The organism is Cupriavidus neocaledonicus, from assembly GCF_000372525.1.
In the GTDB taxonomy this organism is placed as follows: Bacteria; Pseudomonadota; Gammaproteobacteria; order Burkholderiales; family Burkholderiaceae; genus Cupriavidus; species Cupriavidus neocaledonicus.
Genome location: NZ_AQUR01000081.1, coordinates 1 through 56,365, shown reverse-complemented (window position 1 = coordinate 56,365; position 56,365 = coordinate 1). Strand labels below are relative to the sequence as shown.

At 68.4% G+C, this 56,365-nt stretch carries 53 protein-coding genes and 1 pseudogene (1 of these 54 cut by a window edge); 42 read left to right on the top strand and 12 right to left on the bottom strand.

All coding sequences use genetic code 11. The features are described from left to right. From A3AG_RS0107150 to A3AG_RS0107135, 4 genes are all read left to right on the top strand, one after another. Nucleotides 1-232 carry the final stretch of a TadG family pilus assembly protein gene (locus tag A3AG_RS0107150; RefSeq protein ID WP_018004759.1) on the top strand. It extends 1,460 nt beyond the left edge of the window, so only the last 232 of its 1,692 coding nucleotides appear in the window; its start codon lies off the left edge, out of view; the stop codon is at nt 230-232. Nucleotides 233-270: 38 nt separating this feature from the next. Continuing rightward, nucleotides 271-1,635, top strand: coding sequence for a sigma 54-interacting transcriptional regulator (locus tag A3AG_RS0107145; RefSeq protein WP_018004758.1), 1,365 nt, complete (start codon nt 271-273; stop codon nt 1,633-1,635). 118 nt (nt 1,636-1,753) lie between these two features. Further along, a complete protein-coding gene (locus A3AG_RS0107140) occupies nt 1,754-2,902 on the top strand; it encodes an exonuclease SbcCD subunit D (protein ID WP_018004757.1) in 1,149 nt (382 codons plus the stop codon). After that, a complete protein-coding gene (locus A3AG_RS0107135; protein WP_018004756.1) occupies nt 2,899-5,961 on the top strand; it encodes an AAA family ATPase in 3,063 nt (1,020 codons plus the stop codon). Before A3AG_RS0107140 ends, A3AG_RS0107135 begins: the two co-directional genes overlap by 4 nt. A 15-nt stretch (nt 5,962-5,976) precedes the next feature. Here A3AG_RS0107135 and A3AG_RS0107130 read toward each other — a convergent pair whose 3' ends face one another. Continuing rightward, the gene (locus A3AG_RS0107130; RefSeq protein WP_018004755.1) at nt 5,977-6,231 is read right to left on the bottom strand and encodes a hypothetical protein; all 255 of its coding nucleotides are present in this window, start codon (nt 6,229-6,231) and stop codon (nt 5,977-5,979) included. A gap of 523 nt (nt 6,232-6,754) precedes the next feature. Between A3AG_RS0107130 and A3AG_RS0107125 the strand changes: the two genes are divergently transcribed. From A3AG_RS0107125 to A3AG_RS0107090, 8 genes are all read left to right on the top strand, one after another. Next, nucleotides 6,755-7,417 (top strand): 3-oxoacid CoA-transferase subunit A, encoded by a 663-nt coding sequence (locus A3AG_RS0107125; protein ID WP_026164013.1) that lies wholly within the window; start codon nt 6,755-6,757, stop codon nt 7,415-7,417. A 22-nt stretch (nt 7,418-7,439) separates the two neighbouring features. Next, nucleotides 7,440-8,078 carry a CoA transferase subunit B gene (locus A3AG_RS0107120; RefSeq protein WP_018004753.1) on the top strand — a complete coding sequence of 213 codons (639 nt, stop codon included), beginning with the start codon at nt 7,440-7,442 and terminating at the stop codon, nt 8,076-8,078. 42 nt (nt 8,079-8,120) lie between these two features. Then, a complete protein-coding gene (gene pcaF, locus A3AG_RS0107115; RefSeq protein WP_018004752.1) occupies nt 8,121-9,323 on the top strand; it encodes a 3-oxoadipyl-CoA thiolase in 1,203 nt (400 codons plus the stop codon). A gap of 192 nt (nt 9,324-9,515) precedes the next feature. Next, on the top strand, nt 9,516-10,247 hold the full coding sequence (locus A3AG_RS0107110; protein ID WP_018004751.1) for an SDR family NAD(P)-dependent oxidoreductase: 732 nt from the start codon (nt 9,516-9,518) through the stop codon (nt 10,245-10,247). Nucleotides 10,248-10,446: 199 nt separating this feature from the next. Beyond that, a complete protein-coding gene (locus A3AG_RS0107105) occupies nt 10,447-11,454 on the top strand; it encodes a Bug family tripartite tricarboxylate transporter substrate binding protein (protein ID WP_018004750.1) in 1,008 nt (335 codons plus the stop codon). Nucleotides 11,455-11,734: 280 nt separating this feature from the next. Further along, a complete protein-coding gene (locus tag A3AG_RS0107100; protein WP_012355068.1) occupies nt 11,735-12,406 on the top strand; it encodes a CsgG/HfaB family protein in 672 nt (223 codons plus the stop codon). A gap of 42 nt (nt 12,407-12,448) precedes the next feature. Then, entirely contained in the window at nt 12,449-12,910 is a 462-nt protein-coding gene (locus A3AG_RS31480; protein WP_018004749.1) for a DUF4810 domain-containing protein, read from the top strand. Then, nucleotides 12,907-13,563 carry a DUF799 domain-containing protein gene (locus A3AG_RS0107090; RefSeq protein ID WP_026164011.1) on the top strand — a complete coding sequence of 219 codons (657 nt, stop codon included), beginning with the start codon at nt 12,907-12,909 and terminating at the stop codon, nt 13,561-13,563. The genes A3AG_RS31480 and A3AG_RS0107090 overlap by 4 nt, the downstream gene beginning before the upstream one ends. Nucleotides 13,564-13,600: 37 nt before the next feature. Here the strand turns inward: A3AG_RS0107090 and A3AG_RS0107085 are convergent, their stop codons facing one another. Continuing rightward, on the bottom strand, nt 13,601-14,647 hold the full coding sequence (locus A3AG_RS0107085) for a phytoene/squalene synthase family protein (protein WP_018004747.1): 1,047 nt from the start codon (nt 14,645-14,647) through the stop codon (nt 13,601-13,603). Nucleotides 14,648-14,854: 207 nt separating this feature from the next. Continuing rightward, a complete protein-coding gene (locus tag A3AG_RS0107080) occupies nt 14,855-15,511 on the bottom strand; it encodes a dienelactone hydrolase family protein (RefSeq protein WP_018004746.1) in 657 nt (218 codons plus the stop codon). A 209-nt stretch (nt 15,512-15,720) separates the two neighbouring features. On the opposite strand from A3AG_RS0107080, the gene A3AG_RS0107075 reads away from it, so the two are divergent. Further along, nucleotides 15,721-16,647, top strand: coding sequence for a LysR family transcriptional regulator (locus tag A3AG_RS0107075; protein ID WP_018004745.1), 927 nt, complete (start codon nt 15,721-15,723; stop codon nt 16,645-16,647). Between the two features lie 11 nt (nt 16,648-16,658). On the opposite strand, the gene A3AG_RS0107070 is transcribed toward A3AG_RS0107075, so the two are convergent. Next, the gene (locus tag A3AG_RS0107070; protein ID WP_018004744.1) at nt 16,659-18,242 is read right to left on the bottom strand and encodes an aldehyde dehydrogenase (NADP(+)); all 1,584 of its coding nucleotides are present in this window, start codon (nt 18,240-18,242) and stop codon (nt 16,659-16,661) included. Between the two features lie 245 nt (nt 18,243-18,487). Further along, complete coding sequence (locus tag A3AG_RS0107065; RefSeq protein WP_018004743.1) at nt 18,488-19,420, bottom strand: dihydrodipicolinate synthase family protein; 933 nt, start codon at nt 19,418-19,420, stop codon at nt 18,488-18,490. Nucleotides 19,421-19,536: 116 nt separating this feature from the next. Between A3AG_RS0107065 and A3AG_RS0107060 the strand changes: the two genes are divergently transcribed. The 4 genes from A3AG_RS0107060 to A3AG_RS0107045 all read left to right on the top strand — a co-directional run bounded on the left by A3AG_RS0107060 (nt 19,537) and on the right by A3AG_RS0107045 (nt 23,885). After that, nucleotides 19,537-20,493: a LysR substrate-binding domain-containing protein gene (locus A3AG_RS0107060; RefSeq protein WP_018004742.1), complete on the top strand. Its 957-nt coding sequence runs from the start codon at nt 19,537-19,539 to the stop codon at nt 20,491-20,493. Nucleotides 20,494-20,601: 108 nt separating this feature from the next. Further along, on the top strand, nt 20,602-21,579 hold the full coding sequence (locus A3AG_RS0107055) for a Bug family tripartite tricarboxylate transporter substrate binding protein (protein WP_018004741.1): 978 nt from the start codon (nt 20,602-20,604) through the stop codon (nt 21,577-21,579). 16 nt (nt 21,580-21,595) lie between these two features. After that, on the top strand, nt 21,596-22,618 hold the full coding sequence (locus tag A3AG_RS0107050) for a 4-hydroxythreonine-4-phosphate dehydrogenase PdxA (RefSeq protein WP_018004740.1): 1,023 nt from the start codon (nt 21,596-21,598) through the stop codon (nt 22,616-22,618). A 91-nt stretch (nt 22,619-22,709) separates the two neighbouring features. Continuing rightward, nucleotides 22,710-23,885, top strand: coding sequence for an L-rhamnonate dehydratase (locus A3AG_RS0107045; RefSeq protein ID WP_018004739.1), 1,176 nt, complete (start codon nt 22,710-22,712; stop codon nt 23,883-23,885). A gap of 24 nt (nt 23,886-23,909) precedes the next feature. On the opposite strand, the gene A3AG_RS0107040 is transcribed toward A3AG_RS0107045, so the two are convergent. Further along, the gene (locus A3AG_RS0107040; protein ID WP_240619805.1) at nt 23,910-24,914 is read right to left on the bottom strand and encodes a LysR substrate-binding domain-containing protein; all 1,005 of its coding nucleotides are present in this window, start codon (nt 24,912-24,914) and stop codon (nt 23,910-23,912) included. Nucleotides 24,915-25,139: 225 nt separating this feature from the next. Between A3AG_RS0107040 and A3AG_RS0107035 the strand changes: the two genes are divergently transcribed. Beyond that, nucleotides 25,140-26,885 (top strand): IlvD/Edd family dehydratase, encoded by a 1,746-nt coding sequence (locus A3AG_RS0107035; RefSeq protein WP_018004738.1) that lies wholly within the window; start codon nt 25,140-25,142, stop codon nt 26,883-26,885. Nucleotides 26,886-26,952: 67 nt separating this feature from the next. Next, nucleotides 26,953-28,296, top strand: coding sequence for an MFS transporter (locus A3AG_RS0107030; RefSeq protein ID WP_018004737.1), 1,344 nt, complete (start codon nt 26,953-26,955; stop codon nt 28,294-28,296). Between the two features lie 8 nt (nt 28,297-28,304). Here the strand turns inward: A3AG_RS0107030 and A3AG_RS0107025 are convergent, their stop codons facing one another. Then, the gene (locus A3AG_RS0107025) at nt 28,305-28,541 is read right to left on the bottom strand and encodes a hypothetical protein (RefSeq protein ID WP_018004736.1); all 237 of its coding nucleotides are present in this window, start codon (nt 28,539-28,541) and stop codon (nt 28,305-28,307) included. 207 nt (nt 28,542-28,748) lie between these two features. Between A3AG_RS0107025 and A3AG_RS0107020 the strand changes: the two genes are divergently transcribed. Together A3AG_RS0107020 and A3AG_RS0107015 are read left to right on the top strand one after the other, a co-directional pair. Then, nucleotides 28,749-29,294, top strand: coding sequence for a GNAT family N-acetyltransferase (locus tag A3AG_RS0107020; RefSeq protein WP_018004735.1), 546 nt, complete (start codon nt 28,749-28,751; stop codon nt 29,292-29,294). A gap of 84 nt (nt 29,295-29,378) precedes the next feature. Then, the gene (locus A3AG_RS0107015; protein WP_018004734.1) at nt 29,379-30,518 is read left to right on the top strand and encodes a hypothetical protein; all 1,140 of its coding nucleotides are present in this window, start codon (nt 29,379-29,381) and stop codon (nt 30,516-30,518) included. 120 nt (nt 30,519-30,638) lie between these two features. Here the strand turns inward: A3AG_RS0107015 and A3AG_RS0107010 are convergent, their stop codons facing one another. Beyond that, entirely contained in the window at nt 30,639-30,860 is a 222-nt protein-coding gene (locus A3AG_RS0107010) for a hypothetical protein (protein WP_018004733.1), read from the bottom strand. A gap of 313 nt (nt 30,861-31,173) precedes the next feature. On the opposite strand from A3AG_RS0107010, the gene A3AG_RS0107000 reads away from it, so the two are divergent. Next, complete coding sequence (locus A3AG_RS0107000) at nt 31,174-31,719, top strand: PadR family transcriptional regulator (RefSeq protein WP_018004731.1); 546 nt, start codon at nt 31,174-31,176, stop codon at nt 31,717-31,719. Between the two features lie 28 nt (nt 31,720-31,747). Here A3AG_RS0107000 and A3AG_RS0106995 read toward each other — a convergent pair whose 3' ends face one another. Next, nucleotides 31,748-32,743: an NAD(P)H-dependent flavin oxidoreductase gene (locus A3AG_RS0106995; RefSeq protein WP_018004730.1), complete on the bottom strand. Its 996-nt coding sequence runs from the start codon at nt 32,741-32,743 to the stop codon at nt 31,748-31,750. Between the two features lie 69 nt (nt 32,744-32,812). Next, the gene (locus A3AG_RS0106990) at nt 32,813-33,244 is read right to left on the bottom strand and encodes a nuclear transport factor 2 family protein (protein WP_018004729.1); all 432 of its coding nucleotides are present in this window, start codon (nt 33,242-33,244) and stop codon (nt 32,813-32,815) included. Nucleotides 33,245-33,453: 209 nt separating this feature from the next. On the opposite strand from A3AG_RS0106990, the gene A3AG_RS0106985 reads away from it, so the two are divergent. Together A3AG_RS0106985 and galE are read left to right on the top strand one after the other, a co-directional pair. Beyond that, nucleotides 33,454-34,485: a tyrosine-type recombinase/integrase gene (locus tag A3AG_RS0106985; RefSeq protein WP_018004728.1), complete on the top strand. Its 1,032-nt coding sequence runs from the start codon at nt 33,454-33,456 to the stop codon at nt 34,483-34,485. Between the two features lie 155 nt (nt 34,486-34,640). Next, nucleotides 34,641-35,660: a UDP-glucose 4-epimerase GalE gene (gene galE, locus A3AG_RS0106980; RefSeq protein ID WP_018004727.1), complete on the top strand. Its 1,020-nt coding sequence runs from the start codon at nt 34,641-34,643 to the stop codon at nt 35,658-35,660. An 81-nt stretch (nt 35,661-35,741) separates the two neighbouring features. On the opposite strand, the gene A3AG_RS0106975 is transcribed toward galE, so the two are convergent. Then, nucleotides 35,742-36,050 carry an H-NS histone family protein gene (locus tag A3AG_RS0106975; RefSeq protein ID WP_018004726.1) on the bottom strand — a complete coding sequence of 103 codons (309 nt, stop codon included), beginning with the start codon at nt 36,048-36,050 and terminating at the stop codon, nt 35,742-35,744. 544 nt (nt 36,051-36,594) lie between these two features. Between A3AG_RS0106975 and A3AG_RS0106970 the strand changes: the two genes are divergently transcribed. The 18 genes from A3AG_RS0106970 to cheZ all read left to right on the top strand — a co-directional run bounded on the left by A3AG_RS0106970 (nt 36,595) and on the right by cheZ (nt 55,913). After that, a complete protein-coding gene (locus tag A3AG_RS0106970) occupies nt 36,595-38,406 on the top strand; it encodes a methyl-accepting chemotaxis protein (RefSeq protein ID WP_026164009.1) in 1,812 nt (603 codons plus the stop codon). A gap of 114 nt (nt 38,407-38,520) precedes the next feature. Continuing rightward, nucleotides 38,521-40,494, top strand: coding sequence for a putative bifunctional diguanylate cyclase/phosphodiesterase (locus A3AG_RS0106965; RefSeq protein ID WP_018004724.1), 1,974 nt, complete (start codon nt 38,521-38,523; stop codon nt 40,492-40,494). A gap of 154 nt (nt 40,495-40,648) precedes the next feature. Then, nucleotides 40,649-41,041 (top strand): response regulator, encoded by a 393-nt coding sequence (locus A3AG_RS0106960; RefSeq protein ID WP_018004723.1) that lies wholly within the window; start codon nt 40,649-40,651, stop codon nt 41,039-41,041. Between the two features lie 142 nt (nt 41,042-41,183). Then, nucleotides 41,184-41,660, top strand: a complete 477-nt coding sequence (locus A3AG_RS0106955; protein WP_012355096.1) for a chemotaxis protein CheW — start codon at nt 41,184-41,186, stop codon at nt 41,658-41,660. Between the two features lie 118 nt (nt 41,661-41,778). Then, nucleotides 41,779-43,422, top strand: a complete 1,644-nt coding sequence (locus A3AG_RS0106950; protein WP_018004722.1) for a methyl-accepting chemotaxis protein — start codon at nt 41,779-41,781, stop codon at nt 43,420-43,422. A 118-nt stretch (nt 43,423-43,540) separates the two neighbouring features. Beyond that, nucleotides 43,541-45,370, top strand: coding sequence for a methyl-accepting chemotaxis protein (locus A3AG_RS0106945; protein ID WP_018004721.1), 1,830 nt, complete (start codon nt 43,541-43,543; stop codon nt 45,368-45,370). 8 nt (nt 45,371-45,378) lie between these two features. Then, nucleotides 45,379-46,113, top strand: a complete 735-nt coding sequence (locus A3AG_RS0106940; RefSeq protein WP_018004720.1) for a DUF4088 family protein — start codon at nt 45,379-45,381, stop codon at nt 46,111-46,113. A 480-nt stretch (nt 46,114-46,593) separates the two neighbouring features. After that, nucleotides 46,594-46,911, top strand: coding sequence for a flagellar transcriptional regulator FlhD (gene flhD, locus A3AG_RS0106935; protein ID WP_010812713.1), 318 nt, complete (start codon nt 46,594-46,596; stop codon nt 46,909-46,911). Next, nucleotides 46,908-47,513: a flagellar transcriptional regulator FlhC gene (gene flhC, locus A3AG_RS0106930; protein ID WP_018004719.1), complete on the top strand. Its 606-nt coding sequence runs from the start codon at nt 46,908-46,910 to the stop codon at nt 47,511-47,513. The genes flhD and flhC overlap by 4 nt, the downstream gene beginning before the upstream one ends. A 119-nt stretch (nt 47,514-47,632) precedes the next feature. Next, nucleotides 47,633-48,496, top strand: coding sequence for a flagellar motor stator protein MotA (gene motA / locus A3AG_RS0106925; RefSeq protein WP_012355101.1), 864 nt, complete (start codon nt 47,633-47,635; stop codon nt 48,494-48,496). Nucleotides 48,497-48,530: 34 nt separating this feature from the next. Beyond that, entirely contained in the window at nt 48,531-49,523 is a 993-nt protein-coding gene (gene motB, locus A3AG_RS31475) for a flagellar motor protein MotB (protein ID WP_018004718.1), read from the top strand. Nucleotides 49,524-49,578: 55 nt separating this feature from the next. Next, on the top strand, nt 49,579-51,585 hold the full coding sequence (gene cheA, locus A3AG_RS0106915; RefSeq protein ID WP_018004717.1) for a chemotaxis protein CheA: 2,007 nt from the start codon (nt 49,579-49,581) through the stop codon (nt 51,583-51,585). Nucleotides 51,586-51,613: 28 nt separating this feature from the next. Next, nucleotides 51,614-52,108: a chemotaxis protein CheW gene (locus A3AG_RS0106910; protein WP_018004716.1), complete on the top strand. Its 495-nt coding sequence runs from the start codon at nt 51,614-51,616 to the stop codon at nt 52,106-52,108. A gap of 25 nt (nt 52,109-52,133) precedes the next feature. After that, entirely contained in the window at nt 52,134-53,048 is a 915-nt protein-coding gene (locus A3AG_RS0106905; RefSeq protein WP_018004715.1) for a CheR family methyltransferase, read from the top strand. Further along, a complete protein-coding gene (cheD, locus tag A3AG_RS0106900; RefSeq protein ID WP_018004714.1) occupies nt 53,048-53,698 on the top strand; it encodes a chemoreceptor glutamine deamidase CheD in 651 nt (216 codons plus the stop codon). The genes A3AG_RS0106905 and cheD overlap by 1 nt, the downstream gene beginning before the upstream one ends. Before the next feature lie 22 nt (nt 53,699-53,720). After that, nucleotides 53,721-54,803: a protein-glutamate methylesterase/protein-glutamine glutaminase gene (locus A3AG_RS0106895; protein ID WP_018004713.1), complete on the top strand. Its 1,083-nt coding sequence runs from the start codon at nt 53,721-53,723 to the stop codon at nt 54,801-54,803. 69 nt (nt 54,804-54,872) lie between these two features. After that, nucleotides 54,873-55,259: a chemotaxis response regulator CheY gene (cheY, locus tag A3AG_RS0106890; RefSeq protein ID WP_018004712.1), complete on the top strand. Its 387-nt coding sequence runs from the start codon at nt 54,873-54,875 to the stop codon at nt 55,257-55,259. An 18-nt stretch (nt 55,260-55,277) separates the two neighbouring features. After that, entirely contained in the window at nt 55,278-55,913 is a 636-nt protein-coding gene (gene cheZ, locus A3AG_RS0106885) for a protein phosphatase CheZ (protein ID WP_010812703.1), read from the top strand. A gap of 231 nt (nt 55,914-56,144) precedes the next feature. On the opposite strand, the pseudogene A3AG_RS34325 reads toward cheZ, so the two are convergent. Then, nucleotides 56,145-56,365: pseudogene (locus A3AG_RS34325) on the bottom strand (IS481 family transposase); the annotation flags it as partial.

Genomic DNA, 56,365 nt, shown 5'->3' with positions numbered 1-56,365 from the left:
TATGTCGGATCCCTTCGGCGGATTGTTCTCGCAAGTGCTGTCGCTGAAGATACGGACCAAGTTGGTGGGGATCCTCAGCTTGCCCCTGGATGTTGGCCCGTCGCTGGCGCCGCTGGGGGCTACGCTGGACGCGCTGGTGCCGCCGCTGCTCAACAGCCTGGGCATCCAGCTTGGCAACAGCGATCTCTGGGTCCACAGCATCGATTGCAACAACGCTGAACTGGTGTACTGAGCCATGATCGCGCCAAACCGCCTGATGGCAGAAACAGAATGAAGACAGATCGCTGGGCCTACGAAAACCTTGAAGTCTACGTGTGGGAAGGCAAGTACGAGATTGCCGACCGCGTCACGCGGTTCCTGGCGCCGCTGGGCGTTGACGTGATCCGCGCCGGCGCGCTCGAGGCCTTGCCGGCCGAGCCGCGCCTGAAGCCGTGCATCGCGGTGATCAGCGTGTCGGTGATCGGCGCCGCGCGCTTCTCGCTGGACTGGGAGGCCGCGCACGGCATGCCGGTGATCTGGGTGGCGGGGCCGGGACGCGAGACCGATCCCGGACGCTTTCCGCCGGAGTACGCGCATATCCTGGCCGATGACTTTACCGGCGCCGACCTGCGCGGCCAGATCGGCAAGCTGCTGCCGCAGTTGCTCGCCACCGAGCCAACCGGCGAGCGCGAGGCGGACCTGGTGGCCGGCTCCGCGGCGATGCGCCAGCTGCTGCAGCATGTGGAGACCTTTGCCGACTTCGGCAGCAATGTGATGCTGTATGGCGAAACCGGCGCGGGCAAGGAGCGCATCGCGCGCCTGTTCCATGAGCGCAACAGCACCTACGGCAAGGGCCCGTTCGTCGCGGTCAACTGCGGCGCGATTCCCGACGGGCTGTTCGAGTCGCAGTTCTTCGGCCATGCCAAGGGCGCGTTCACGGGAGCGTCGTTCGCGCATCGCGGGTATTTCGAGCAGGCCAACGGCGGTACGCTGTTTCTCGACGAGATCGGCGACCTGCCGCTGTTCCAGCAGGTCAAGCTGCTGCGCGTGCTGGAAGAGAACGTGATCACCCGGCTGGGCTCGACGCTGGCGGTCAAGCTGGATTTCCGTCTGGTGGCCGCGACCAACAAGGACCTGCGCGACGCCGTGCGGCAGGGGCGCTTTCGCGCCGACCTGTTCTTCCGCCTGGCGGTGATCGAGATGCGCATTCCCAGCCTGGAAGAGCGCGGCCCGGCCGACAAGGTAGCGCTGCTGCAGTCGTTCCTGCGCCATATGCTGGGCGCGTCCGGCTACGACGCCTTGCCGCCGATGCCGGACTGGCTCAAGGGCGCGGTCGGCACCGCCTACTTCACCGGCAACGTGCGCGAGCTGCGCAACCTGGCCGAGCGCGTCGGCATCACCGTGCAGCAGACCGGGCATTGGGACGAGGAGCGCATCCGGCCGCTGTTCCGCGCGCTGCATCCGGGCGCGTTCGATGGCGGTGAGCGCGCCGATCTGCGCGGCGACATGGAAGAACGCCGCCGCATCCTGGCCGCGCTCGACGCCAACGGCTGGCGGCGGCAGGACACGGCGGCCAGCCTGGGCATCAGCCGCAAGGTGCTGTGGGAAAAAATGCGCAAGTACCAGATCGCCGACAGCGAGGCCGAGCCGGTGTGAGCGCCGCTCAGCGCCAACGTAGCCCCGGCATCGCCCGCTGTTGCGCGCGCCACGCCAAGGAAGACGGGCTGCGACGCATTATGATGCGGGTTTCGCCGATTCTCCAACGGACCCCGGATTGCGTTTCCTTCACACCGCCGACTGGCATCTCGGCCGCCTCTTCCATGCGCGCAGCCTACTGGAAGACCAGGCCCATCTCCTCGACCAGTTTGTCGAACTGGTCCGCAACGAGCGCCCGGATGCGGTGCTGATCGCCGGCGACGTCTATGACCGCGCCGTGCCGCCGCCCGAGGCGGTGGCCCTGCTCGACGACGTGCTGGCCCGCATCGTGGTCGATGCCGGCGTGCCGGTGGTGATGATCGCGGGCAACCACGACAGCGCGCAGCGGCTGGAATTCGGCGCGCGCCTGATGCGCGCGCAGGGGCTGCACGTGGCCGGCCGCACGCTGGCCGACGCCAGTTGGGTGAGCTTGCGCGACGCGCATGGCGAAGTCCGCATCTATGCGCTGCCATATGCCGAGCCCGCCGTGGTGCGCGATGCGGTCGGCACGGAAATGCCGTCGCACGAAGCCGCGTTGCGCGCGCAGCTCGATGCCATCCGCGCGGTGCATCCGCCGGGCGTGCGCGCGGTGGTGGTGGGCCATGCCTTCGTGGTCGGCGGCGCGGCCAGCGAATCGGAACGGCCGCTGTCGGTGGGCGGCAGCGGCGCCGTGGCCGCGGAGCTGTTCGCCGGCTTCGACCTGGTCGCGCTGGGACACCTGCACCGGCCGCAGACGCTGGGCGGCGGACGCATCCACTATGCGGGCTCGCTGCTGAAATACTCGCTGTCGGAATGCGCGCACCAGAAGTCGGTGTCGCGCATCGAACTGGATGCGGACGGCGCCGTCGCCATCACGCCGCTGACGCTGCAGCCGCTGCGCGACGTGCGCGTGCTCGAGGGCGAACTGGCACAGTTGCTGGCCGCCGGTGCCGACGATCCGAAGCGCGACGACTACATCCACGCGCGCCTGACCGATACAGGCGCGTTGCTGGACCCGATGGCGCGGCTGCGCCAGGTCTATCCCAACGCGCTGGCGATCGAGCGCACCGTGCTGGCGCGCACCGGCATGGCGTCGGAGGCGGGACGCAAGCTGCGGCAGCTGGGCACTGGCGAGCTGTTCGCCAGTTTCTTCCGGGAGGTGGCCGATGCCGAGCTGGACCCTGACCAGCGTGCCGCGCTCGACCAGGTGCTGGCCGGCATCGCCACGGCGGAACGGGAGTCGGCATGAGACCGCTGCATCTGACGCTGCAGGCGTTCGGGCCCTTTGCCGCGACCGAGGCCATCGATTTCACGCGGCTGGGCGAGCAGGCCTTCGTGCTGATCCATGGGCCCACCGGCGCGGGCAAGACCACGCTGCTCGATGCCATCTGCTTTGCCCTGTACGGCGACACCTCCGGCGGCGAGCGCAGCGCGCAAGCGATGCGCAGCGCCAATGCGGCAGCGGGTTTGCGCACCGAGGTGACGCTGGCCTTCAGCCTGGGCGCGCAGCACTGGCGCGTGGTGCGCTCGCCCGTGCAGGAGCGGCCCAAGCAGCGCGGCGAAGGCTGGGTCACCGAGCCGGCCAGGGCGCAACTGGACTTGCACGACGGCAACGGCTGGGTCAGCAAGGCCAGCCAGCCGGGCAAGGTCACCGATGCCGTGCGCGAGCTGCTGGGCTTTGACAGCGCGCAGTTTCGCCAGGTCATCGTGCTGCCGCAGGGGCGCTTTCGCGAACTGCTGACCGCCAGCTCCCAGGCGCGGCAGGCCATCCTCGAGCGGCTGTTCCGCACCGAGCTGTACCGCCGCGTGGAAGAGCTGCTGAAGGCCGAGGCCGCCGGCATCCGGCGCGACGCCGAGCGCATCACGATCCAGCGCGAGGAAGCGTTGCGGCAGGCCGGCGTGGAATCGGCGCAAGCGTTGGCGGACGGCATCGCGGCCATGCAGGGGGAGTTGCAGGCGCTGCAAGGACAGGAACAAGGCGCACGCGCCGCGCAAGCCGCCGCGCAGGCCGCGCTCGCAGCAGGCGAGCAGGTGGCGGCGCGCTTGCAGGAGCGCCAGCAGGCGCAGGCGTCCCACGCCGCGCTGCTGGCGCGGCAGCCCGCCATCGATGAACAGCGCGGCCGCTTGCAGGCGGCCCAGCGCGCCGCGCGCGTGATGCCGGCGGTGCAGGCCGCTCAGGCGGCGCAGCGCGATCACGCCGCCGGCGCCGCGGCATTGGCGCAAGCGACCGAATACGCCGCGCACGCTGGCCAACGGGCCACACAGGCCGCCGCGGCCTTGCAGGCGCAGGTGCAGCAGGCCGACGTCCGCCAGGACGCACAGCGCCGTGTGACGCAACTGGAAGCGATGCTGCCGCGCGCGCAGCGGCTGGGGGCTTTGCAGCGCGCCTTGCACGAGGCCGAAGCCAGGCAGGCCACCGCCGCCACCGCACGCGATCGCGCCATGGCGCAGGTTGAGACATGCCGCGCCGCCGCCGTGGCCGCCGAATCGGCCTTGGGCCAGGCCCAGCTGGCCGCGGCGCAGGCACAGGCGACCGCCTTGCAGCTGGCCGCGCTGCAGGAGCGCGCGCGGCAATTCGAACGGTACCGTCAGGCGGCCCGTTCGCTGGACGCCGCGAACACGCAGGCCGCGGCCCAGGCGCAGGCCGAACGGCAGGCGCTGCATCAGCGCGACCGCTGCCGCACCGCGCTGGCCGAAGCCGAAGCTGCGTGGCGCGCCGGGCAGGCCGCGCGCCTGGCGCAGACGCTGGCGTCAGGCGATGCCTGTCCGGTCTGCGGCAGTACCGCGCATCCCGAGCCGGCACGGCACGTGGCGCAGCCGCTGTCTGACCTGGCGCTGGAGGGCGCGCGCCATGCCTTGCTGCAAGCCGAGGCGGAAGCGGTGCGCTGTGCGGGCCAGCACCAGGCCGCGCAACTGGCGATCGCACAGGCACGCGAGCGGCTGGAAGAACTGGCCGCGGCACTGGGCGATGCCACCGAGGCAGCAGCCGCCGACATCAACGCTGACCTCGAATCGCGGCAAGCGGCGCTGGCGCAGCAGCGGCAGGCATCGGCAAGCCTGGCGCAGCGCGAAGCCGCGATCGCCACTTCGCGCGCGGCGCGCGACAGCGCCGAAGCCGCGCACTCCGCTGCCGTTGCTGCGGCCGATGCCGCCGCCCAGGCACTGGCGCATTGCCGCGGCGAATGGCAGGCCGAGAGCGCGCTGGTCCCCGAGGACTCGCGCGATCCGGTGGCGCTGGGCGAGGCACTGCGCCAGGCGCAGGCCGCGCTGGCCGGACTGGAACAGGCGCTGGCCACGGCGCAGGCGGCCGACAGGCAGGCCGCAGCGCAGGATGCCGGGGCGCAGGCCGCGCTGGTGTCGGCACGGCAGTCACGCGCGCAGAGCGCCGAACGCCTGGCCAACGCCGACGCGGCATTGGCGCAGGCACTCGCGCAGCACGGTTTTGCCGATGCCCGGGTGCACGCCGACGCCCGCCTGGACGAGGACGCAATGCAAGCGCTCGACGCCACGCTGCGCGCGTTCGACCGCCAGCTGGCGGCCGCCGCCGACCGGCGCGAACGCGCGGAAGCTGCCGCGCAAGGGCTCGATGCGCCCGACGTAGACGCGCTGCGCGCGGCGCTGGCGGCTTCCGCCGCGACGGTGGAGGACCTGGTGCGGCAGCAGGCCGAGCGCGGACGTTCCCGCGACGCGCTGCGGCAATGCCAGCAGCGGCTGCAGCAACTGGACCGCGAAGGCCGCGACATCGAGGCGCGCTTTGCCGTGCTGGGCCGGCTGGCCGAAGTGGCCAACGGCAACAATCCGCGCCGCATGACGTTCCAGCGCTTCGTGCTGGCCACGCTGCTCGACGAGGTGCTGGAGGCAGCGTCCACACGCCTGCTGGCTATGAGCCGCGGCCGCTATGTGCTGCAGCGCGTGCGCGAGCAGGCCGACCAGCGCAGCGCCGGCGGCCTCGATATCGAAGTGTTCGACCACGATACCGGCGCGGCGCGCCCGGCCAATACGCTGTCAGGCGGCGAAGGCTTCCTCGCGTCGCTGTCGCTGGCGCTGGGCCTGGCCGACGTGGTGCAGTCGCGCGCGGGGGGCATCCAGCTGGACACCCTGTTCGTCGACGAAGGCTTCGGCACGCTCGATCCCGAAAGCCTCGACTTTGCCTTGCGCACGCTGCTGGACCTCCAGCAGGCGGGGCGCCTGGTCGGGATCATTTCGCACGTGACGGAACTGCGCGAGCGTATCGACGTGCGGCTGGAAGTGCGGCCCGGCACGGATGGCAGCCGCGTGCTGCTGACCGGGGTGCCGGTGGCGGCCTAGGCAGGAAGGGCAGGGTCAGGCGACCACGGCCTGGCGGCAGCGAATCGCCATCACCTGCGCCTCGAAGGCGCGGGCGACCGCACGGGTCAGGCGCGCGCGGCGCGACAGTGCAGGCGTGGAAGATTGCATGGCGGCGCCGGTTGCGGCAAGCGCCGTCGGGGCAGGCAGCGGATGAAGATCCAATGCCCAGGCACTGCGGGTGACATGCAGGATGCGCGCAAGCGCTGCTGCATGGGGCGTGGAAGAAAACGGGACGTTGGCGGTGGCCATGATCACGGGCTCCTCGTTCTTGTGTGTTGCCAGGCGAGGCCGGCTCAGCCGGGTGGTCCGGAGGCTGCTGTGCGGCGCTGCCTTGTTCTGATTCAACGATAGGCCCGGCCGGCGTCGCACCCTATCCCGTGCGAGCCGATTGTGATGTCGGCTCTGTCCTACACAGGGGGTCCCTGCATCACCTTGCGCGCTGATCGCACAAACTGGTTTGCCGGCCGCCCGGTCGGCTTGACCGTCGTCGACGGCCAGGTGTAACCTGTTCATTCTGCGAATTCAAGTTCGTATATCGAACAATTTGGTTTGTCCCGGTTTTTCCGGGCTTATCCGAAGGTTCGATCGACGAGTGCCTGGTCTACTCGACCAAAGCAGAGCACGCGCAGACTGCTGGACTCGTTCACCGGGCAGGCCATGCCGCCCGCCGCAACGAACATCCTTCCGGCAGGATTACCGGAGACCGTCTTTCATGCGCCGCGGCTTGCGGCCCGTTCCGGTAGCCTGGCGGATCTTCCGACCTGGAACGCAAGTGATCAATAAGCTATACGACTCGGTGGAAGCGGCGGTTGCCGGCATCCACGACGGCGCCACCATCCTGACCGGCGGCTTCGGCCTGGCAGGCATGCCCGCGGAACTGATCGACGCGCTGATCGAGCAAGGCGCGCGCGACCTCACCATCGTCAACAACAACGCCGGCAACGGCGACACCGGGCTGGCCGCGCTGCTCAAGACCAAGCGCGTGCGCAAGATCATCTGCTCGTTCCCGCGCCAGGCGGATTCCTACGTATTCGATTCGCTCTACCACGCCGGCGAGATCGAGCTGGAGCTGGTGCCGCAGGGCAACCTGGCCGAGCGCATCCGCGCCGCCGGCGCCGGCATCGGCGGCTTCTTCACCCGCACCGCCTACGGCACGCCGCTGGCCGAGGGCAAGGAAACCCGCATCATCGACGGCCAAGAGTATGTGTTCGAAACCCCGATCCACGCCGACTTCGCACTGATCAAGGCCGACACCGCCGACCGCTGGGGCAACCTGACTTACCGCAAGACCGCGCGCAACTTCGGCCCGATCATGGCGATGGCCGCCAAATGCGCGATCGTGCAGGTCAGCCATGTGGTCGAGCTGGGCGAGATGGACCCCGAGCACATCGTCACGCCGGGCCTGTTCGTCAAGCGTGTCGTCAAGGTCGCCTGAGCGCGAATACAGGAGAAACAGCATGCAACGCCTGACCCGCGATCAGATGGCCGCCCGCGTGGCCAAAGACATTCCCGACGGTGCCGTGGTCAACCTCGGCATCGGCCTGCCCACCCTGGTCGGCAACCACCTGCCGGCCGACAAGGAAATCCTGCTGCACAGCGAGAACGGCCTGCTCGGCATGGGCCCCGCGCCCGCGCCCGGTGAAGAGGACGGCGACCTGATCAATGCCGGCAAGCAGCCGGTGACGATCAAGCCGGGCGGCTCGTACTTCCACCACGCCGATTCGTTCGCGATGATGCGCGGCGGCCATCTCGACTTCTGCGTGCTGGGCGCGTTCCAGGTGTCGCAGCAGGGCGACCTGGCCAACTGGCACACCGGCGCACCGGGCGCCATCCCCGCCGTGGGCGGCGCGATGGACCTGGCGATCGGCGCCAAGCAGGTGTTCGTCATGATGGAGCACCTGACCAAGCAGGGCGAGAGCAAGATCGTGCCCAAGTGCACCTATCCGCTGACCGGCATCGGTTGCGTGACGCGCATCTACACTGACCTGGCCACGCTCGACGTCACCGCCGACGGCCTGGTCGCGCGCGACCTGGTCGAGGGCCTGAGCTTTGACGAGCTGCAGCGCCTGACCGGCGTGCCCCTGAAGCAGGCCTGAGCGCCCGCATCGATATCCATCACAACGAGAGAGAGACGCACCATGACCGAAGCCTTTATCTGCGACGCCATCCGCACCCCCATCGGCCGCTACGGCGGCAGCCTGTCCGCGGTGCGCGCGGACGACCTCGGCGCGGTGCCGCTGAAGGCGCTGATGGCCCGCAACGCCAACGTCGACTGGAAGGCCATCGACGACGTGATCTACGGCAACGCCAACCAGGCCGGCGAGGACAACCGCAACGTGGCGCGCATGTCGTCGCTGCTGGCGGGCCTGCCGCAGGACGTGCCGGGCGCCACCATCAACCGCCTGTGCGGCTCGGGCATGGACGCCACCGGCACCGCCGCGCGCGCGATCAAGGCCGGCGAGGCCCACCTGATGATCGCCGGCGGCGTGGAAAGCATGAGCCGCGCCCCGTTCGTGATGGGCAAGGCCACCAGCGCGTTCTCGCGCGATGCGCAGATCTTCGACACCACCATCGGCTGGCGCTTCATCAACCCGGCGATGCGCGCCGCCTACGGCGTGGACTCGATGCCCGAGACCGCCGAGAACGTCGCCACCGACTACAAGATCAGCCGCGAAGACCAGGACCTGATGGCGCTGCGCAGCCAGGAAAAGGCCTCGCGCGCGCAGGCCGACGGCACGCTGGCACAGGAAATCACCGCGGTCACGATTGCGCAGAAGAAGGGCGATGCCATCGTGGTCGAGCGCGACGAACACCCGCGCGCCACCAGCATGGAAGCGCTGGCCAAGCTGCGCGGCGTAGTCCGTGCTGACGGCACCGTCACCGCCGGCAACGCCTCGGGCGTGAACGACGGCGCCTGCGCGCTGCTGCTGGCGAGCGAAGCCGGCATCAGGCAACACGGCCTGACCCCGCGCGCGCGCATCGTCGGCATGGCCACCGCCGGCGTCGCGCCGCGCGTGATGGGCATTGGCCCGGCGCCGGCGACGCAGAAGCTGCTCAAGCAGCTGGGCATGACGCTGGACCAGATCGACGTGATCGAGCTGAACGAAGCGTTCGCCGCGCAAGGCCTGGCCGTGCTGCGCGAACTGGGCGTGGCCGACGACGACCAGCGCGTCAACCCGAACGGCGGCGCGATCGCGCTGGGCCACCCGCTGGGCATGAGCGGCGCGCGCCTGGTCACCACCGCGATGTACCAGCTGCACCGCACCGGCGGCCGCTTCGCGCTGTGCACGATGTGCATTGGCGTGGGGCAGGGTATTGCGATGGTGATCGAGCGCGTTTAAGCGCGGCTGTCAGTTCTACCGCTTGTTTGCTCCCTCTCCCGCTTGCGGGAGAGGGTTGGGGTGAGGGCGGGCGCATCGACTAAGTCAGTCGCGCTGGTAGGCAACGTCCTGCCCTCACCCCCGGCCCCTCTCCCGCATGCGGGAGAGGGGAGCAAGACCGCAGTCCGCAGTCGTTTTGAAAGTGAGTCAAAGATGTCCCTCCCCGTAGCCACCCTCGTCACCGGCGGCAGTTCCGGCATCGGCCGCGCCATCTGCGAAATGCTGCTGGCCGATGGCGTGACCCAGGTGGTCAATGTCGACTACGCCGCGCCGGCGTGGTCGCATCCCAACCTGACCTTCTTCCAGGCCGACCTGACCGATGCCGAGGCCACCCGCGCCGTGGCGGAACAGGTCACCTCGCGCTTCGCGGTCACGCGGCTGGTGAACAATGCCGGCGCCACCCGCCCCGGCACCGCCGACAGCGCCACCGTTGCCGACCTGGACTACGTGACCGGCCTGCACCTGCAAGCCCCGCTGCTGTTGCTGCAAGCCTGCCTGCCGGCGATGCGCGCCGCAGGCTTCGGCCGCATCGTCAACATGGCCTCGCGCGCCGCGCTGGGCAAGCCCGAGCGCGTGGTGTACTCGGCCACCAAGGCCGGCCTGATCGGCATGACCCGCACGCTGGCGATGGAGCTGGGCGGCGATGGCATTACCGTCAACGCCGTGGCGCCGGGCCCGATCGCCACCGAGCTGTTCCGCAAGAGCAATCCCGAAGGCGCGGAGCAAACCAGGCGCATCCTGGCCAGCATCACCGTCAAGCGCATGGGCACCCCGGAAGACGTAGCGCGCGCCGCGCTGTTCTTCCTGTCGCCGGACAACGGCTTCGTCACCGGCCAGGTGATGTACGTGTGCGGCGGCACCACGCTGGGCGTTGCGCCGGTGTAAGCACCGGCAGGCCTGCGCGACTCAAGCATTCAACAAGAAGAGACGTTAACCAAGCGTCACGCATGGCGGCCCATCAGCGGGCCGCCCACCGGGAGCGCGCGTGCGCGCGCTCCGTTCGGGAACGGCAATCACGCCATCCAGCACAACCTCCCGCGGTACCCGATCACCGCCGGAACGACATAGCACCGGAGCATTACCGATGAGACAAGATTCCCAGACCTCCACCACGCGCCGCCGCCTGCTTGCCGCCGGCGTGGCGCTGGCCACCACCTTCGCCGGCTTTGCCGGCGCCGCCCATGCGCAGGGCGGCTATCCGACCAAGCCGATCACGCTGATCGTGCCGTTCTCGGCCGGCGGCACCACCGACATCCTGGCCCGCATCGTCGGCCTGCAGCTGGGCAAGGTGCTCGGCCAGCCGGTGGTGGTCGACAACCGTCCGGGCGCGGGCGGCAACATCGGCGCCTCGCTGGCCGCCAAGGCCCCGGGCGACGGCTACACGCTGTTCATGGGCACGATCGGCACGCACGCCATCAACCAGTCGCTGTACTCCAAGCTGCCGTACGACCCGGTCAAGGACTTCGCGCCGATCAGCCGCGTGGCGATGGTGCCGAACCTGGTGGTCGCCAACCCCAAGGTGCCGGTCAACAACATCAAGGAACTGATCGCCTACGTCAAGGCCAACCCGGACAAGCTGTCGTACGGCTCGTCGGGCAGCGGCTCGTCGATGCACCTGTCGGGCGAGCTGTTCAACTCGATGACCGGCCTGCATATCCAGCACATCCCGTACAAGGGCAGCGCTCCGGCCGTCAACGACCTGCTGGGCAACCAGATCGGCCTGATGTTCGACAACATGCCGTCGTCGTACCCGCACGTGAAGGCGGGCAAGCTGCGCGCGCTGGCGGTGACCTCGGCCAAGCGCTCGCCGGCGCTGCCCAACGTGCCGACCGTGGCCGAATCGGGCGTACCCGGCTATGAAGCCACCTCGTGGTTCGCCCTGTACGCCACCGCCGGCACGCCGCAGGCCATCGTCGACCGCCTCAACGCCGAAGTGGTGAAGATCCTCGCCATGCCGGACGTGAAGAAGCAGATGGCCGACCAGGGCGCCGAGCCCAACCCGGAAAAGCCGGCCCAGCTGGCCGCGTTCATGAAGTCGGAAACGGCCAAGTGGGCGAAGGTGGTGAAGGCTTCGGGGGCGACGGTGGATTGAGCATCCAACCGAGCGCTTGCTGCGGAGCGTATCGAACCGGCCCGGTGGGCCGGTTTTTTTTTTGCTCCGTTCGGTGCGTTTATGCGGGCGCGGCTAAGGATCTGCCAATGCCTGCCGTAAAGACAGGACGGCGATCCGTGTGTCCGCCGCGCCAGCCTGTTGATCCAGATTGTTTTTCCCTGGCAGGTCGCGGTGTAGCATGGCGCGCTGCGGGCCGCCATGGCGCGCGTGCGCCATGGCATCCGCTCAATCACAACAGGGAGAAAACCAAGTGAAAACCATGAAATCGTGCTGCCTGCTCGGCGCGGCCGCCGCCGCGCTGCTGCTGGCAGGCTGCGCCACCGAGACCTCGACCGCCTTGCCGGTGCAGAAGGTGGAAAGCGCCAGCCGGCCCTATAACGGCGTGCGCACGCCGATTGCCGTCGGCAAGTTCGACAACCGCTCCAACTACATGCGCGGCGTGTTCTCGGACGGCATCGACCGCCTCAGTGGCCAGGCCAAGACCAGCCTGGTAACCCATCTGCAGCAGACCAACCGCTTCAATGTGCTGGAGCGCGAGAACCTGGAAGAGATCAAGCGCGAGGCGGCGATCAAGAACCAGGCGCAACGCCTCAAGGGCGCCGACTATGTGGTGACCGGCGATATCACCGAGTTCGGGCGCAAGGAAGTCGGCGACGTGCAGCTGTTCGGCATCCTCGGCCGCGGCCGCGAGCAAGTGGCGTATGCCAAGGTCAATCTCAACATCGTCAACATCAACACCTCGGAAGTCGTGTATGCCACGCAAGGCGCGGGCGAATACAAGCTGTCGAACCGCGAGGTGATCGGGTTTGGCGGCACGGCCAGCTATGACTCGACGCTCAACGGCAAGGTCATGGACCTGGCCATGCGCGAGGCCGTGAACAACCTGGTCAGCGCCATCGAAACCGGCGCCTGGAAGCCGGCCCAGCAATAAGCGCCCGGTCGCGGCGCTGAATCCAACGCAACGAGAACAACAATGATGAACACGGTCATGCTGCATCGCGCAGCATTATTGTCGGCCGCCGGCAGCCTCCTGCTTGCCGGCTGCGCGGCGCCCAAGCCCATGTACCAGTGGGAGGGCTATCAGACGCAGGTCTACGAATATTTCAAGGGCGAGTCCAGAGAAGCGCAGATCACGGCGCTGGAAAGCGGGCTGCAGAAGATCCAGGCGCAGAGCGGGTCGGTGCCGCCGGGCTATCACGCCCAGCTTGGCCTGCTGTACCTGAACATCGGCAAGGGCGACCAGATGATCAAGGAATTCCAGACCGAAAAGACGCTGTTTCCGGAATCGGCGCCTTATATGGATTTCCTGCTGAGGAACGTGAAGAGCGATACCCGCACCGACATCAAGACCGGCGCCGCCGCCGGCAAGGATAACGGCACCGCCACCACCAACACCACCGCCACCACCGCCACCACCGCAAGGAGCTCCAAATGATGCGCCGTCTCCTTACCTGTGTGGCAGGCATGGCCATGGCCATGCTGTTCGCCGGCTGTGCCGTGCCGACCAAGCAGGTGGATTACTCCGCCTTCAAGGCCAGCCGGCCGCGTTCGATCGTGGTCTTGCCGCCGCAGAATACGTCGCCCGACATCAAGGCCACCTATGCCATGCTGTCGCAAGCCACCTTCCCGCTGGCGGAATCGGGCTACTACGTGCTGCCCGTGGCCGTGGTCGACGAAACCTTCCGGCAGAACGGCCTGACGGTGCCGGACGACATCCATGCCGTGCCGCTGGCCAAGCTGCACGAGATCTTCGGCGCCGACGCGGCGCTGTACGTCACCGTGACCGAGTACGGCTCCCGGTACCAGATCCTCAGCAGCGTGACCCGGGTGGCGGCCAACGCCAAGCTGGTCGACCTGAGGAACGGCGACGTCCTGTGGTCCGGCACCGCGGTGGCTGCCACCGACAGCTCCAGCAGCGGCGGCGGGCTGATCGGCATGCTGATCAGTGCGGCCATCACGCAGGCGATGAACCACACCATGGACGCCAGCTATACCGTGGCAGGCAGCACCAGCTACCGGCTGCTGGCGGCGGGCCAGCCCGGCGGCCTGCTGTATGGGCCGCGCTCGCCGAAGTACCAGTCCGACTAAGGTCGTCCCGCCCGGGGCGGCAACGGCGGTGCCCGCCTCAGCGGACGATGGCGGAGATAGCGCGCTTCTGGCGTGCAAACCAGAAGCGCAACAGCCGGTTCGACAGCACCGCCGGCAACGAGCCCGCCAGGATCCGGTAAACCCCGCTGCGGGGCAGCCGCGATGCCCTGGCGGGATCGAGCCAGTCATCATTGCGCACCAGGCGCTTCAGCGTCTCCATGCCGATCAGCACCGGCCACAGGCAGGCCAGCCGCAGCCTGACGAAGCGCGCCGGGATAGCCAGCGTATAGGCCAGCGCCTGTTCGAAGTGTTCCAGCGTGATGGGCACCAGCTCGAACATCAGCGGGCGCGCGAGCGTGGAGGCGTCCGGGCGCAGCAGGTCCTGCGGATGCAGACCGTGCCGCGCCAGCATCGGCTCGGGCAGGTAGCAGCGGCCGATGCGCAGATCCTTGCCGCAGTCGCGCAGCACATTGGTCATCTGCAGGGCTTTGCCAAAGCGAACCCCGCGGCGCAGCATGGTCTCGGTGTCGCCGATCGCACCGGGCATGTGGGCGGCGGCCATGCGGGTCCAGAACTCGCCCACGCAGCCGGCGACCAGGTAGGTATAGCGGTCCAGCGCTTGCACTTCACGCAGCGCGACGATGCGCCCCGCGCGTTCATCAGGGAACGTGCGCAGGTCGAATTCCATCCCTTCGGTCAGTGTCGACACGATCTGCCGCACCGCGGTGCGGTCTGCCGGCTCCAGTTGCGCCAGCGCCGCCAGCGCGTGTGCAAGCGACGCGAGCAGGATGCGTTCGTCGGACTGTTCCTGGCGGCTTGCCACTTCTGCCGCGAAGTCTGGCGTCGGCGCTGCCCCGGCATTGACGCCGTTGACCTGCTCGCGCAGCGACAACAGCAATGCCAGCCGCCGTTCCGGCGCGATCAGCGCGGTATCCGCAATGGTGTCCGCGGCGCGCGCGAGCAGATAGGCCAGCCCGACCGGATCTCGCATGCGCGCGGGCAGCACGCGCAGCGTCAGGTAGAACGAACGCGACACGCCTTTGAGCAGCGGACCAAGGAGGAATGCCCGGCTGGTGTCGCGCATCGGTGGTGACCTGTCCCTTGAGAAATTGGCGTGGATGCGCCCGCTCGGCAAGAACGCGGGCCGGGACATTGTACCTGCGGCGTCGCTTGCGCCTTGTCAGGAAGGGAACAGTCCGGGGCATGCAAGGGCAAGCGGAACGTTGCACCGGGCCAGATGATTCCATCGTCGCGAAAGACATGCAGCCATCGAGCGCAGGCGACCCGTTGCTCAGGACGATGCCTTGCACAGATAGCGCTCGAACCATTGCGCCGCCAGGCGCGCCACCGATTCCAGCGCGCCGGGCTCTTCGAACAGATGGGAAGCGCCGGGTACGATCACCAGCTTCTTCGGACAGGACAGCTCGGCGAAGGCGGACTCGTTCCGTTCCAGCACGCCGACATCGAGCCCGCCGACGATCAGCATGGTCGGTGTCTCCAAGCTGGCAAGGGCGTCGGCGCCCGCCAGGTCGACCCTGCCGCCGCGCGAGACGATGGCACCGATCGGGACCGGCGACATGCTGGCGGCGCGAATCGATGCGGCGGCACCAATGCTGGCGCCGAAGTAGCCCAGGTGGCGTGGCATGCCGGCCTGCTGGGTGAGCCAGCGGGTGGCATGGGCAAGCCGCTCGGCAAGAAGCGCGACGTCGAAGCGGATCGCCTGCACCTGGTCTTCGTCGGGCAGCAGCAGGTCCATCAGCAAGGTTCCCATGCCGCAGCGATTGAGTTCGGCTGCCACGTAGCGATTGCGCGGGCTATGGCGCGAGCTGCCCGTGCCGTGCGCGAACAGCACCAATGCCGCGCAGCCCGGGGGCAGCGCGAGGATGCCTTGCAGGATCACGCCGGCGGCCGGGATCGTCACCTCGGTGGTGTTTGCACCGCCATGCATGGCGCGGGCCTCCCTTGGATGTATCGGATGCGGCCCCGGAGCACCGTGGGTGACAACCGGCCGCATCGCATTCCACTATAGGGCGGGCGTGGCAGCGGGGCCAGCGACCCGTAGCGCAATCCCGGCAGGTTGACCATCCTGGGCAAAGCGATAAGAATCTGCGCTCACGGGCGCGAGCCTGTCCTGGCATCCGCGCCTTCACCGCTCCCATGATCCCACCCGTCAGCACCCTCCACGGCCGCCTCAAGATGCAGCACCTGCGCCTGCTGCTCGCGGTGGAAGAGCGCGGCTCGCTGCGGCAGGCCGCGGAAGCGCTGACGCTGACGCAGCCCGCGGTCAGCAAGATGCTGCAGGACATGGAAGACCTGCTCGGCGTGCCGCTGTTCGAGCGCCATGCGCGCGGGCTGCGGCCGACGCGCTTCGGGCTGGCGGCGACGCGCTACGCGCGGCTGGTGTTTGCGGACATGGGCGGCTTGCGCGACGAGCTGGTGGCGCTGGAATCCGGCAAGATCGGGCGTGTGCGCGTCGGTGCGGTGATGGCGCCGACGCCGGGGCTGCTTGCCGACGTGATCCGGCAACTGAACCGCGATCATCCCCGGCTGGAGGTGGCGGTGCACGTCGAGACCAGCGACGTGCTGATGCCGCAGCTCGAGCGCGACCAGCTCGACCTGGTGCTGGGCCGGGTGCCGGACGGCTGGGACAGCAGCGGGCTGGAGTTCGAGCAGCTGGGCGACGAGGGGCTGGCCATCGTGGTCGGGCCGCAGCATCCGCTGGCGCGGCGCCGCAAGCTGTCGTTCGCGGAGCTGACGCGCTACCCCTGGATCATGCAGCCGCGCCCGAGCCCGATGCGCGCGCTGATCGACCGCTCGTTCGAGGATGCCGGCGTGCCGGCGCCGCCGTCGACCATCGAGACCGCGGCGGTGCTGATGACCACCTCGTTGCTGGCGGACAGCGAGCTGATCGCGGTGTTGCCGGAGTCGGTGGCGGCCTACTATGGCCGCCTGGGCGCGCTGTCGGTGTTGCCTCTGCCGTTGCCGCGCAAGCTGGGGCCGTATGGCATCGTCACGCGGCGCGGCCGCCCGCCGACCGCGTCGATGAGCCTGCTGATCGATGCGTTGCGGGCGCGGTCGCGCTAGCAGGTGAGCGCTTATTCGGCGGGGCCGGGCAGTTTGCCGTCGACGCGCCAGTGGTGCCGCTGCGGGCTGTCCGGGCGCAACGAAGCGGGCAGCAGCCCGGCCGGCATGTCCTGGTAGCTGACCGGGCGCACGAAGCGCGCGATCGCCAGGCTGCCCACCGAGGTGCTGCGGCCGTCGGAGGTCGCCGGCCACGGACCGCCATGCACCATCGCATGGCCGACTTCCACGCCGGTGCCGAAGCCATTGACCAGGATGCGTCCCGCCAGCCGTTCCAGCGCGGGCAGCAACGCGCGGGCGGCGTCGTGGTCGGCGTCGTCGAGATGCAGCGCGACGGTCAGCTGGCCTTCGAGCGTGTCGATGATGCCGCGCACCTCGGCCAGCTCGCGGCAGCGCACCACCAGCGCGGCGGCGCCGAAGACTTCGTGGCGCAGCGCCGGGTCGGCGAGGAAGGCGGCGGCGTCGGTGGCGAACAGGGCGGCCTGTCCCTGCGTGGCCGATCCTGCGGGGCCGCGCGCGACGGTCTGTACCTGCGCGTGGCCGGCCAGCGAGGCGACGCCGCCGCAATAGGCGCGATGGATGCCCGGCGTCAGCATGGTCGCCGCCGGCAGCGTGGCAAGCCGCGCCGAAGCGGCCTGCAGGAAGCGATCCAGGTCATGCCCTGCAACCGCCAGCACCAGGCCGGGATTGGTGCAGAACTGGCCGGCGCCCAGCGTCAGCGAATCGGCGAAGGCGGTGCCGATGGCTTCGGCGCGGCTGGCCAGCGCATGCGGGAACAGCAGCACCGGGTTGACGCTGCTCATCTCGGCAAACACCGGGATGGGCTGCGGGCGTGCCGCGGCCAGCGCCATCAGCGCCATGCCGCCCGCGCGCGAGCCGGTGAAGCCCACCGCCTTGATGCGCGGATCGCGCACCAGGCCCTGGCCGATTTCCAGGCCGGCGTCGAACAGCAGCGAGAACGTGCCTTCGGGCAGGTCCATGGCGGCCACGGCTTGCTGGATGGCGCGGCCGATCAGCTCCGAGGTGCCGGGATGCGCCGGATGCGCCTTGACGATGACGGGGCAGCCGGCGGCCAGTGCCGATGCCGTGTCGCCGCCCGCGACCGAAAAGGCCAGCGGGAAATTGCTGGCGCCGAATACCGCCACCGGTCCCAGCGGGATATGGCGCAGGCGCAGGTCCGGGCGCGGCAGCGGCTTGCGCTCGGGCTGGGCCGGGTCCACGCGCAGCTCAAGGAAATCGCCCTGGCGCAGCATGTTCGCGAACAGTCGCAGCTGGCCCACGGTGCGGCCGCGCTCGCCTTCGATGCGGGCGCGCGGCAGGCCGGATTCGGCGACGCAGCGGTCGACCAGCGCATCGCCCAGCGCCAGGATGTTGGCGGCGATGGTTTCAAGGAAATCGGCGCGGCGCTCGGGGGCGGTTTCGCGGTAGGTGTCGAACGCCTCCCAGGCGAGGGCGCAGGCGTGCTCGAGTTGCTGGGGCGTGGCGCCGCCGAAGGCGGGTTCCAGTTGGGTGCCGGTGGCGGCGTCGATGGCGTGGAGGGTGCCGTGGGTGCCGCGCGGGGACTGGCGGCCAATCAGGAGGTTGCCGGTGAGGGTCATGGTGGGATTTTTGAAAGATGGAGCGGACTTCGTATCTGCGACAGGCGGAGGCATCGTCAGGGATAGCGCTTCGTGGATGCGCCGGCCCTCACCCCCCGCCCCTCTCCCGCAAGGCGGGAGAGGGGGAGCAAACCGCGGGCGTGGCAAATGCGTGCTGGGTGCTCCCTCTCCCGCTTGCGGGAGAGGAGTGGGGTGAGGGCCAGCGCTTCTCGACGCGAGGCGCCAGCGCATCAAGGCCAAGAGCCTCACCGCCCCCACCGCAACACCAGCGGATCCAGCCGCCGCGCGATCCGCATCAGCCCTTCGCGCGTGGCCGGGTGCATCGGCTGCAGCGGGTGGCGCACCGCGTCCGACGCGATCACGCCGCCTGCCTGCATCAGCACCTTGCTGGTGGCCAGCCAGCCCTGGCGGTTTTCGTAGTTGATCAGCGGCAGCCATTGCTGGTAGCGCTGCGCGGCCAGCTCCGCGTCGCCGGCCTGCCAGGCATCGAGGATCTGGCGGATGCCGTCGGGAAAGCCCGCGCCGGTCATGGCGCCGGTGGCGCCCGCTTCCAGGTCGGCCATCAGCGTGATGGCCTCTTCGCCGTCCCACGGGCCGACGATGGCGTCGCCGCCCAGCTCGATCAGCTCGCGCAGCTTGGCCGCGGCCTGCGGCACCTCGATCTTGAAGTACGACACATTGCCGATCTCGCGCGCCATGCGCGCGAGGAAGGGCGCGCTCAGCGTGGTGCCGCTGACCGGCGCGTCCTGGATCATGATCGGGATGTCGATGGCGTCCGAGACCGTGGCGAAGAATTCATAGATGCTGCGCTCGGGCATGCGGATGGTGGCGCCGTGGTAGGGCGGCATTACCATCACCATGGCCGCGCCCGCGTCCTGCGCCGCGCGGCTGCGCTCGGCGCACAGGCGCGAGCTGAAATGCGTGGTAGTGACGATCACCGGCACGCGGCCGTCGACGTGCTCCAGCACGGTTTTCATCAGCACGTTGCGCTCGTCGTCGCTGAGCACGAACTGCTCGGAGAAATTGGCCAGGATGCACAGGCCGTGCGAGCCGGCATCGATCATGAAGTCGATGCAGCGGCGCTGGCCGTCCAGGTCTAGCCCACCTTGCGCGTCGAAGATGGTGGGCGCCACCGGGAATACGCCGCGGTAGACGGTGGGGGTTGGGCTGCGGGTCATTGGTCTGTCTCCGGGCTGGCGGTAAAAGGATCGGGCCAATATACGAGCCGTCCGGCGGGCTGTATATTGAAACCTTTCCATCTGGTGATCGCTTTTGCGACTCACTGATACCTGTCATGAAATCCACCCTCGAGACCGTCATGGGCCGCCTGCGCGTGAAGCAGCTGCAACTGCTGATCGCGCTGGACGAGCAGGCCTCGCTGCACCAGGCGGCCGCGGCCATGGCGATGACCCAGTCCGCCGCGAGCAAGTCGCTGCAGGAGCTGGAAAGCATGCTGGAGGCACCGTTGTTCGAGCGCTCCCGGCGCGGCATGCGGCCCAACGCCTTCGGCCATTGCGTGATCCGGCATGCGCGCCAGCTGGTGGCGGACCTGGGCGCGATGTGCGACGAGGTGGCCGGCATCCGCGCCGGCAGCGGCGGGCGCGTTGCCGTCGGCACCATCATGGGCGCGGTGCCCGAGGTGCTGGTGCCGGCGCTGGCGCAGTTGCGCCAGGCGCACCCGGAGCTGGCGCTGGAAGTGATCGAGGACACCAGCCGCCGCCTGCTGGAATTGCTCGACGACGGCCACCTGGACCTGGTGATCGGCCGCTCGCTGGTCAGCGACGAGCCGGCGCGCTACCACTACCACCCGCTTGGCGACGAGCAGGTGGCGGTGGTGGTTGGCCGTTCGCATCCCGCGCCGCGCCCGGCCGCGATGGGGTTTGCCGACCTCGCGGGATATCGCTGGATCACGTATGCCGGCCATATGCCGATGCATGCGCTGCTGCAGCGCGAACTGGACCTGGCTGGCATGAGCTTCCCGGCCAATGCGGTGTCGACCTCGTCGGCGTTCGTCACGGTGGCGATGCTGCAGGGCGATCCCCGGCTGGTATCGCTGCTGCCCGCGGGCGTCGCCGCCATGTTCGCGCGCCAGAAGATGCTGCGCATCCTGCCGGTGCGGCTGCAGTCGCGCCAGCAGACCTTCGGCATCGTCACGCGGCGCGGCGGCGGCCTGTCGGCGGCGGCGCGGCAGCTGGTGGCTATCCTGAAAACACGCCGGCGCGGATCCGATGCGGCCGAGGCCGAGGTATAACGCCAGGTAATCGCCAGTTCAAAAAACGTCAGTAGTGGCGAATCACTGATGCTCCTATAGTCTGGCCATCCGCGCCGCAGAGCCGGACAGCACACGACGGAGACAGCAATGAAGACATGGATCGCCGGCACACTCGCCGGCCTCGCCACGATGGCCGCGGCGGCCGCGACAACAGGCGCGGCATGGGCCCAGGACACGCGGCCGGTGCGGCTGATGGTGGGCGCCGCGCCGGGCGGCGGCACCGACGTGATGGCGCGCATCGTCTCCGACAAGCTTGCCGCGCAACTGAAGCAGCCGGTGGTGGTGGACAACCGCCCCGGCGCATCCAACACCATCGCCGCGGACATCACCGCCAAGGCGCCGGCGGACGGCAATACGCTGTTGATGGGCGTGGTCACCTCGCAGGCGATCGCGCCGCACCTGCTCAAGCTGCAGTTCGATCCGCTCAAGGACCTGGCGCCGGTGGCGCTGGTGTCGACCGTGCCCAATGTGCTGGTGGTCAACAGCCAGGTGACGGCGCGCGACGTCAGGGCGCTGGTGGCGCAGATCCAGGCGAATCCGGACAAGTTCCGCTACAGCTCGTCGGGGGTGGGCAGCACCCAGCACCTGGCCGGCGCGGCCTTCGCGCGCCAGATCAAGGGCAAGCTGCTGCACGTGCCGTACAAGAGCAGCAGCAGCGCGCTGGTGGACCTGATGGGCGGGCAGGTGGACATGAGCTTCGAGACCATGCCCTCGGTCATCGGCCATATCAAGGCCGGCAAGCTGCGCGCGCTGGCGGTGACCGCCGACCAGCGCTCGGCGCTGCTGCCCAACGTGCCCACGCTGGCCGAAGCCGGCGTGCCGGGCATCCAGATGAGCGCGTGGTACGGGGTCTATGCCCCGGCCGGCACGCCGCCGGCGACGCTGCAGAAGCTCGGCGGCGCGCTCGCCACGGTGATCAAGGATCCCGACACCGTGCGCCGGCTGGCCGATGTGGGCGCGGTGCCCGGCGCGCTCACCGCGGCGCAGTTCGATGCGTTCTCGCGTGCCGAATACGTGCGCTATGGCAAGCTGATCGCGGAACTCGGCGTCAAGCTCGATCAATAACCTCCACGGAAGCCTCATGCATTCCCGTCCAAGAATCGCCATGGTGCTGGGCGACCCCGCCGGCATCGGTCCCGAACTGATCGCCCGGCTGCTGGCCGATGCCGGCACCGCCGCGCAGGCCGAGATCCTGCTGATCGCCGACCGCGCCGAATGGCGCCACGGCATGCAAGTCGCGGGGGTCGAGCTGGCACTGGCCGAGACCGAGGTGCCCGCCTTCGCCGCCGATGGCCAGCCGCGCCTGTACCACTGGCAGGTGCCCGACCGCCCGGCCTATGCGCGCGGCGTGGCCAGCGCCGAAGGCGGGCGCTACAGCCTGGGCACGCTGAAGCTGGCGCTGGAGCTGGCACAGGCCGGACAGGCCGATGCGATCCTGTTCGGGCCGCTGAACAAGAGTTCGCTGCACGCCGCCGGCATGGCCCATAGCGACGAACTGCACTGGTTCGCCGAGCAGCTCGGCTACCACGGCGACTTCTGCGAGTTCAACGTGCTGGACGGGCTGTGGACCTCGCGCGTGACCTCGCACGTCGCGCTCAAGGACGTGCCGGCCATGATCACGCCGGAGCGCGTCGGCGGTGCGATCGACCTGATCGACCAGGCGCTGCGCCGCGCCGGCATGGCCAGCCCGCGCATCGCGGTCTGCGGCCTGAACCCGCACAACGGCGACAACGGCGCCTTCGGCCGCGAAGAGATCGACGTGATTGCACCCGCTGTCGCCGCGGCCTGCGAGCGAGGCGTCGATGCGCAGGGCCCGTTCCCGGCCGACACCATCTTCCTGAAAGTGCAGGGCGGGCCGTCGCAGCGGCAGTTCGACGCCATCGTCACCATGTACCACGACCAGGGCCAGATCGGCATCAAGCTGATGGGCTTCTCGCGCGGCGTGACGGTGCAGGGCGGGCTGCCGGTGCCGATCACCACGCCCGCGCACGGCACCGCGTTCGACATCACGCAGCAGGGCCGCGCCGATCCCGGCGCCACGCTGCAGGCGTTCCAGATCGCCTGCCGCATGGGCGCGCAACGGCGCGCCGCCGCCCAAGCCTAGCCACCCGACCGTCCCTACCGGAATCCAGCATGACCGCCCCCGGCGCGGCCGGGGCGCGTTCGCGCCAACGCATTGCCATCAGGAGCTGAATATGAAGATCACCAACGTCCGCGCCCGCGTCTTCGAATGGAAGGGCAAGATCGTGCCGCCGCAGGCGCATTTCTGCACCAACGCCACCGACATCCTGTTCGAGCGCGGCGACGCCATGGGCTCGTTCCGCTTCCACGGCTGGATGGTGGTCGAGATCGAGACCGATACCGGCCTGGTCGGCATCGGCAACTGCGCGCTGGCGCCGCGCGTGGCCAAGCAGATCGTCGACCAGTACCTGGCACCGGTGGTGCTCGGCCAGGACCCGTTCGACAACGAATACCTGTGGCAGAAGATGTACCGCCGCACCCACGCCTGGGGCCGCAAGGGCATCGGCATGGCGGCGATCTCGGCGGTGGATATCGCGCTGTGGGACCTGATGGGCAAGGCCGTCGGCAAGCCCGTGTTCAAGCTGCTGGGCGGGCGCACCAAGGAAAAGATCTGGTGCTACGCGTCCAAGCTCTACAACAACGACGACCGCGATGCCTTCCTGGCCGAAGCGCAGCGCTACCTCGACCAGGGCTTTACCGCGATGAAGATGCGCTTCGGCTACGGCCCCAAGGACGGCCCCGCCGGCATGCAGAAGAACCTCGAGCAGGTGCGGCTGCTGCGCGAGCTGGTCGGCGACGGCGTCGACATCATGCTGGAATGCTACATGGGCTGGACCCTCGAATACGCGCGCCGCATGCTGCCGCGCCTGGCCGAGTTCAACCCGCGCTGGCTCGAAGAGCCGGTGATTGCCGACGATATCGAAGGCTATGTCGAGCTGAAGAAGGCCAGTCCGTTCCCGATCTCCGGCGGCGAGCACGAGTTCACTTCGTACGGCTTCAAGGATCTGCTGGAGCGCCGCGCGGTCGACGTGATCCAGTACGACACCAACCGCGTCGGCGGCATCACCGCGGCGCAGAAGATCAATGCCATGGCCGAGGCCTGGTCGGTGCCGGTGATCCCGCACGCCGGCCAGATGCACAACTACCACCTGACCATGGCATCGACCGCGTCGCCGATGGCGGAGTACTTCCCGGTGCACGACGTCGAGGTCGGCAACGAGCTGTTCTACTACATCTTCAAGGGCGATCCGGCGCCGGACAACGGTTACCTGCAGCTTGACGACAACCTGCCGGGGCTGGGACTGGAACTGAACCAAGCGTATTTCGACCAGTTCGACATCCTCGGCTGACGCCGGCAGCAAGCACGCGCCGTCTCACCCCGGCGCGTGCCCGCCATAGATCGCCTGCGCGGCCTCGCGCAGCGCCTCGGCGACCAGCAGCGCGCCGGGCGACATCAGCCGGTCGGTCGGCGTGATCAGGCCGAAGTCGTCCATATGGCAGGGCATTGCCATCGGCAGGATTTCCACCATGCCGAACGCGGCGTAGTACTGCGCCACATCGGCGGTCAGCACCGCGATCATGTCCGACTGCGTCACCATGCGCGTCAGGAACAGCAGCGCGGCGGTCTCGACCACGTTGACCGGCGGCGCCAGGCTGGCGCGCTGGAACATCAGCTCGAAGCGGTGACGCAGCACGGTGCCAGCGGGCGGGATCAGCCAGGCCGCGTCGGCGGCGTCGGCCAGCGACAGGCCGCGCGCCGCCAGCATCGGATGGCCCGGCCGCACCACCGCACAGACCGGCTCCTGCGCCATCGGCTCGTAGCGCAGCCGACCCTTGTCGTGCTCGGGAAACAGGCGCGCCACCACCATGTCCAGCTTTTCCTGCCCCAGGCGGTCGAGCAGCACGTTGCTGTTGTCGATCTCGACCGAGACCCGCAACCCCGGATAGCGCGCCTTGACCTGCGCGATCGCCGCGGGCAGCAGCCGCACCCCCGGCGAGGTGATCGCGCCGATCGCCACATGGCCGAGGCGGCCGGCCTTCAGCGCCAATACCTCTTCGCGCGCCTGGTTCAGGCTGCCCACCACCGCGCGCGCGTGCCGGATCATCGCGCGGCCGTAGTCGGTCGGCGCCATGCCGCGCGGCAGGCGCTCGAACAGCGGCACCGACAGCAGTTCCTCCAGCTCGCGCAGCAGCTTGGACGCGGCCGGCTGCGTCATCGCCAGCCGCTCGGCCGCGCGGTGGATGCTGCCTTCGTCGGCCACGGCCAGCAGCAGCAATAGCTGGCGGGTCTTGAGACGAGTGTGGTTGTGCCACGTCGGCAGGGCCTCGGGGGCCGGGGAAGTCGCGGAGGAAGCGGGGGCGGCAGGGCTGGCTGGCATGGACTAGGGTTTGTACTGATGCCGAAATCGATATGGCAAAGGCCGAACTCTTCATTAGTAGCATATCGGCAAGCTGCATACACTGCCTCCCACAAAACATAACGACCGGAGACAGCGTGGTGCCGCGCCCGCCGCGTCCACCCGCCGCCGAAAGGCGCGTGCCGCTGGATCCGTCGTCCCTGCCATTCCCGCCGCCAGCGATGGCGGCCCCGCACCAGGAACAACATGTCGGATTCCAACGACAAGCAACGCAAGCCGCTGCGCTCGAGCGCGTGGTTCGGCACCGCCGACAAGAACGGCTTCATGTACCGCAGCTGGATGAAGAACCAGGGCATTCCCGACCACGCCTTCGACGGGCGCCCGGTCATCGGCATCTGCAATACCTGGTCGGAACTCACGCCCTGCAACGCGCACTTCCGCAAGCTCGCCGAGCACGTCAAGCGCGGCGTGTATGAGGCGGGCGGCTTCCCGGTCGAATTCCCGGTGTTCTCCAACGGCGAATCCAACCTGCGCCCGACCGCGATGCTGACGCGCAACCTGGCCGCGATGGACGTCGAGGAAGCGATCCGCGGCAACCCGATCGATGCCGTGGTGCTGCTGACCGGCTGCGACAAGACCACGCCCGCGCTGCTGATGGGCGCGGCCAGCTGCGACGTGCCGGCCATCGTCGTTACCGGCGGGCCGATGCTCAACGGCAAGCTCGACGGCAAGGACATCGGCTCGGGCACCGCGGTGTGGCAGCTGCATGAATCGCTCAAGGCGGGCGAGATCAACCTGCACCAGTTCCTGTCGGCCGAGGCCGGCATGTCGCGCTCGGCCGGCACCTGCAACACCATGGGCACGGCCTCGACCATGGCATGCATGGCCGAGGCGCTGGGCACCTCGCTGCCGCACAACGCGGCAATCCCCGCGGTCGATGCGCGCCGCTACGTGCTGGCGCACATGTCCGGCATCCGCATCGTCGAGATGGCGCGCGAAGACCTGACGCTGTCCAAGATCCTGACGCGCCAGGCGTTCGAGAACGCGATCCGGGTCAATGCGGCGATCGGCGGCTCGACCAACGCCGTGATCCACCTGAAGGCGATCGCCGGCCGCATCGGCGTGCCGCTGGAACTGGAAGACTGGAGCACGGTGGGACGCGACACGCCGACCATCGTCGACCTGATGCCGTCGGGCCGCTTCCTGATGGAAGAGTTCTACTATGCCGGCGGCCTGCCCGCGGTGCTGCGCCGCCTGGGCGAGGCCGGGCTGCTGCCGCATCCCGGCGCGCTCACCGTCAACGGCAAGGCGCTCTGGGACAACGTCCGGGATGCGCCGATCACCAGCGACGAAGTCATCCGCCCGCTGGATAAGCCGCTGATCCGCGACGGCAGCATCCGCATCCTGCGCGGCAACCTGTCGCCGCGCGGCGCGGTGCTCAAGCCGTCGGCGGCAACGCCCAGGCTGCTGCGCCACCGCGGCCGCGCGGTGGTGTTCGAGAACCTGGAGCATTACAAGGAACGCATCGTCGACGAGTCGCTCGAGGTCGACGAGAACTCGGTGCTGGTGCTCAAGCGCTGCGGGCCGCGCGGCTACCCGGGCATGGCCGAGGTCGGCAACATGGGCTTGCCGCCCAAGCTGCTGCGCCAGGGCGTCAAGGACATGGTGCGGATTTCCGACGCGCGCATGAGCGGCACCGCCTACGGCACGGTGGTGCTGCACGTGGCGCCGGAAGCGGCCGCCGGGGGTCCGCTGGCGATCGTGCGCGACGGCGACTGGATCGAGCTCGACTGCGAGGCCGGACGCCTGCACCTGGACATCGACGAAGCCGAGTTCGAACGCCGCATGGCCGACGTGCAGCCGCTGCAGGCCCCGGCCGACGGCGGCTATCGCAAGCTGTACGTCAACCACGTGCTGCAGGCCGACCAGGGCTGCGACCTGGACTTCCTGGTGGGCTGCCGCGGCCGCGAGGTGCCGCGCCACTCGCACTGAGCCACTGCACCCCAGCGCCGACCGCCAGACGCGGCGGCCACGACAAGACAAAACAAGGAGACCCGCCATGCAAGGCACCCAGACCGCGCCGTTGGAGCGCGCCGCCCCGACCCGGGGTGAAACTGTACAAGCCGCGGAGGAGCACCGCATCGTCGGCATGCTGGTGCGGCGGCTGATCCCGTTCCTGGCGCTGATCTACGTGGTCGCGTATATCGACCGCTCGGTGGTCGGCTTCGCCAAGCTGCACATGAACGCGGCCATCGGCATCAGCGATGCGGCCTATGGCCTGGGCGCGGGCCTGTTCTTTATCGGCTACTTCCTGTGCGAAGTGCCGAGCAACCTGGCGCTGGAGCGCTTTGGCGCGCGCCGCTGGTTTGCGCGCATCCTGTTCACCTGGGGCGTGATCACCATGGCGATGGCGTTCACGCAGGGCGCGCACAGCTTCTACGTGCTGCGCTTCCTGCTGGGCGCGGCCGAAGCGGGGCTGTATCCGGGCATCCTCTACTTCCTGACCAAGTGGTTCCCGATGCGGCATCGCGCGCGCATCATCGGCCTGCTGGTGCTGGCGCAGCCGATCGCGCTGATCATCACCGGTCCGCTTGCCGGGCTGGTGCTGTCCACGCATGGGCTGTTCGGCATGAGCAACTGGCAGACGCTGTTCGTGCTGAGCGGCCTGCCCGCGGTGCTGCTGTGCCTGCCGACGCTGAGGCTGCTGCCCGAGTCGCCGGCCAGCGCCGCGTGGCTGGCGCCCGCGGACCGCGCCTGGATCGAGCGCGAGCTGGCCGCGGACCAGGCCGCCTATGCGCTGAAATCGCACGGCAACCCGCTGCGGGCGCTCAGGGACAAGCGCGTGCTGCTGCTGTCGCTGCTGTTCCTGCCGTTTCCGCTCAGCATCTACGGGCTGTCACTGTGGCTGCCGACCATCATCAAGCAGTTCGGCGTCACCGATGCGATGACCGGCCTGCTGTCGGCCGTGCCCTACCTGTTTGCCGTGGTCGGGCTCTGGCTGGTGCCGCGCCATTCCGACCGCAAGCGCGAGCGCTACGGCCATATCGTGGTGGTGTCCGGCATGGCGGCGATTACCATAACGCTGAGCGCATGGGTGCAGTCGCCGGTGCTGCAGTTCCTGTTTATCTGCCTGACCGCGTTCTCGATCTATTCGATCCAGGCCGTGGTGTGGGCGCTGCCCGGCGAATTCCTGACCGGCGCCAGCGCCGCGGTGGGCATCGCCACCATCAACTCGCTGGCCAATCTTGGCGGCTATTTCGGGCCGTATGGCATCGGCGTGATCAAGGACGCCACCGGCAGCCTTGCGGCCGGGCTGTACTTCCTGGCGGCGATGCTGCTGTTTGCGGTGCTGATGGCCTTTGTCGTGCGCGCCGCGCTGCGGCCGACGGCCGGGCGCGCCTGACCGCCAGTTCAAGGCCGCCGCTTCTTCCACTCATAGTCGGGCGGCGGGTCGGCCGCGCCGGCGCGGCCGACCGAGTCGGGGTTTTCCGAGCACAGCGTGACAAAGCTGACCGCCTCGCCCGCGTGCTGGCGCTGGCGCAGCGCTTCGGTAAAGCGCAGCGCCTCGCGCATCGCGTCGCTGGGGAACGACTGCGCGTGCGGCGTCAAGCCGGTGCCGAGGGCTTCGGACCAGTAGACCATGTACATATAAGGCTTCCTTTTGCTTGCGCGGGGGGTGCCAGGGCTGCTGCAACCTTCGTTCCCGCTGCCGCGGCGGCGCGCACGGGAAGGCCGGGTGTGCCGGGGACCACGATTGCAAACCCTTCCTCCGCCTTTTGCAAGCTTTGGCATGTCGCGGGCACAATGGGCGCTTGCCGTGCGCCCTGCACCGCTGTGCCGTTCCCGTCTCGTCCCATGCCCGAACTTGCGCTGATACCCGCCACCGCCGCCGATGCCGACCGGCTCGCCGCCATGCACGCCGTCAGCTGGCAGCACACCTACGCCGGCATGCTGCCGGACGCCTACCTGCGCGATCAGGCCTACCCCGAACGACTGGCCGCCTGGCGCGCGCGCATGCACGACGGCGCTGATGGCCCGGCCGAGGTCACGCTGGCGCTGGTCGACGGCGAGGCCGCCGGCTTTGCCTGCCTGTTGCCGCGGGCCGAGCCGCGCTTCGGCATCTACCTGGACAACCTGCATGTCCTGCCGGCGTTCCATGGCCAGGGGCTGGGCAAGCGGCTGCTGGCCCATTGCGCGCAACGGGTCGCGCAGGGCTGGCCGGGGCAGCCGCTGTTCCTCTATGTGCTGGAGGCCAATACGCAGGCGCGCGAGTTCTACCAGCGGCTGGGCGGCGAGGCCTCCGAGCCGTTCGAGGACGATTTCCACGGACCCGCCCTGCGCGTGATGGTGCGGCGCGTCACGTGGCCCGACGTGGCGGCGCTGGCCAGGCGGCTGGCGTAGGGCAACATGGCAGCGCGGCGGGCGTTGCCATGCCGCGTGCCACTGGCCTACCATCGCCGGCATGCCAACCGGAGACCACCTGCCATGACGCCGTCGACCGCCCGCCTGCCGCAACCTGCCCGTTCGCATCTGGCGCGCGCCCTTGCCGCCGCTACCATCGCGGTACTGGCCGGCTGCGCCGGCTCCCCGGCAGTGCCGCCCGCCGCGGGCAATCCCGCCACTCCCACGGCCGCCGCGCCGCAGTGGCAGCGCGTGCATCTCGGCGCGGGCGCCGGTTATGACTTCCCGGTCTACGCCAGCCATCGGCTCGACGGAGACCTGTCGGGTATCCGCGAAGTCGTGCTGGTCCAGCATGGCCTGCAGCGCAACGGCGACGACTACTTTGCCGCCGGCGCGGCACTGCTGAAGGCCAGCGGCCGCAACCCGGACGAGGTGCTGCTGGTGGCGCCGAATTTTCCCGGCACGCCTGACCGCAACAAGGGCTTTACCGGCATGCCGCACTGGTCGGTGCAGGGCTGGCTCAGCGGCGAGGACGCGCTCGAGGGCCCGGCGCGCGTCAGCTCATTGCAGGTGCTGGACGACCTGCTCGCACGCTTCACCGACAAGGCGCGGCTGCCGCAGGTGCGCAAGGTGACGGTGGCCGGCCACTCCGGCGGCGCGCAGATCGTGCACCGCTACGCGGTGCTCAACAATGTCGACGAGCGCATCCGGGCGGGCGGCATCGAGCTGCGCTACGTCGTGGCCAATCCGTCTTCGTACCTGTATTTCACGCCGGTGCGGCCGGCTGGCGCCGACGGCAAGTCGTTCGCGCCGTATGACCTGGCCCGTTGCCCGGACTACGACAAATACCGCTATGGCATGCAGGACATGGTGCCGTATGCCAAAGGCGCCGACGGCATGGCGCTGTTCCGGCGCTATGCCGGGCGCGAGGTGACCTATCTGGCCGGCACCGAGGACAACGATCCCAACCACCGCGTGCTCGACAAAGCGTGCGGCGCCGAGGCGGAGGGCCCCACGCGGCTGCAGCGTGCGCGCGGCTACCTGCGCTACGAGCGCTACCTCGCCGGCCCGGGCCTGGTCACGCGCCACCAGGCGTATGAAGTGGTGGGCGTGGGCCACGACCAGGCGCGCATGTTCGGGTCGCAGTGCGGGGCACGGGCCGTGTTCGGCATGCCTGAGGCGGCCAATGCCGGCGGCGCGGCCTGCCGCGCGCCGCAGCTCTGAGGCGACTCGCGTCCTGGCACCGTCACGGCAAGAAAAAACCCGCGAAGCTCGCGGGTTCAAGTCCCTGCCCGCAGGATCGGGCTCGGAGGAGACAACCACAGGGAAAACGGTGGCGCGCGATCAGCTCAGGTTGTATTTGACGACCTGTTCCTCGACGCCGACAAAACGCACCAGCTGGCGCAGCCCGCTGGGATATTCCTTGATATGGTGCCCGTCAGGCGTATCGGGCAGGCGGTAATAAACTGGCGCCTTGTCGTGCACTGGCGCCAGCAGGCCGAGCGGACGCGCGTCGGCCTCCCAGGGCACGTCGCGGTCTTCGGCAAGCAGGATTCTTCCGGTCATGGACACACTCCAAAGTTCTGCATGGTGCGGCCGGGGGTCGGATCGTTTTTGCTCGCACAGCTTCAATGTATGGAATGTATGGCACAGCGGCCGGAAATGCCATTCAGCATTTTTTAATTCTGTCTGGCGGGAAATTTCTTAACTGACAAAATCGACGAATATATCGCTCGCCGTCATATCGGGCGGGGTGCGTCGGGCGCTGACCGGCATTGCGCTACCATAGCGCCAGTTTTTGAAAGTGCGGTGACCGGCGCGCCTGTCGGCGCGCTGTGCTGCCTGAATCCACTCCATCATCCCCGCGCCCAGCAGACGCATGTCGACCCAGCACGCCTTGTTGATCTCCCTGATCGAAAAGCCTTCGTCCGGCTATGACCTGGCGCGGCGCTTTGACCGCTCCATCGGTTATTTCTGGCATGCCACGCACCAGCAGATCTATCGCGAACTGGGCCGCATGGCGGACAGCGGCTGGATTGCCGCCGATGAAAGCGACGCGGCCGAAGGCGAGGCCGCGGCCGACCGGCGCAACCGCAAAAAGGTCTACCGGGTGTTGCCCGCGGGCCGCGACGAACTGGCGCGCTGGGTGCTGGCGCCGGGCGCGGGACTGGACCAGCGCGAGGAGATCCTGGTCAAGCTGCGCGCCGATGCGGTGATCGGCCCGCTCGGGCTGACTGACGAGATGCGGCGGCTGATCGCGCTGCACCGTGCCCGCCTCGAGACCTACCTGGCAATCGAGCGGCGCGATTTCTCGGCGCCGGACATGGACCGCGCGCAGCAACTGCGCTATGCGCTGCTGCAGCGCGGTATCCGCTTCGAGACCGACTGGGTGGCGTGGGGCGAGGCCCTGCTGCCGCTGCTGTAGCGGCAGCGCGGACCCGATCTCTGCGCGCTCAGGCCAGGTCGACCGCGCGCGCGCCGGCCGGGCTGGCTTCGCCCAGTCCCAGGCGGCGGCGCGCCAGCGCGTACTCCTCGGCAAAGCGGCGCACCAGTTCGGCCGCCGGCACCACGCGCTTGATCGCGCCGACGCCCTGGCCGGCGCCCCAGATGTCCTTCCACGCCTTCACGCTGGTCGAGCCGAAATTCATCTTCGACGGGTCCGATTCCGGCAGCGCGCTCGGGTCCAGCCCGGCGCGCTCGATGCTGCCGCGCAGGTAGTTGCCGTGCACGCCGGTGAACAGGTTGGAATAGACGATGTCGTTGGCGGTGCTGTCGACGATCATCTGCTTGTAGCCGTCCTGCGCGTTGGCTTCATGCGTGGCGATGAAGGCCGAACCGATATAGGCCAGGTCGGCGCCCGCGGCCTGCGCGGCCAGGATGGCGTCGCCGCTGGAGATCGCGCCGGACAGCAGCAGCGGGCCATCGAACCATTCGCGGATCTCGTGCAGCAGCGCGAACGGCGACAGCGTGCCGGCATGGCCGCCGGCGCCGGCCGCCACCGCCACCAGGCCATCGGCGCCTTTTTCGATCGCCTTGCGAGCGAAGGCGTTGTTGATGACGTCGTGCAGCACGATGCCGCCGTACGAGTGGACCGCGTCGTTGACTTCCTTGCGCGCGCCCAGCGAGGTGATCACGATCGGCACCTTGTAGCGCACGCACAGTTCCAGGTCATGCTCGAGCCGGTCGTTGGACTTGTGCACGATCTGGTTGACCGCGAACGGCGCCGACGGGCGCTCGGGGTGCTTCGCGTCGTGTTCCGCCAGTTCGGTGGTGATGCGGTCCAGCCATTCCTCCAGCTTGGGCGCGGGGCGCGCGTTCAGCGCGGGGAACGATCCCACCACGCCGGCCTTGCACTGGGCGATGACCAGGTCGGGGTTGGAGATGATGAACAGCGGCGAGCAGACCACCGGCAGCGAAAGCCGGTTCTGCAGCTGGGCGGGAAGGGCCATGGGGAAGTCTCCTGGGTAATTCCGGTGGGTCCGGTGAAGCGGTGCGGTGGCGCTGCCGGCTGGCGCGCGTCAGGCGGCGCCGGTCAGCAGGTGTTTCTGGCTCGCCAGGCGCGCGGCCATGGCGGCGGCCAGCGCCTCCAGGCCTGAGCGCGGGCGCACCATGACCTCGAACTCGGCAATGCGGCCGGCGTCGTCGAAGCGGATCATGTCGATGCCCTTGAGCGCCTTGCCGTCCACGCTGGCGCTGAATTCCAGCACCACGCTGTGGCCGTCGTCGCTGACAAAGCTGCGGTGGTAGCGGAAGTCCTGGAACACCTGGTTCACCGTGGTCAGTACCAGCGCGATGGCAGCGCGGCCCGGATACGGCGTATGCGCCACCGGCGAGCGGAACACCACGTCATCGGCGACGATGGCATCGAGCCCGGCCATGGAATGGGTGGCAATCATGTGATGCCAGGCGTCGAGCGAGGCCTGGGCGGCGGGGAGCAGGGCAGTGGTCACGGGGTCTCCTGGCGGGGCGCGGCAGTTGCTGCGGACGCGTTCCGATTCTATGTATCATATGCAACCAGTTGCATAGTGGATCGAAAGGTAGCACGCCGCGTGGTCCGCTGCAAGTTCGGCGCGCGTCGGGCGGCGCGCAGTGACGGGTTGTCTACAATAGTCGGGATCGTCCGCCGGCCGCCGGCCAGCGCGGCAGAGCAGGAGAGTCCGTGACCACCAAGCCCAGCGCCGCCCAACTCGAGCAGGCGGCCTTGTTCGATGCCGACCTGGCCGCCTGGCGCGACCACCCCGAGCGCGCGTTCGACGGCTGGCTGGCGCAGCACGGTTTTCGCCCCGGCACCAGCGTGGTCTACCGCGCGATGTGGGGCAAGCTGCTGCGCTGGTCCGCCGAACGCGGCCTGCCGCCGCTGAGCTGGTCCGCCGAGCAGATCGGCGAGTTCCTGGACGCGCAGCAGTTGCACAAGTCGCACCGCTACCGCTATGCGCGGCTGATCGAGCGGGTCTTTCACCACCTGTCGCGCTTGCGCGAGGGCATGCACAACCCCGGCAGCCAGGCGGTGCGCGCCCACCTGGCCGAGGGCGAGAACGACCCCACGGCCTTCCTGCTGCCCGGAGAACGCGATCTGCTGGTGGCGCGCATCCTCGGCCCGGCCGGCGCGCCGGCCGCTGATGCCGGCGCGGCGTCGCCGACGCAATGGAAGCGCGCCCGCGACGCGGCGTTGCTGGCCGTGCTGCTCGGCGGCGGCCTGAAGGTGGCGGAGGCGCGCGCGCTGCGCACCGACGTGATCGCCGACGTGTTCGCCGACAGCAGGCCCGGGCGCATGGCGCTGCGCATGGTGCGCCCGGACAACGGCCGGGCCTACACCGTGCCGCTGTTCCCGCTGGCCCATGCGCCGTTGCGCGCGTGGCTCGCGCTGCGGGAGGCGTCCGGCACGCTCGGCAACCTGGTGTTTCCGGCCATGCCGACGGGGCGGCCGATGCACGCGGCGTCGATCTACCGGCGCGTGGAAATCCTGCTGGATGAAGCCGGCGTTCTTGCCGGGCGCAGCGAGCGCGCGTCGCCGCAGACCTTGCGCAATACCTGCGCGGCCATGCATTTCGAGGCCGGCACGGCGCCCGCCGAGGTGGCGCAGTGCCTGGGCATGCGCGACCTGGAATCGGGCTGGCGCCTGCGCGCGGCCTACGAAGCCTGGCAGGCGCGGGCCGGGCTGGTGCGGCCGGCTTCAGCGGTTTCCGGATGAAGCCGTGCCCCGACGTCCCTGCCGGGCGCCATGGCGCATCGTGGATAATACGTACTTTGCCGCGCCGGGCACCGTAGTGCAGGTTATTTATCGCGCACATTGGGTGCCGGCGGCCGTCCGCCAACGCTGAACCGTATCCATCGACGCCATACTCAATGCCTGAAACCCTGCTGCTGACCGGTGCCACCGGCTATATCGCCTCGCATACCTGGGTTGCCCTGCTCAATGCCGGCTACCACGTGATCGGCCTGGATAATCTGTGCAACAGCAACCCGGCCGTGATCGACCGGCTCGCCACCATTACCGGCCAGGCCCCGCATTTCGTGCAGGGCGACGTGCGCGACCGCGCGCTGCTGGACCGGCTCTTTGCCGAGCACCGCATCAGCGCCGTGATTCATTTTGCCGCGCTCAAGGCGGTGGGCGAATCGGTCAGCCAGCCGCTGGCCTATTACAGCAACAACCTCGATGGCCTGCTGACGGTCTGTGCCGCCATGGGCGCGGCCGGGGTAAAACAACTGGTGTTCAGTTCCTCCGCCACGGTTTATGGCAATCCGCACACCGTGCCGATCCTGGAGGATTTCCCGCTGTCGGCGACCAACCCCTATGGCCAGACCAAGCTGATGGGCGAGCAAATCCTGCGCGACCTGGAAAAATCCGATCCGGCCTGGCGCATTGCCTACCTGCGCTATTTCAATCCGGTCGGCGCGCATGAAAGCGGGCTGATCGGCGAAGATCCGCGCGGCATTCCCAACAACCTGATGCCTTATGTGGCGCAGGTGGCGGCCGGGCGCCGCGAGCAGCTGATGGTATTCGGCGGCGATTACCCGACCGTGGACGGCACCGGGGTGCGCGACTATATCCATGTCTGCGATCTCGCCGACGGCCACCTGGCGGCGCTCAATTATCTGGGCCGGCAGGGCCGTGGCATGACCGTGAACCTGGGCACCGGGCGCGGCTACAGCGTGCTGGAGGTGGTGCAGGCCTACCAGCGCGCCAGCGGCAAGCCGGTGCCGTACCAGATCGTGGACCGGCGCCCCGGCGATATTGCCGCCTGCTACGCCGACCCGGCGCTGGCCCATGAACTGCTGGGCTGGCGCGCCCAGCATGACCTGGACCGCATGTGCCAGGACTCGTGGCGCTGGCAGTCGATGAACCCGCACGGCTTCGACGCCTGAGCCGGGCCAGTTTTCGGCCAGGCCGAACAAAAACGCCACGGAAGTCTCCGTGGCGTTTTGCCGTCTGCAGGATCGCGCGTATCAGCGGATCAGGAAGTCCTCGACCGATTTGCCCTGGGCCAGGGCCTGGGTCAGCCAGCCCGGGCGCTTGCCGCGGCCGGTCCAGGTATTGCCGGCGTTGTCGCGATAACGCACCGGCACCTTGCGGTTGGCCGCCTTCTTGCCGGCCGGGACCTTCGCGCCAAAACCCAGGTCTTCCGCGGTCAGGCCATATTGCTCGATTTTCTCGCGAATATCCGCGATCACCGCGGATTGTTCGCGCGCCTTGATTTCCTCGGCTTGCTTCTGCAGTTCGCTGATTTTCTGAACGATTTCCTGATACGTCGCCATTGCGTCCTCGGTTTCCGGTGATTGAATTGCGCTGGGTGCGCTGGTGGGCGGGGAAAATGCTGAAATCAATTATAACGGGCCGGCTGCCCGCTGCAAATCCTGGTGGCGTAATCCCGGACGGTTTTTGCGAAAATTCTTGCTGCTGATAATTGTGTGAACTTTCAGTGCCAGGGCGAGTCGCCGCGGATTTTGCCGCGCCCGGCGGTACTGCGACGGTGGGGCGCCGTGCCGAAATCCCGACGGTTTTCGCCACCGCACGGGTCGGTCGTCGTGGTGTGCGGATACCGGCCATGACATTAATCGCGCCGGCATTTACGGACAGCCCGCCACGCGGTTTCAGGCCATACCCGCCAGCCAGGCTCCCGGCGTGGCTGATATCCGACATGGCGTTTATCGCCGCTTCACCATAACCGTGCGCGCCGGACCGCGACTCAAGGATGAGGGGGGCGCGCCGTTATCCGGGCAGGGCGGATCAAAGCGGCAACGATCCTGCCGGACCGGGGCAAGGGGTGTGTCCCGCGGATTGCCAGTGTCTTATTTCATCATGTCCTTCCACAACAATATTCAGATCAAGACCCTGCTACGGGGCGCCATGGGTATCCTGTCGCTGCTGCTGTTGCTGGTCGGCGCGGCCGGCCTGTACGGCATCTCGCAGAGCAACGACGCGCTCAAGGAAACCTATGCCAACCAGCTTGGCTCCACCATCGCGCTCAGCGATGCGATGCTGGCCACCACGCGCATGCGCCTGGCGCTGGACCGCAACGTGATGCAGGGCGAGCAGGACGACCCCAAGGTTAACGTGGATCGTTCCCGCGTATTCGTGGAGGCGTCGGACGCGGCCTGGAAACGCTATATGAGCCTGCCGCAGAACGCCGAGGAAAAGGCCCTGGCCGAGGAGCTGGGCAAGCAGCGCCAGGCCTTCATGGAGCAGGGCGTGCTGCCGCTGCAGGCGGCGTCGCTCGGGGGCAACCAGGAAGAGGCGGTGCGGCTGGCAAAGAAGGTACTGCCCGACCTGCAGCGCAGCATGTCGAGCGCCCATGAAAAACTGCAGAAGTTCCAGATGGCGGCGGGCGAGGCCAATTTCGGCGCGGCGCAGGCCGGCTTTGCGCGCATCCGCATGCTGTCGATCGTGATGATCGTGCTGGGCCTGGCCGTGGCCGCGCTGTGCACGGTCACGCTCAACCGCGCCATCGTCGCGCCGGTGCAGGAGGCGCTGGCGGTGTTCGAGCGCATCGCGCGCGGCGACCTGACCGCGCGCATCACCAGCATCTCGAAGAACGAGATCGGCCGCATGATGCAAGCGCTGGCCGCGATGCAGTCGAGCCTGTCGGGCATCGTCGCCGAAGTGCGCAGTGGCGCCGATTCGATGGCGTCGGCCACGCAGCAGATCTCCACCGGCAACCTGGACCTGTCCCAGCGCACCGAGGAGCAGGCCTCGTCGCTGGAAGAGACCGCCGCGAGCATGGAAGAGCTGACCACGGTGGTGCGCCAGAACGCCGACAATGCGCGCCAGGCCGGCGTGCTGGCGGGCGAGGCCTCGCAGATCGCGCTCAAGGGCGGCGAAGTGGTGGGCCGCGTGGTCGACACCATGAACGAGATCAACGGCGCCTCGCGCAAGGTGGTGGAAATCATCAGCGTGATCGAGGGCATCGCCTTCCAGACCAATATCCTGGCGCTCAATGCCGCGGTGGAAGCCGCCCGCGCCGGCGAGCAGGGCCGCGGCTTTGCCGTGGTGGCGGGCGAGGTGCGCAACCTGGCGCAGCGCTCGGCGTCGGCCGCCAAGGAGATCGAGGCGCTGATCAGCGAGTCGGGCCAGCGCGTGGAGAGCGGTACCCGGCTGGTGGCCGAAGCCGGCCAGACCATGGGCGAGATCGTGCAGGCGGTGCGCCGCGTGACGGACATCATGAACGAGATCGGCGCGGCGTCGCAGGAGCAGACCAGCGGTATCGAGCAGGTCAGCCAGGCCGTGACCCAGATGGACCAGGTGACGCAGCAGAACGCCGCGCTGGTCGAAGAGGCCGCGGCGGCGGCGGGCGCGCTGGAAGAGCAGGCGCAGAAGCTGAAGAACGTGGTGTCGGTGTTCACGGTCAACCCCGCGGCGGCCCCGGCCATCGCGGCCAATGGCGGCGCAAACGCCGCGGCAAGGACGGCGGCATCCCCGGCGCCGGTCACGCCCGCCGTCGCCAGTGCCAGCCCGGCCCCGCGCACCACGACGGTGCGTAAGGTGGCGCTTGCCCCGACCGCGCGGCCCGCGGCCAGGCCGGCCAGCAGTGCGGCGGCCCTCCCTGCAGCGCGCCCCGCGGCGCGTCCGGCAGTGGCCGCGGCCGGCGGCGATGATGACTGGAGCGCGTTCTGATCCCTGCGTTCGAGTCATTGCCTTGTTCACACGGCGACTGCAAGATGACATGATGCGGGGTTTGCCCCGCGTCCTGACCGTCTTCGCGCATCTTCATCATCATCGCGCAGCCCAATGATTGCCCTGAGTTCCGTCCTGTTGCTGCTGGCTGCCCTGCTGGGCGTCGCCGCCGCCCTCGGCATTCGCGCCGGGCGCGCGGACCAGCCGGCCGGCAGCCGGTCGCTGCGCGTACTGACGTGGTCGGCGGCGCTGCTGTCGCAATTGAGCATCGGCATGCCGGTGCTGGTGGTGGGCCTGTCGGGCAGCGTGCCGGCCGTGCAGGACACGGCGCAGCTGGCAGCCAGCTTTGCCGCCGCGGCGGCGGCCACCACGGCGGTCAAGCTGCTGGTGCAGTGGCTGCGCCAGGGCGCGCGCCTGTGGCGCGGCGCGGCGCTGATGGCGGTGCTGGCCGGGGCCGGGCTGGTGGCGGCCGCCGGCACGCACCTGGGCCGCTCGTGCGGCGCCGGCACCGTGACCGCGCGCGACTGCATCGATGCCGCCGGCCTGCCGCATCCGGCCTGGCTGGCGGGCGGGCTGACCGCGCTGTGCGCGCTGCTGTTCGCCGTGCACCGGGCGCAGTCGCGCGGCTGGCTGCCGGCGCCGGCGCGCGCCGAAGCCATGCTGGCCGACGAACTTGCCGATGACCTGCCGGTGCTGCATCGCGGCGCCGAGCCGCGGCTGGCGCGGCGCGGCGCGCGCATCCCCGGGCGACCGGGCCGGCTGACCGTACGTGCCGCCGCGCGTGGCCAGGACACGGTGGGCGAATACAGCGTGGCGACGGTGATGCCGGACCGCGTGGCCTTTGGCCGCTGGCTGGACCAGGCCATCGGCCAGGCCCGGCTGGCCGAGACCGGCTGCGCCGTGCTGCTGATCCATATCGCCGATTACCGCGAAGTCGACGAAGTCTTCGAAGTGCGCGCCGACGATATCCTGGCCCAGGACGCCGGCGCGCTGGCGCAGGCCGTGCTGGAGCCGCACGACTTCCTGGCGCGGCTGGCGCGCGACGAATTTGCCGTGGGCGTGCCGGAACTGGTCCACCATGGCCGCGCGCAGGAACTGGGCTCGCGCATGCTGGGCTCGCTGGCGGAGTTCATCGCCGCGCGCGGGCTGCAGATGCAGATCGGCGTGAACATCGGCATCGCCATCTATCCGCGCGACGCGCAGACTTCCGAAACGCTGATGCAGGCGGCCCGCGTCAGCCTGGCCGAAGCCCGCCAGAGCGGCTCGAACCAGGTGCGCCTGTTCAACAGCGCCGCCGGCGAACGCGCGCGCCGCACCCGCGTGATCCGGCGCGACCTGTGGGTGGCGATCCAGGACGATACCCTGTCGCTGCAGTTCCAGCCCAAGTACGACGCGCGCCGCCGCACCGTGGTCGGCGCCGAGGCCCTCTGCCGCTGGCGCCATCCCGCGCTGGGCCAGGTCAGCCCGGCCGAGTTCATCGCCGTGGCCGAGCAGTCGGGCCAGATCGACAAGCTCGACGACTGGGTCCTGACCAGCGTGTGCCGCCAGGTGCGCCAGTGGCGCGACGCCGGCGTGCCGACCGTGCCGGTGGCGATCAATGTCTCGGGGCTGCGCTTTGCCAGCCGCAACTTCCCGCAATACCTGCTCGAGCAGATCCACCAGCACGACATCCCGCCGTCGGCGATCACGCTGGAGATTACCGAGACCGCGGCGATGAAGGACATCGGCAAGTCGCTGGAAACGCTGGCCGAACTGCAGTCGCTTGGCATCCAGGTGGCGCTGGACGACTTCGGCAGCGGCTATTCCAGCCTGGGCTACCTCAAACGGCTGCGCGTGGGCACGCTCAAGATCGACCGCACGCTGATCGGCGGGCTCGATACCGATGCGCAGGGCCGCGCCATCGTCGGCTCGATGGTGGCACTGGCGCACGAGCTGCGCATGAAGGTGGTGGCCGAAGGGGTGGAATCGGCCTCGCAGCTGGACATCCTCAACGACATGGGTTGCGACGAAGTGCAGGGCTACCTGCTGTCGCTGCCGCTGGACGCCGCAGGCTTCGGCGAGGCCTTGCGCGCGCAGTCGGCGGCCTGACGCCTAAAGCCCGGCCGCCGCGCCGCCGATAACCGGTCTGGCAGGCTGGCCCGCATTGGCCAGCCCTGCGCCGGCCCGTCCGTCGCCGGCGCGCGGCCCATGCCATCGATCTTCCTGGCGGACCCACCCCGTTCCTGCACCTCCGGAGGCGCCCATGTCATTGCCCAGCATCCTCGTCGTCGACGATTCGCCCTCGCTACGCCGCATGATCGGCGCCTGCCTGCGGGCCGGAGGGTTCGACGTGACCGAGGCCGCGGACGGCGACCAGGCGCACGCGCTGGCCGTCGCCGGCAGCTTCGGCATGCTGGTCACCGACCAGGTCATGCCGGGCATGGACGGCCTGACGCTGATCCGCAGCCTGCGCGCCACGCCGCGCTACGCGCGCATGCCGATCCTGATGCTGACCACCGAGCAGGACGGCAGCATCCGCGAACAGGCCCGCGCCGCCGGCGCATCGGGCTTCCTGCCCAAGCCGTTCGACCCGGACGGGCTGATGCAGGCGGTGGGCGCGCTGCTGGACGCGGCATCCCCTACGTCGGAAGGGTAAGGAAAGACCCGGCGTCGCCCTTCAGTCACCCCCCGATGCTGCCGTAAACACTGGTGGGCGAAGTCACGCCCCGGCGCAGCCAGCGGCCCCTGGCCACTGCTGCGCCAGACACCAGCATGAGCCAATCTTGGGGGGCTAGACGATGCAGCACATCGACAAGGCGGACGGCGCGGGCGAGGAGTTCCTGGCCTTTACCCTGGGCCGCGAGGAATACGGCGTCGATATCCTGAAGGTGCAGGAGATCCGCGGCTACGAGTCGGTCACCCAGATCGCGAATGCGCCCGACTACATCAAGGGCGTGATCAACCTGCGCGGCATCATCGTGCCGATCATCGACCTGCGCATCAAGTTCCGCCAGCCCAATGTCAGCTACGACCAGTACACGGTCGTGATCATCGTCGACCTCAACGACCGCACCACCGGCATCGTGGTGGACGGCGTTTCCGACGTGCTGACGCTGAGCGCCGCGCAGATCAAGCCCACGCCGCACTTCTCCGGGGAACTGGCGACCGACTACATCCGCGGCCTGGGCTCGGTCGAGCAGCGCATGCTGATCCTGGTCGACATCGAGAAGCTGCTCAATACCGAAGAACTGGCCGCGCTGGAAGCGGTGTCCTGATCCTGCCGCAGCGTCCTCCGCCGTCCGGCACGCGCCATCCGCGCGCCGGCCCGAACCCACCCGCGGTGCGGCCGCATGGATCCATGCGCCGCGCCACGGGCACGCAGTACAGACTTAGATGCGAAACAACCAACCCGTTACGCAGCGCGAGTACCCGCTGTCTCCGTCCGACTACCTGATCTCGCGCACCGACCTCAAGGGCCGAATCACCTTTGCCAACCGCACCTTTATCGAGGCCAGCGGCTTTACGGCGGAAGAATTGCTGGGCGCGCCGCATAACCTGGTCCGCCACCCCGACATGCCGCCCGAGGCGTTCGCCGACCTGTGGCAGGACCTGCAGGCCGGGCGCACGTGGATGGGCGTGGTCAAGAACCGCCGCAAGAACGGCGACTTCTACTGGGTCAGCGCGACCGTGACGCCGACGCGCGTCGACGGCCGCGTGGTCGGCTATACCTCGGTGCGCTCGATGGCGACGCGCGAGCAGGTGCAGGCCGCCGGCGCCGCCTATGCGCGCTTTCGCGCGGGAAGTGCCGACGGGCTGGCGATCCGCCACGGCGCGGTGGTGCGCACGGGCCTGCGCGGCCTGGTGCAGGGACTGCTGCGGCTGAACCTGAAGCGCCGCATCCTGTGGGCGCAGGCCGGCGGCCTGGTGTGGTTCCTGGCCGCGCTGGTCGCGGTGGAAATGCTGGGCGGCGCCGCCGCGGCCAGCTTGCGCCCGTGGCTGTGGGGCGGCTTTGCGCTGGCGCTGGCGTCGTCCTTCGCCGCCGGCACCATGCTGCTGGCGCGCGTGAACCGGCCGGTGCGCGACATGCTGGACTTCGCGCTGCGCATGGGCGCGGGCGACCTGACCACGCGCTTCGAGCACCGCAGCGCCGACGAGATCGGCGCGCTGGCGCAGGCGATGCAGACCATGCAGCGCAGCCTGCTGTCGGTGGTGCATGAGATCCAGGAAGGCATGGCCAGCATCTCGACCGCGACGCGCCAGGTGGCCGCCGGCAACAACGACCTGTCGCAGCGCACCGAGCAGCAGGCGGCATCGCTGGAGCAGACCGCATCGAGCATGGAAGAACTGACCAGCACCGTGCGGCAGAACGCCGACAACGCGCGCCAGGCCAGCGGGCTGGCGGCCAATGCATCGGACACGGCGCTGCGCGGCGGCGAAGTAGTGGGCCGGGTGGTGCAGACCATGGACGAGATCAACGATGCGTCGAAGAAGATCGTCGACATCATCGGCGTGATCGAGGGCATCGCCTTCCAGACCAACATCCTGGCGCTGAACGCCGCGGTGGAAGCCGCGCGCGCCGGCGAACAGGGCCGCGGCTTCGCGGTGGTGGCGGGCGAGGTACGCAGCCTGGCGCAGCGCAGCGCCAACGCCGCCAAGGAGATCAAGGGGCTGATCGGCGATACGGTGGCGCGCGTCGACAACGGCTCGGCGCTGGTGGGCCAGGCCGGCCAGACCATGGAAGAGATCGTGCAGGCCGTCAAGTCCGTCACCGACATCATGGGCGAGATCAGCGCGGCGTCGGCCGAGCAGAGCTCGGGCATCGAGCAGGTGAACCAGGCGGTGGCGCAGATGGACGAGGGCACGCAGCAGAACGCGGCGCTGGTCGAGGAAGCCGCCGCCGCGGCCGGCGCGCTCGAAGAGCAGGCGCTGCGGCTGCGCGATGCCGTGGCGACGTTCCGCGTCAGCATGCAGGCGGAGGTGCGGCCGCAGCGCCAGCCCGCCTCTGCGCGTGGCGATGCGATGCCGGCACGGGCCTGAGGCCCCGGCACCCGCACGGTCGGGATCGAAGTAAAGGCGGGCGCGGCATGCCGCGCCGCCAGCGTACAGAGGGTGCGGCAGGCCGTGCCCGAGGCTTCAGTTACAAGGGGGAGTTGCTATGCATTGGTTCAATCAATTGCGCGTCACGACCAGGCTGGTTGCCGGATTCCTGGTGGTTGCCGTGATCGGCGCCGTGATGGGGCTGCTGGGTGTCGTCAACATGGGCCGCATGGCCGACTGGACCGGCAAGATCTACAACGACGACCTGCGCGCACTCAAGGCGGTGCAGGACGCCAACATCAACCTGGTCTACGCCAGCCGCTCGCAGATCGCGCTGCTTTCGGCATCGACCATGGGCGAGCGCTCGCTCGAGAAGGAGCAGATCGCCAAGTCGCTGGCCGCGATGGACGAACGCATCCGCCAGGTGGCCGGCGCCTTCGAGAGGCCCGAGGGCAAGGCGCTGCTCAAGCAGTACCAGGACCTGTCGCCGGCGTTCCGCGCGCGCATGGAAAAGTATGTCGAGCTGGTCAGCAAGCAGCCGCTCGATACCTCGCAGTTCGAGAGCCAGGTGTTCTCCGAAAGCGCCGACCTGCTCAAGGACAGCCACGCGCTGGAAGCGGTGATGTTCGAGATGGTCAAGCGCCGCGACAACCGCGCCCGCAGCAACATGGAAGAAGCGCGCAGCGTCTACGACAGCACCCGCCTGTGGATGCTGGGGCTGGTGCTGGGCGGCCTGGCGCTGTCGGTGCTGCTGGGCGTGCTGCTGGCACGCGCGCTGTCGCGCCAGCTGGGCGGCGAGCCGGCGTATGCCGCGGCCATCGCCGCGCGCATTGCCGAGGGCGATTTCTCGCAGCCGGTGGCCACGCGTGCCGGCGACAAGAGCAGCCTGGTGTTCGCGATGCAGCAGATGCAGGCGCAGCTGTCGCGCATGGTGCGCGATTTCAAGGCCTCGGCCGAGTCGATCGGCAGCGCCTCGCGCGAAATCGCAGCGGGTAACAACGACCTGTCGCAGCGCACCGAGCAGCAGGCGGCATCGCTGGAGCAGACCGCGTCGAGCATGGAAGAGCTGACCAGCACGGTGCGCCAGAACGCCGACAACGCGCGCCAGGCCAGCGGGCTGGCGGCCAATGCATCCGACACGGCAGTGCGCGGCGGCGAAGTAGTGGGCCGGGTGGTGCAGACCATGGATGAGATCAACGATGCCTCGAAGAAGATCGTCGACATCATCGGCGTGATCGAAGGCATTGCGTTCCAGACCAACATCCTGGCGCTGAACGCAGCGGTGGAAGCCGCGCGCGCCGGCGAGCAGGGCCGCGGCTTCGCGGTGGTGGCGGGCGAGGTGCGCAGCCTGGCGCAGCGCAGCGCCAACGCGGCCAAGGAGATCAAGGGCCTGATCGGCGATACGGTGGCGCGCGTCGACAACGGCTCGGCGCTGGTGGGCCAGGCCGGCAAGACCATGGACGAGATCGTGCAGGCGGTCAAGCGCGTGACCGACATCATGGGCGAGATCAGCGCGGCATCGGCCGAGCAGAGCTCGGGCATCGAGCAGGTGAACCAGGCGGTGGCGCAGATGGACGAGGTCACGCAGCAGAACGCGGCACTGGTCGAGGAGGCCGCCGCCGCAGCTGGCGCGCTCGAAGAGCAGGCCAGCCGCCTGCAGTCCGCGGTGGCGACCTTCCGCCTGGCCGCGGAGGACGAGCGCGCGGAGCGTTTCGAGGTCATGCCGGCCGTGCCCGTCAAGGCCCAGCGCACCGCGGGCGCGGCGCGTGCCATCGCCGCAAGCAAGCGCGTGGCCAAGCTGCCCATGGCCAAGGCGGAAGCCGCGGGCGCCGATGAAGCCCCGCGCGACGCGGCCGACCCCGCAGCCAGGCCGGCGCCGCGCGCAACGGCGATGACGCCGCGGCCCGCGCTCGCCGCGGCCGATAACGGCGACTGGAGCGCGTTCTGAGTGTTGCCATGACGACCGAGATCACCCTGGCCTTGCCGCAAGAGGATGCGGCCAGGCTGCGCAAGGAATTCGACCAGTTCATCGGGGTCTCGACCGGGCTCGACCGCGAGTTCCTGCCGCCCGAGTTCCATGATTTCCTGCGCGCGCGGCTGCTGCAGCATGATGGCCCGCTGACCGAGCGCGCGGTCTCGCGGCTGCTGTCCGGGGGTGAATACGGCTGGGCGCGCCGCGTGTTCGACAAGCAGCTGCCCAACGCGCTCGCGGCGCTGATGCGCGATGCCCAGCGCTTCGGCTTCGGCCTGGCGGTGCAGCCGGGCTGGAGCGGCGAGCAGCGCCTGGCGCATGCGCGCGAATGGGCGGCGCAGGTACTGGCCGAGTGCGGTGCCGACAGCGCCTATACCGAAGCGATGGCGACCCAGGTGGCGGCGTCGGCCGAAGACCTGCGCGCGCTGGAAGAACGCATGCGCACACCCGCCTGGCGCCTGGCCGAAAGCCTGCGCCAGCGCGCCTATGACCTGATGTACGCGCTGCAGACCGAAGACAATGAAGCCGCCGGCCGCGCGCGCGTGGGCGAGTTGCGCGGCATGCTGGGGCTGGCGCTGGAGTATGGCTCAATCCAGCCCGACGAGGCCGCGCGCGTGCTGGAACAGGTGCAACGCGTGCGCCCGGCCTTGTTCCGCGAAGCGCCCGACGACGTGTTCACGCGGCTCGCGAACTGGCTGCGCCGATTGTTCGGACATTGAAGTCGGCACCGCCGCATGGCGCCCGTGCAAGCCGGATTTTGGACAGTATTACGAACACCGTGCGCGGCGATACACTCCGCGCGGCCGTCGTCAATAGAGGAATCCAGCAGGCTACCGATAGCGTGCCGGCGCGTTTGAGGCAGAGGGCTTTTGCTCGTGCTGTCTTGAGCGAAATCAAAAGTCATACGTGTGACTTGTTACAAAATGCGCAGGGCCAATGTATCTTTCATGCGACATTGGTTTCCCCCCCGCGTAAGTAGGGATTGGCATTGCGGGGCGAATGCCGATATAAACGTAACGGTCTTGCTTACACTCTGTAACACTTGTAACGGAGTTGATTACAGTTGGACTTGGGCGTAGTTCCTTAGTCGTACGTTGTACCCGCCCAGCCGCATACAAACGATCTGGTCGCCGGGCCCCGAAGGGCAACGGTAAGCGCCGGACAAGCGGCCACGGTGGGTTTTTGGTAGCGGGGATAAATTGGAAAGCAGTGAAGTTCTCCAGGAGATCAGGGAGGTTAACCTCGCCTATCTGCTGCTCGCGCAACGCCTTGTGCGCGAAAACCAGGTCGAAGCCATGTTCAGGCTTGGGGTCAGCAAGGAAATCGCGGATATCCTTGCCAAGCTGACCTCGGCGCAACTCGTCAAGCTGGCGGCATCCAACATGGTGCTGTGCAGGTTCCGCTTCGACGACCACGCGCTTCTGTCCACTCTCACCCATACGGCCAAGAGCCATGACATGCAGCAGATCCACGCCGCGATCCTGCTCGCACGTCAGCCTGTGGAGTCGCTCAATTGACCGCGCTCCTGCAGGCCGAGCCAAACCGGAGCTACACGGCCACCTCCGTTCCCAGCCGCAAGAGCGTGCTCCAGGACGCCAACCAGACCCAGCTCGCGATCGAGCTGATCGGCCTGGGCGCGCGCCTGCAGGTGCTTGAAGCCGAGACCACGCTGTCGCGTGACCGGCTGATACGCCTGTACAAGGAGCTGCGCGGCGTCTCGCCCCCCAAGGGCATGTTGCCGTTCTCGACCGACTGGTTCACCACCTGGCTGCCGAATATCCACTCGTCTTTGTTCTTCTCTGCCTACCAGTTTATGGTGCAGGAAGGCGAGACCGTGGGCATCCGCGCGGTGGTGGCCGCCTACCGCCTGTACCTCGAGCATGTTTCGCTGCTCGGCGGTGAAATTGTCTTAAGTTTCACGCGGGCCTGGACGTTAGTACGGTTCTTCGAGAGCAACATGCTGCAACTGTCCCGGTGCACGTGTTGCGGCGGGCAGTTTGTCACGCACGCGTATGAGCCGCACGCGAACTTCGTGTGCAGCCTGTGCCGTCCGCCGTCGCGCGCAGGGAAAGTGAAGAAGCTCTCGAAAGACGCCGCCGCCGTGCAGACCAACGCCTGATCCTGGTCAAGGTCCGCCGGCTGGCAAGCTTGCTGCGCTGGCGGACGGATTCTCTCCGTGCGCCCGTGCCGCGGGCCAATGAGCGTGGCTGACGCGCGTTTTTAGACGGGGATCCGATCGTGCTAGTAGTTCTTGGCTATGTCGTCGTGGTAGCGGCGGTGCTTGGCGGTTACGCCATGACCGGCGGCCATATGGGCGCGCTGTATCAACCTGCCGAAGTGGTGATCATCGCGGGCGCCGCCATCGGCGCCTTCATCGCCACCAATACCGGCAAGGCCATCAAGGCCACCGCGCGCGCGCTGCCGGGCCTGTTCAAGAGTTCCAAGTACAAGAAAGAGCTGTACCTGGACGTCATGTCGCTGCTGTACGTGCTGCTGTCCAAGGCACGGCGCGAGGGTATCCTGTTCCTGGAAAAGGAAATCGCCGATCCCGCCGCCAGCAGCGTGTTCAGCCAGTACCCGCGCATCCTGTCGGATCCGGTGGTGATGGAATTCCTCACCGACTACCTGCGCATGATGGTCAACGGCAACATGAATGCGTTCGAGATCGAGGCCCTGATGGACCACGAGATCGAGACCTTCCGCCATGAAGCCGAGATTCCCGCCCATGCGCTGTCGCGCGTCGGCGATGGCCTGCCCGCGTTCGGCATCGTCGCCGCGGTGATGGGCGTGGTGCATGCGCTGGGTTCGGCCGACCTGCCGCCGGCGGAGCTGGGCGCGCTGATCGCGCACGCCATGGTCGGCACCTTCCTCGGCATCCTGCTGGCCTACGGCTTTATCTCGCCGCTGGCCGCGCGCATCGAGCTGCAGGTGTCCGAGAACGTCAAGGTCTACGAGTGCATCAAGGTGGTGCTGCTGGCTTCCCTGAACGGCTACGCGCCGCTGGTGGCGGTGGAGTTCGGCCGCAAGGTGCTGTACTCCACGGTGCGTCCGTCGTTCCTCGAGCTCGACGACCACGTGCGTGAAGTCAAGAGCCTGAACTAAGGCAGCCGGCAACGCACGCAGCAAGGGGCACCACATGAGCAGCGCACACGATATGCGTCCGATCATCGTCCGCCGGGCGAAGTCGCACGCCAGGCCGCACGGCAACCACAGCTGGAAGATTGCCTACGCCGACTTCATGACGGCGATGATGGCGCTGTTCCTGGTGCTGTGGCTGCTGTCCAGCGCCAACAAGAAGACGCTGGAAGGCATTGCCGAATACTTCCGCATGCCGCTCAAGGTCGCCATCGTCGGCGGCGAGAAGAGCAGCCAGTCGCCCAGCGTGATTCCCGGCGGCGGCATGGACGTGATGCGCAAGGACGGCGAGATCATGCGCGCGCACGACAACGACCCCAGCGACGAACAGCGCCGCAACGAACAGCAGGAAGCGCAGCGCCTGCGCGCGCTCAAGCAGCGCCTGGAACAGATCATCGAGAACAACCCGGTGCTGCGCCAGTTCCGCCCGCAGTTGCTGCTGGACATCACCAGCGAAGGCCTGCGCATCCAGATCCTGGATACGCAGAACCGGCCCATGTTCCGCACCGGCAGCGCCACCGTCGAAACCTATATGCGCACCATCCTGCGCGAGATCGGCCCGGTGCTGAACGAGCTGCCCAACAAGGTCAGCCTGTCCGGCCATACCGACGCGGCCAACTATTCCAACGGCGAGCGCACCTACAGCAACTGGGAGCTGTCCGGCGACCGCGCCAACGCCTCGCGCCGCGAGCTGATCGCGGGCGGCATGCAGGAAGGCAAGGTGCTGCGCGTGCTGGGCCTGGCCGCGACCATGCCGCTGGACAAGAGCGACCTGCTCGCGCCGATCAACCGCCGCATCAGCATCGTGGTGCTGAACCAGAAGGCGCAGGCCCGCTTCGAGGCCGAAAACGCCAGCGCCGCCGAGGTCACGGTGGCGGCGCAGGCCGGCAAGGCCGCGCAGGAGATGCAGGCAGGGCTGGCGGCAGCGTCGGCACCGGCCGCGGCATCGGCACCAGCACCAGCACCAGCGCCGGCATCGGGCAGCAAACCATGACGCAGGACCGCTGCCGCAGCGTGCCCCGCGCCGTAACCAAGTGACTCAGGACGCCATGTCTGTCGATATCGATATCACTCAGTTTTACCAGACCTTCTTCGAGGAAGCGGAAGAGCTGCTCGTTGAAATGGAGCAGCTGCTGCTCGGCCTGGACATCGAGGCGCCCGATGCCGAGCACCTGAACGCGATCTTCCGCGCCGCGCATTCGATCAAGGGCGGTGCCGCCACCTTCGGCTTCGCCGCGCTGACCGAGACCACCCATATCTTCGAGAACCTGCTGGACCGCACGCGCCGGCAGGAACTGGCGTTGACCAGGACCATCATCGACACCTTTCTGGAAACCAAGGACGTGTTGCAAGACCAGCTCAACGCCTACCGCAACGGCACCGAACCCGATCCGGAAACGCTGGCGCGCATCTGCGCCGTGCTGCAGCAGCTGGCGCAGGAAGCCGCCGGCCATGACGCGGCACCTGCGCTGGCGCCAGCGCCCGCGCCCGCGCCTGTCGCGGCCGCCGCCCCCGCAGCCGCCGGCGGTGGCCTGAAGATCCGCCTGATCAAGGTCTCGGCGTCCGACCAGGCGCTGCTGCGCGAAGAACTGGCCAACCTGGGCGAGATCACCGGCCAGCAGGAAACCAATGGCGAACTGGTGGTGTGGCTCAACACCCAATGCAGCGCCGACGACATCATCGCGGTGTGCTGCTTCGTGATCGACATCGACCAGATCGTGATCGAAGCCGCGGCCGATGCGCCGCAGGCGGCGCCGGCCCCGGCAGAAGTTGCCGTTCCCGCGCCAGCGCCGGTGGCTGCTGCGCCCGCGCCGGCCCCCGCCGCGCGCGAGAAGGCCAAGGCCGCCCCGGCCCCCGCGCCCGCGCACGGCGAAGGCTCGATCCGCGTGCCCACCGAGAAGGTCGACCAGATCATCAACCTGGTGGGCGAACTGGTGATCACGCAGTCGATGCTGGCACAGACCGCCTCGTCGCTGGACCCGGTGCTGTTCGACCGCCTGTTCTCCGGCATGGGCCAGCTCGAGCGCAATGCGCGCGACCTGCAGGAAGCGGTGATGTCGATCCGCATGATGCCGATGGACTATGTGTTCTCGCGCTTCCCGCGGCTGGTGCGCGACCTGGCCAGCAAGCTCGGCAAGCAGATTGACCTGGTCACGTTCGGCAAGGCCACCGAGCTGGACAAGAGCCTGATCGAACGCATCATCGATCCGCTGACGCACCTGGTGCGCAACAGCCTGGACCACGGCATCGAAACCCCTGACAAGCGCGTCGCCGCCGGCAAAGACCCGACCGGCCAGCTGGTCCTGTCCGCGCAGCACCATGGCGGCAATATCGTCATCGAAGTCAGCGACGACGGCGGCGGCCTGAACCGCGAGCGCATCCTGGCCAAGGCCATCCAGAACGGCCTGCCGGTGTCCGACACCATCACCGACGAGGAAGTCTGGCAGCTGATCTTCGCACCGGGCTTCTCCACTGCCGAGGTCGTCACCGACGTCTCCGGCCGCGGCGTCGGCATGGACGTGGTCAAGCGCAACATCCAGGAGATGGGCGGGCATGTGCAGATCAGCTCGCGCCCGGGCCTGGGCACCACCATCCGCATCGTGCTGCCGCTGACGCTGGCGATCCTGGACGGCATGTCGGTCAAGGTGGGCGAAGAGACATTCATCCTGCCGCTGAACTGCGTGATGGAGTCGCTGCAGCCCAAGGCCGAGGACGTGCATACCGCAGCCAACTCGGACCGCGTCATGCACGTGCGCGGCGAATACCTGCCGCTGCTGGAAATGCACCGCGTGTTCAACGTCGCCGACGCGCTGCAGGAACCGACGCAAGGCATCGCCGTGATCCTGCAGGCCGAAGGCAAGCGCTTCGCGCTGCTGGTGGACCAGCTGATCGGCCAGCACCAGGTGGTGCTGAAGAACCTGGAAACCAACTACCGCAAGGTGCCGTGCATCTCCGCGGCAACCATTCTTGGCGACGGCAGCGTGGCGCTGATCGTCGATGTCGGCGCGCTGCAGCGCACCGGCGTGCGCCGGCAGGAACCGGCGCTGCAGCAGTAATCGACCCATCACAGGAGAACAAGAGATCATGGCCGGCATCGGACACATCGATACCCCCGGAAGCGACGCTTCGGGCCAGGAGTTCCTGGTCTTCACGCTGGGGTCGGAGGAATACGGCATCGACATCCTCAAGGTGCAGGAGATCCGCAGCTACGAGACCGTTACGCGCATCTCCAGCGCGCCCGACTTCATCAAGGGCGTGACCAACCTGCGCGGCGTGATCGTGCCCATCGTCGACCTGCGCCTGAAGTTCCGCCTCGGCAACGTGCGCTACGACAACCAGACCGTGGTCATCATCCTGAACGTGGCCGGCCGCGTGGTCGGCATCGTGGTCGATGGCGTGTCGGACGTGCTGACGCTGACCGGCGATGCGATCAAGCCCGCGCCGGAATTCGGCGTGTCGATCTCGACCGAGCACCTGACCGGCCTGGGCACCATCGACGGCCGCATGCTGGTGCTGATCGACATCGAGAAGCTGATGACCAGCCCCGAGATGGCACTGGTCGAAGCCGAGTACGCCTGATCCCGCATTACCGAAGCAACAGCCCATGACGCCGTTCCGCAACGCCGCCCCCGCGCACACCGGCCCGCTCGCCGCGCCGGCCGCCCTGCTGCGGCGCGACGACGCGCGCGACTTCCTGCTGACCGAGCGGGATTTCGAGCAGATCCGCACGCTGATCCACCGGCGCGCCGGCATCTCGCTGGGCAGCCACAAGCGCGAGATGGTCTACAGCCGGCTCGCGCGCCGGCTGCGCACGCTGCAGCTGACCGACTTTGCCTCATACCTGGCGCTGCTGGAAGCGGACGACCGCTCGCCGGAGTGGGAGTTCTTCACCAACGCGCTGACCACCAACCTGACCTCGTTCTTCCGCGAGGCGCACCACTTCCCGCTGCTGGCCGAACACGCCAAGCAGGTTGGCCGGCCCTACAGCGTCTGGTGCTCGGCCGCGTCCACCGGCGAAGAGCCGTACTCGATCGCCATCACCCTGGCCGAGGCGCTGGGCGACCGCGCCGGCACCGTGCTGGCGACCGACATCGACACCCAGGTACTGGCCAAGGCCCGCAGCGGCGTCTATTCGGCCGAGCAGGTGGCGCGGCTGTCGCCGGAACGGCTCAAGCGCTTCTTCCTGAAGGGCACCGGTCCGCGCACCGGCTCGGTCAAGGTCAAGCCGGAACTGGCCGCCACCATCGCGTTCGAGCCGCTGAACCTGCTCGCGCCCGACTGGGGCATCCGCGAGCAGTTCGACGCCATCTTCTGCCGCAACGTGATGATCTACTTCGACAAGCCGACCCAGGGCCGCATCCTGGAGCGCTTCGTGCCGCTGCTCAAGCCGCACGGGCTGCTGTTCGCCGGCCATTCGGAGAACTTCTCCTACGTCACGCGCGCGTTCCAGCTGCGCGGGCAGACCGTCTATGAACTGGCACCGGGCGCGCTGTCCGCGGCCGGCCGGGGCAGGCCGTAATGCGCACGCCCCACCTGCCCGAAGCGCTGGCCACGCGCACCTACTTCGACCGCGAGTTCGGCAAGCAGGCCATCAAGCTGCTGCCCAACGAGTACTACGTGACGCGCGAAGACGTGGTGCTGACCACCGTGCTGGGCTCTTGCGTGGCCGCCTGCATCCGCGACGAGGTGGCAGGCGTCGGCGGCATGAACCACTTTATGCTGCCGGACGACGACGGCAGCGCCGACCGCATGCTGTCGGCATCGATGCGCTATGGCAGCTATGCGCTGGAAGTACTGATCAACGAACTGCTCAAGATGGGCGCGCGCCGCGAGCGGCTGGAGGCCAAGGTCTTCGGCGGCGGCGCGGTGCTGGCCAACATGACCACGCTGAACATCGGCGACCGCAACGCCGACTTCGTGCTGCGCTACCTGAAAGCCGAAGAGGTGCGCGTGGCGGCGCAGGACCTGCGCGGCCCGCATGCGCGCCGCGTCAGCTATTTCCCGATCGGCGGGCTGGCGCTGGTGCGCCGGCTGACGCGGCAGGACGACCAGGTTTCGGTGGCGCGCGACGAACGCGCGCTGGCGCGGGCCATTGCCACTTCGGCGCGCGAACCGTCGCGCTCGCCGGAACTGTTTGCGCGGCAGGTGCCATCGCGCCAGCTTCCCTGAACCCCTACAAGCAAGACCAATCATGACTGCCGCCAAGATCAAGGTGCTGTGCGTGGATGACTCCGCGCTGATCCGCAGCCTGATGACGGAGATCATCAACAGCCAGCCCGACATGGAAGTGGTCGGCACCGCGCCCGACCCGCTGGTCGCGCGCGACCTGATCAAGCGCCTGAACCCCGACGTACTGACGCTCGACGTCGAAATGCCGCGCATGGACGGCCTGGACTTTCTGGAGCGGCTGATGCGGCTGCGGCCGATGCCGGTGCTGATGGTGTCGTCGCTGACCGAGCGCGGCTCCGAAATCACCATGCGCGCGCTGGAGCTGGGCGCGGTGGACTTCGTCACCAAGCCCAAGCTGGGCATCCGCGACGTATTGCTCGAATACACCGACACCATTGCCGACAAGCTGCGCGCCGCATCGCGCGCCCGGGTACGTGCAGCCGCGCAACCGGCCACGCCCTCCGCCAGCGGACCCGCACCGGTGCCGATGCTGCGCAGCCCGCTGCTGTCGACCGAGAAGCTGATCATCCTGGGCGCCTCCACCGGCGGCACCGAGGCCATCAAGGAATTCCTGATGCCGCTGCCGCCCGACAGCCCCGCGGTGATGATCGTCCAGCATATGCCGGCCGGCTTCACGCGCTCGTTCGCGCAGCGGCTGGACGGCTTGTGCCGCATCACCGTGAAGGAAGCCGAGCACGGCGAGCGCGTGCTGCCGGGCCATGCGTATATCGCGCCCGGCGACTCGCACCTGCTGCTGGCGCGCAGCGGCGCCAACTACGTCGCGCACCTTTCACAGGAAGCGCCGGTCAACCGCCATCGTCCGTCGGTGGATGTGCTGTTCGATTCGGCCGCGCAGCACGGCGGCAAGAACGTGATCGGCGTGATCCTGACCGGCATGGGCAAGGACGGCGCGCGCGGCATGCTGCGCATGCGCGACGCCGGCGCCTACAACCTGGCGCAGGACGAACAAAGCTGCATCGTGTTTGGCATGCCGAAGGAGGCGATTGCCGCCGGCGGCGTGCATGAAGTCGTGCCCTTGCCGGCGATGACCCAGCGCGTCATGGCGCGCCTGGCCACCTACGGCACGCGCGCGCAACGGGTCTAAGCGAGCCGGCAAGCCGAAACAACAAAGCCGGACCCACCAGCCATCACTGCATTTACTGGAGTCTTTAAAGTGGACAAGAACATCAAGATCCTGGTCGTGGACGATTTCCCGACCATGCGCCGGATCATCCGCAACCTGCTCAAGGAGCTGGGTTTCGTCAACGTCGAGGAAGCCGAAGACGGCGCCGCCGGCCTGGAAAAGGCCAAGGACGGCAGCTTCCAGTTCGTGATCTCGGACTGGAACATGCCCAACATGGACGGCCTGTCAATGCTGCAGGCCATCCGCGCCGACGCCAACATCGGCAAGATCCCGGTGCTGATGGTCACCGCCGAGGCGAAGAAGGAAAACATCATCGCCGCGGCGCAGGCCGGCGCCAACGGCTACGTGGTCAAGCCGTTCACGGCCGCCACGCTCGACGAGAAGATCACCAAGATCTTCGAAAAGCTCGGCGGCTGAGGCGGAGGCGCGTTTGTCATGACCCCGACCCTGAGCAACGATTCCGCCGAACAACTGATCCTGCGCATCGGCAACCTGACGCGCATGCTGCGCGACAACATGCGCGAGCTCGGCCTGGACAAGGAAATCGAGCGCGCCGCGCAAGCCATCCCCGACGCGCGCGACCGCCTGAACTACATCGCCGCGATGACCGAGCAGGCCGCCGAACGCACGCTCAACGCGGTCGAACTGGCGCAGCCGATCCAGTCCGACATCGAACAGCAGGCCGAAACGCTGGATAAGCGCTGGGCCGCCTGGTTTGAAAAGCCGGTGGAACTGGCCGACGCCCGCTCGCTGGTACTGGACACCCGCGCCTTCCTGTCCGAGGTGCCCGGCCAGGCCCGCGCCACCAACAGCCACCTGCTCGACATCATGATGGCGCAGGACTTCCAGGACCTGACCGGCCAGGTCATCAAGAAGATGATGGACATGATCCGCACACTGGAGCAGGAACTGCTGCAGGTGCTGATCGACAACGTACCGTCAGAAAGGCGCGTGGAAGTGCAGGCGCCGTCGACGCTGATGAATGGGCCGCAGGTGAATCCGGAAGGGAAGCCGGATGTGGTGTCGGACCAGGCGCAGGTGGATGATTTGTTGGCTAGTTTGGGGTTTTGAGAGGTTGGTTAGGTAGGTGGTGGCAACCCTTCGGCTGCGCTGCGCGCAAGCCCTATCTCCAGGTCTTGGGCTCGGGCACGGAGTGCATCGCTACTCTCGCACAGCGTTGTTGCATGCGAGCCCACCTGCTTGTCCCCTCCCGCATGTTTTCTCCCCTCTCCCGCCTGCTGTATGGACCGGGGACATGGGTAACACATGTGCCAGGACATGGGTAACAGTCCAGTCTCCAGTTTAATAGGCTTGCTGTAGGTCTATCGTGGCCACCTTTTGATGGCAGAAGTAGACGTCAAAGGTGCCGTCCAGATCCACGCGAGGGCGCAGCGCTACGGGCGTTCCGATCAGGGCTCTTCCGACCCGGAACGTCTTTCCCCGGAAGCAGATGCGCCCACCGTCGCCCACCTTCCGCACGATGTCATCGCTGCCGTACTCGATAGGCGGGAGTTCGCGCGGCA

Excerpts from the sequence above, each read along its gene's own strand:
- A3AG_RS31480 (WP_018004749.1), top strand. The coding sequence starts at position 12,449 with ATGATGAACACGGTCATGCTGCATCGCGCAGCATTATTGTCGGCCGCC.
- A3AG_RS0107100 (WP_012355068.1), top strand. The coding sequence starts at position 11,735 with ATGAAATCGTGCTGCCTGCTCGGCGCGGCCGCCGCCGCGCTGCTGCTG.
- cheZ (WP_010812703.1), top strand. The coding sequence starts at position 55,278 with ATGACCCCGACCCTGAGCAACGATTCCGCCGAACAACTGATCCTGCGC.
- A3AG_RS0107120 (WP_018004753.1), top strand. The coding sequence starts at position 7,440 with ATGCAACGCCTGACCCGCGATCAGATGGCCGCCCGCGTGGCCAAAGAC.
- A3AG_RS0106970 (WP_026164009.1), top strand. The coding sequence starts at position 36,595 with ATGTCCTTCCACAACAATATTCAGATCAAGACCCTGCTACGGGGCGCC.
- pcaF (WP_018004752.1), top strand. The coding sequence starts at position 8,121 with ATGACCGAAGCCTTTATCTGCGACGCCATCCGCACCCCCATCGGCCGC.
- A3AG_RS0107045 (WP_018004739.1), top strand. The coding sequence starts at position 22,710 with ATGAAGATCACCAACGTCCGCGCCCGCGTCTTCGAATGGAAGGGCAAG.
- A3AG_RS0106895 (WP_018004713.1), top strand. The coding sequence starts at position 53,721 with ATGACTGCCGCCAAGATCAAGGTGCTGTGCGTGGATGACTCCGCGCTG.
- galE (WP_018004727.1), top strand. The coding sequence starts at position 34,641 with ATGCCTGAAACCCTGCTGCTGACCGGTGCCACCGGCTATATCGCCTCG.
- A3AG_RS0107130 (WP_018004755.1), bottom strand. The coding sequence starts at position 6,231 with ATGGCCACCGCCAACGTCCCGTTTTCTTCCACGCCCCATGCAGCAGCG.
- A3AG_RS0107075 (WP_018004745.1), top strand. The coding sequence starts at position 15,721 with ATGATCCCACCCGTCAGCACCCTCCACGGCCGCCTCAAGATGCAGCAC.
- A3AG_RS0107050 (WP_018004740.1), top strand. The coding sequence starts at position 21,596 with ATGCATTCCCGTCCAAGAATCGCCATGGTGCTGGGCGACCCCGCCGGC.
- A3AG_RS0107105 (WP_018004750.1), top strand. The coding sequence starts at position 10,447 with ATGAGACAAGATTCCCAGACCTCCACCACGCGCCGCCGCCTGCTTGCC.
- A3AG_RS0107090 (WP_026164011.1), top strand. The coding sequence starts at position 12,907 with ATGATGCGCCGTCTCCTTACCTGTGTGGCAGGCATGGCCATGGCCATG.
- A3AG_RS0106995 (WP_018004730.1), bottom strand. The coding sequence starts at position 32,743 with ATGGCCCTTCCCGCCCAGCTGCAGAACCGGCTTTCGCTGCCGGTGGTC.
- A3AG_RS0107135 (WP_018004756.1), top strand. The coding sequence starts at position 2,899 with ATGAGACCGCTGCATCTGACGCTGCAGGCGTTCGGGCCCTTTGCCGCG.
- A3AG_RS0107080 (WP_018004746.1), bottom strand. The coding sequence starts at position 15,511 with ATGCATGGCGGTGCAAACACCACCGAGGTGACGATCCCGGCCGCCGGC.
- A3AG_RS0107020 (WP_018004735.1), top strand. The coding sequence starts at position 28,749 with ATGCCCGAACTTGCGCTGATACCCGCCACCGCCGCCGATGCCGACCGG.
- A3AG_RS0106940 (WP_018004720.1), top strand. The coding sequence starts at position 45,379 with ATGACGACCGAGATCACCCTGGCCTTGCCGCAAGAGGATGCGGCCAGG.
- A3AG_RS0107145 (WP_018004758.1), top strand. The coding sequence starts at position 271 with ATGAAGACAGATCGCTGGGCCTACGAAAACCTTGAAGTCTACGTGTGG.
- A3AG_RS0107055 (WP_018004741.1), top strand. The coding sequence starts at position 20,602 with ATGAAGACATGGATCGCCGGCACACTCGCCGGCCTCGCCACGATGGCC.
- A3AG_RS0106910 (WP_018004716.1), top strand. The coding sequence starts at position 51,614 with ATGGCCGGCATCGGACACATCGATACCCCCGGAAGCGACGCTTCGGGC.
- A3AG_RS0106905 (WP_018004715.1), top strand. The coding sequence starts at position 52,134 with ATGACGCCGTTCCGCAACGCCGCCCCCGCGCACACCGGCCCGCTCGCC.
- A3AG_RS0107010 (WP_018004733.1), bottom strand. The coding sequence starts at position 30,860 with ATGACCGGAAGAATCCTGCTTGCCGAAGACCGCGACGTGCCCTGGGAG.
- A3AG_RS0107000 (WP_018004731.1), top strand. The coding sequence starts at position 31,174 with ATGTCGACCCAGCACGCCTTGTTGATCTCCCTGATCGAAAAGCCTTCG.
- A3AG_RS0106975 (WP_018004726.1), bottom strand. The coding sequence starts at position 36,050 with ATGGCGACGTATCAGGAAATCGTTCAGAAAATCAGCGAACTGCAGAAG.
- A3AG_RS0106965 (WP_018004724.1), top strand. The coding sequence starts at position 38,521 with ATGATTGCCCTGAGTTCCGTCCTGTTGCTGCTGGCTGCCCTGCTGGGC.
- A3AG_RS0107070 (WP_018004744.1), bottom strand. The coding sequence starts at position 18,242 with ATGACCCTCACCGGCAACCTCCTGATTGGCCGCCAGTCCCCGCGCGGC.
- cheD (WP_018004714.1), top strand. The coding sequence starts at position 53,048 with ATGCGCACGCCCCACCTGCCCGAAGCGCTGGCCACGCGCACCTACTTC.
- A3AG_RS0107040 (WP_240619805.1), bottom strand. The coding sequence starts at position 24,914 with ATGCCAGCCAGCCCTGCCGCCCCCGCTTCCTCCGCGACTTCCCCGGCC.
- A3AG_RS0107110 (WP_018004751.1), top strand. The coding sequence starts at position 9,516 with ATGTCCCTCCCCGTAGCCACCCTCGTCACCGGCGGCAGTTCCGGCATC.
- A3AG_RS0107065 (WP_018004743.1), bottom strand. The coding sequence starts at position 19,420 with ATGACCCGCAGCCCAACCCCCACCGTCTACCGCGGCGTATTCCCGGTG.
- A3AG_RS0106955 (WP_012355096.1), top strand. The coding sequence starts at position 41,184 with ATGCAGCACATCGACAAGGCGGACGGCGCGGGCGAGGAGTTCCTGGCC.
- A3AG_RS0106950 (WP_018004722.1), top strand. The coding sequence starts at position 41,779 with ATGCGAAACAACCAACCCGTTACGCAGCGCGAGTACCCGCTGTCTCCG.
- motB (WP_018004718.1), top strand. The coding sequence starts at position 48,531 with ATGAGCAGCGCACACGATATGCGTCCGATCATCGTCCGCCGGGCGAAG.
- A3AG_RS0106945 (WP_018004721.1), top strand. The coding sequence starts at position 43,541 with ATGCATTGGTTCAATCAATTGCGCGTCACGACCAGGCTGGTTGCCGGA.
- A3AG_RS0106960 (WP_018004723.1), top strand. The coding sequence starts at position 40,649 with ATGTCATTGCCCAGCATCCTCGTCGTCGACGATTCGCCCTCGCTACGC.
- A3AG_RS0107060 (WP_018004742.1), top strand. The coding sequence starts at position 19,537 with ATGAAATCCACCCTCGAGACCGTCATGGGCCGCCTGCGCGTGAAGCAG.
- A3AG_RS0107030 (WP_018004737.1), top strand. The coding sequence starts at position 26,953 with ATGCAAGGCACCCAGACCGCGCCGTTGGAGCGCGCCGCCCCGACCCGG.
- A3AG_RS0107025 (WP_018004736.1), bottom strand. The coding sequence starts at position 28,541 with ATGTACATGGTCTACTGGTCCGAAGCCCTCGGCACCGGCTTGACGCCG.
- A3AG_RS0107015 (WP_018004734.1), top strand. The coding sequence starts at position 29,379 with ATGACGCCGTCGACCGCCCGCCTGCCGCAACCTGCCCGTTCGCATCTG.
- A3AG_RS0107035 (WP_018004738.1), top strand. The coding sequence starts at position 25,140 with ATGTCGGATTCCAACGACAAGCAACGCAAGCCGCTGCGCTCGAGCGCG.
- A3AG_RS0107085 (WP_018004747.1), bottom strand. The coding sequence starts at position 14,647 with ATGCGCGACACCAGCCGGGCATTCCTCCTTGGTCCGCTGCTCAAAGGC.
- cheA (WP_018004717.1), top strand. The coding sequence starts at position 49,579 with ATGTCTGTCGATATCGATATCACTCAGTTTTACCAGACCTTCTTCGAG.